The sequence below is a fragment of the Cohnella sp. genome (assembly GCF_041641335.1).
Classification (GTDB): Bacteria; Bacillota; Bacilli; order Paenibacillales; family Paenibacillaceae; genus Cohnella.
In genome coordinates this window covers 1-57,671 of record NZ_JBEPYQ010000025.1, presented here as the reverse complement: position 1 = coordinate 57,671, position 57,671 = coordinate 1, and the positions used below count along the sequence as shown (strand labels likewise).

The 57,671-nt window shown below is 56.4% G+C and carries 50 protein-coding genes and 1 other RNA gene (1 of these 51 running past the window's edge); 38 read left to right on the top strand and 13 right to left on the bottom strand.

The genetic code is table 11. The annotated features are described in order from the left end of the window. The 7 genes from ACESLM_RS10615 to ACESLM_RS10585 all read left to right on the top strand — a co-directional run. On the top strand, positions 1-583 hold the final stretch of the coding sequence (locus ACESLM_RS10615; RefSeq protein ID WP_372631550.1) for a RelA/SpoT family protein. It extends 1,613 nt beyond the left edge of the window; 583 of the gene's 2,196 nt are visible here — the last part of the coding sequence; the start codon falls outside the window, past its left edge; the stop codon is at positions 581-583. 26 nt (positions 584-609) lie between these two features. Beyond that, a complete protein-coding gene (dtd, locus tag ACESLM_RS10610; protein WP_372631548.1) occupies positions 610-1,050 on the top strand; it encodes a D-aminoacyl-tRNA deacylase in 441 nt (146 codons plus the stop codon). A 73-nt stretch (positions 1,051-1,123) separates the two neighbouring features. Further along, positions 1,124-1,303: a hypothetical protein gene (locus ACESLM_RS10605; RefSeq protein ID WP_094045743.1), complete on the top strand. Its 180-nt coding sequence runs from the start codon at positions 1,124-1,126 to the stop codon at positions 1,301-1,303. 55 nt (positions 1,304-1,358) lie between these two features. Continuing rightward, positions 1,359-1,607 carry a hypothetical protein gene (locus tag ACESLM_RS10600; RefSeq protein ID WP_372631547.1) on the top strand — a complete coding sequence of 83 codons (249 nt, stop codon included), beginning with the start codon at positions 1,359-1,361 and terminating at the stop codon, positions 1,605-1,607. A gap of 694 nt (positions 1,608-2,301) precedes the next feature. Further along, positions 2,302-3,561 carry a histidine--tRNA ligase gene (hisS, locus tag ACESLM_RS10595; RefSeq protein ID WP_372631546.1) on the top strand — a complete coding sequence of 420 codons (1,260 nt, stop codon included), beginning with the start codon at positions 2,302-2,304 and terminating at the stop codon, positions 3,559-3,561. A gap of 17 nt (positions 3,562-3,578) precedes the next feature. Then, positions 3,579-5,417, top strand: a complete 1,839-nt coding sequence (gene aspS / locus ACESLM_RS10590) for an aspartate--tRNA ligase (RefSeq protein ID WP_372631544.1) — start codon at positions 3,579-3,581, stop codon at positions 5,415-5,417. A 21-nt stretch (positions 5,418-5,438) separates the two neighbouring features. Then, entirely contained in the window at positions 5,439-6,191 is a 753-nt protein-coding gene (locus ACESLM_RS10585) for a tRNA threonylcarbamoyladenosine dehydratase (RefSeq protein WP_372631543.1), read from the top strand. A gap of 79 nt (positions 6,192-6,270) precedes the next feature. On the opposite strand, the gene ACESLM_RS10580 is transcribed toward ACESLM_RS10585, so the two are convergent. Together ACESLM_RS10580 and ACESLM_RS10575 are read right to left on the bottom strand one after the other, a co-directional pair. Beyond that, positions 6,271-6,927, bottom strand: a complete 657-nt coding sequence (locus ACESLM_RS10580; protein WP_372631542.1) for a DUF2642 domain-containing protein — start codon at positions 6,925-6,927, stop codon at positions 6,271-6,273. Between the two features lie 54 nt (positions 6,928-6,981). Next, positions 6,982-7,650, bottom strand: a complete 669-nt coding sequence (locus tag ACESLM_RS10575) for a hypothetical protein (RefSeq protein ID WP_372631541.1) — start codon at positions 7,648-7,650, stop codon at positions 6,982-6,984. 999 nt (positions 7,651-8,649) lie between these two features. On the opposite strand from ACESLM_RS10575, the gene ACESLM_RS10570 reads away from it, so the two are divergent. From ACESLM_RS10570 to ACESLM_RS10560, 3 genes are all read left to right on the top strand, one after another. Next, complete coding sequence (locus tag ACESLM_RS10570) at positions 8,650-9,705, top strand: CotH kinase family protein (RefSeq protein WP_372631540.1); 1,056 nt, start codon at positions 8,650-8,652, stop codon at positions 9,703-9,705. Between the two features lie 77 nt (positions 9,706-9,782). Next, complete coding sequence (locus tag ACESLM_RS10565; RefSeq protein WP_372631538.1) at positions 9,783-11,096, top strand: replication-associated recombination protein A; 1,314 nt, start codon at positions 9,783-9,785, stop codon at positions 11,094-11,096. Between the two features lie 335 nt (positions 11,097-11,431). After that, positions 11,432-12,730, top strand: coding sequence for a hemolysin family protein (locus ACESLM_RS10560; RefSeq protein WP_372631537.1), 1,299 nt, complete (start codon positions 11,432-11,434; stop codon positions 12,728-12,730). Positions 12,731-12,834: 104 nt separating this feature from the next. Here the strand turns inward: ACESLM_RS10560 and ACESLM_RS10555 are convergent, their stop codons facing one another. Together ACESLM_RS10555 and ACESLM_RS10550 are read right to left on the bottom strand one after the other, a co-directional pair. After that, positions 12,835-13,989, bottom strand: coding sequence for an MFS transporter (locus ACESLM_RS10555; protein ID WP_372631535.1), 1,155 nt, complete (start codon positions 13,987-13,989; stop codon positions 12,835-12,837). 23 nt (positions 13,990-14,012) lie between these two features. Beyond that, on the bottom strand, positions 14,013-15,317 hold the full coding sequence (locus ACESLM_RS10550; protein ID WP_372631534.1) for a multi antimicrobial extrusion protein MatE: 1,305 nt from the start codon (positions 15,315-15,317) through the stop codon (positions 14,013-14,015). A 287-nt stretch (positions 15,318-15,604) separates the two neighbouring features. On the opposite strand from ACESLM_RS10550, the gene ACESLM_RS10545 reads away from it, so the two are divergent. The 11 genes from ACESLM_RS10545 (at position 15,605) to ACESLM_RS10495 (ending at position 26,832) form a co-directional block, all read left to right on the top strand. Then, on the top strand, positions 15,605-15,943 hold the full coding sequence (locus tag ACESLM_RS10545; RefSeq protein ID WP_372631533.1) for a hypothetical protein: 339 nt from the start codon (positions 15,605-15,607) through the stop codon (positions 15,941-15,943). A 23-nt stretch (positions 15,944-15,966) separates the two neighbouring features. After that, positions 15,967-17,046 (top strand): tetraprenyl-beta-curcumene synthase family protein, encoded by a 1,080-nt coding sequence (locus tag ACESLM_RS10540; RefSeq protein ID WP_372631532.1) that lies wholly within the window; start codon positions 15,967-15,969, stop codon positions 17,044-17,046. A gap of 29 nt (positions 17,047-17,075) precedes the next feature. Then, positions 17,076-18,044, top strand: coding sequence for a 6-phosphofructokinase (gene pfkA, locus ACESLM_RS10535; RefSeq protein WP_372631530.1), 969 nt, complete (start codon positions 17,076-17,078; stop codon positions 18,042-18,044). A gap of 180 nt (positions 18,045-18,224) precedes the next feature. Beyond that, positions 18,225-19,172, top strand: coding sequence for a DNA-binding transcriptional repressor DeoR (locus ACESLM_RS10530; RefSeq protein WP_372631528.1), 948 nt, complete (start codon positions 18,225-18,227; stop codon positions 19,170-19,172). Positions 19,173-19,185: 13 nt separating this feature from the next. Further along, positions 19,186-19,857: a deoxyribose-phosphate aldolase gene (gene deoC / locus ACESLM_RS10525; RefSeq protein ID WP_372631526.1), complete on the top strand. Its 672-nt coding sequence runs from the start codon at positions 19,186-19,188 to the stop codon at positions 19,855-19,857. Positions 19,858-19,871: 14 nt separating this feature from the next. Next, on the top strand, positions 19,872-21,182 hold the full coding sequence (locus tag ACESLM_RS10520) for a pyrimidine-nucleoside phosphorylase (protein WP_372631524.1): 1,311 nt from the start codon (positions 19,872-19,874) through the stop codon (positions 21,180-21,182). 57 nt (positions 21,183-21,239) lie between these two features. Further along, positions 21,240-22,061: a purine-nucleoside phosphorylase gene (locus ACESLM_RS10515; protein ID WP_372631522.1), complete on the top strand. Its 822-nt coding sequence runs from the start codon at positions 21,240-21,242 to the stop codon at positions 22,059-22,061. Positions 22,062-22,134: 73 nt separating this feature from the next. After that, complete coding sequence (locus tag ACESLM_RS10510; protein WP_372631520.1) at positions 22,135-23,229, top strand: BMP family lipoprotein; 1,095 nt, start codon at positions 22,135-22,137, stop codon at positions 23,227-23,229. A gap of 26 nt (positions 23,230-23,255) precedes the next feature. Then, positions 23,256-24,812 (top strand): ABC transporter ATP-binding protein, encoded by a 1,557-nt coding sequence (locus tag ACESLM_RS10505; protein ID WP_372631518.1) that lies wholly within the window; start codon positions 23,256-23,258, stop codon positions 24,810-24,812. Beyond that, positions 24,796-25,872, top strand: a complete 1,077-nt coding sequence (locus ACESLM_RS10500) for an ABC transporter permease (protein ID WP_372631517.1) — start codon at positions 24,796-24,798, stop codon at positions 25,870-25,872. Before ACESLM_RS10505 ends, ACESLM_RS10500 begins: the two co-directional genes overlap by 17 nt. After that, complete coding sequence (locus tag ACESLM_RS10495) at positions 25,873-26,832, top strand: ABC transporter permease (protein WP_372631516.1); 960 nt, start codon at positions 25,873-25,875, stop codon at positions 26,830-26,832. It abuts the gene before it with no gap. A 144-nt stretch (positions 26,833-26,976) separates the two neighbouring features. Here ACESLM_RS10495 and ACESLM_RS10490 read toward each other — a convergent pair whose 3' ends face one another. Then, positions 26,977-28,149 (bottom strand): putative glycoside hydrolase, encoded by a 1,173-nt coding sequence (locus ACESLM_RS10490; RefSeq protein ID WP_372631515.1) that lies wholly within the window; start codon positions 28,147-28,149, stop codon positions 26,977-26,979. A gap of 206 nt (positions 28,150-28,355) precedes the next feature. Then, positions 28,356-29,183, bottom strand: coding sequence for a YitT family protein (locus tag ACESLM_RS10485; RefSeq protein ID WP_372631514.1), 828 nt, complete (start codon positions 29,181-29,183; stop codon positions 28,356-28,358). Between the two features lie 197 nt (positions 29,184-29,380). Between ACESLM_RS10485 and cshA the strand changes: the two genes are divergently transcribed. From cshA to ACESLM_RS10465, 4 genes are all read left to right on the top strand, one after another. Next, entirely contained in the window at positions 29,381-31,021 is a 1,641-nt protein-coding gene (gene cshA / locus ACESLM_RS10480; RefSeq protein ID WP_372631513.1) for a degradosome RNA helicase CshA, read from the top strand. 43 nt (positions 31,022-31,064) lie between these two features. Beyond that, a complete protein-coding gene (locus ACESLM_RS10475; RefSeq protein ID WP_372631512.1) occupies positions 31,065-31,871 on the top strand; it encodes a YesL family protein in 807 nt (268 codons plus the stop codon). Between the two features lie 37 nt (positions 31,872-31,908). Next, a non-coding RNA gene (gene ssrS / locus ACESLM_RS10470) (6S RNA) lies at positions 31,909-32,091 on the top strand. A 36-nt stretch (positions 32,092-32,127) separates the two neighbouring features. Beyond that, a complete protein-coding gene (locus ACESLM_RS10465) occupies positions 32,128-32,553 on the top strand; it encodes a DUF1499 domain-containing protein (protein ID WP_094045796.1) in 426 nt (141 codons plus the stop codon). A gap of 78 nt (positions 32,554-32,631) precedes the next feature. Here the strand turns inward: ACESLM_RS10465 and tpx are convergent, their stop codons facing one another. Beyond that, complete coding sequence (gene tpx, locus ACESLM_RS10460; RefSeq protein WP_372631511.1) at positions 32,632-33,144, bottom strand: thiol peroxidase; 513 nt, start codon at positions 33,142-33,144, stop codon at positions 32,632-32,634. A 110-nt stretch (positions 33,145-33,254) separates the two neighbouring features. Between tpx and gltC the strand changes: the two genes are divergently transcribed. After that, a complete protein-coding gene (gltC, locus tag ACESLM_RS10455; RefSeq protein ID WP_372631510.1) occupies positions 33,255-34,157 on the top strand; it encodes a glutamate biosynthesis transcriptional regulator GltC in 903 nt (300 codons plus the stop codon). 71 nt (positions 34,158-34,228) lie between these two features. Here the strand turns inward: gltC and ACESLM_RS10450 are convergent, their stop codons facing one another. Together ACESLM_RS10450 and ACESLM_RS10445 are read right to left on the bottom strand one after the other, a co-directional pair. Continuing rightward, complete coding sequence (locus ACESLM_RS10450; RefSeq protein WP_372631509.1) at positions 34,229-34,912, bottom strand: zinc metallopeptidase; 684 nt, start codon at positions 34,910-34,912, stop codon at positions 34,229-34,231. A 29-nt stretch (positions 34,913-34,941) separates the two neighbouring features. Then, positions 34,942-35,397, bottom strand: a complete 456-nt coding sequence (locus ACESLM_RS10445; RefSeq protein ID WP_094045804.1) for a MerR family transcriptional regulator — start codon at positions 35,395-35,397, stop codon at positions 34,942-34,944. Positions 35,398-35,879: 482 nt separating this feature from the next. On the opposite strand from ACESLM_RS10445, the gene ACESLM_RS10440 reads away from it, so the two are divergent. From ACESLM_RS10440 to ACESLM_RS10430, 3 genes are read left to right on the top strand one after another with little or no spacing between them, the layout of a single operon-like run. Next, positions 35,880-37,244 (top strand): ammonium transporter, encoded by a 1,365-nt coding sequence (locus ACESLM_RS10440; RefSeq protein ID WP_372631508.1) that lies wholly within the window; start codon positions 35,880-35,882, stop codon positions 37,242-37,244. Positions 37,245-37,291: 47 nt separating this feature from the next. Continuing rightward, positions 37,292-38,371, top strand: a complete 1,080-nt coding sequence (locus tag ACESLM_RS10435; protein WP_372631507.1) for a DUF294 nucleotidyltransferase-like domain-containing protein — start codon at positions 37,292-37,294, stop codon at positions 38,369-38,371. Positions 38,372-38,412: 41 nt separating this feature from the next. Further along, the gene (locus ACESLM_RS10430) at positions 38,413-39,120 is read left to right on the top strand and encodes an exonuclease domain-containing protein (protein WP_233162707.1); all 708 of its coding nucleotides are present in this window, start codon (positions 38,413-38,415) and stop codon (positions 39,118-39,120) included. Here the strand turns inward: ACESLM_RS10430 and ACESLM_RS10425 are convergent. Beyond that, positions 39,053-39,529: a M67 family metallopeptidase gene (locus tag ACESLM_RS10425; protein ID WP_372631506.1), complete on the bottom strand. Its 477-nt coding sequence runs from the start codon at positions 39,527-39,529 to the stop codon at positions 39,053-39,055. The genes ACESLM_RS10430 and ACESLM_RS10425 overlap by 68 nt on opposite strands. 57 nt (positions 39,530-39,586) lie before the next feature. Next, on the bottom strand, positions 39,587-40,891 hold the full coding sequence (locus ACESLM_RS10420; protein ID WP_372631505.1) for an MFS transporter: 1,305 nt from the start codon (positions 40,889-40,891) through the stop codon (positions 39,587-39,589). Positions 40,892-41,086: 195 nt separating this feature from the next. Between ACESLM_RS10420 and ACESLM_RS10415 the strand changes: the two genes are divergently transcribed. Further along, positions 41,087-41,662: a TlpA family protein disulfide reductase gene (locus ACESLM_RS10415; RefSeq protein ID WP_372631504.1), complete on the top strand. Its 576-nt coding sequence runs from the start codon at positions 41,087-41,089 to the stop codon at positions 41,660-41,662. Between the two features lie 145 nt (positions 41,663-41,807). Here ACESLM_RS10415 and ACESLM_RS10410 read toward each other — a convergent pair whose 3' ends face one another. Next, the gene (locus ACESLM_RS10410; RefSeq protein WP_372631503.1) at positions 41,808-42,659 is read right to left on the bottom strand and encodes an aldo/keto reductase; all 852 of its coding nucleotides are present in this window, start codon (positions 42,657-42,659) and stop codon (positions 41,808-41,810) included. Positions 42,660-42,830: 171 nt separating this feature from the next. Between ACESLM_RS10410 and ACESLM_RS10405 the strand changes: the two genes are divergently transcribed. Next, entirely contained in the window at positions 42,831-43,271 is a 441-nt protein-coding gene (locus ACESLM_RS10405; RefSeq protein ID WP_372631502.1) for a MerR family transcriptional regulator, read from the top strand. Between the two features lie 139 nt (positions 43,272-43,410). Here the strand turns inward: ACESLM_RS10405 and cimA are convergent, their stop codons facing one another. Continuing rightward, positions 43,411-45,024, bottom strand: coding sequence for a citramalate synthase (gene cimA, locus ACESLM_RS10400; RefSeq protein WP_372631501.1), 1,614 nt, complete (start codon positions 45,022-45,024; stop codon positions 43,411-43,413). Positions 45,025-45,157: 133 nt separating this feature from the next. Here cimA and ACESLM_RS10395 point away from each other — a divergent pair, with 133 nt between their 5' ends. The 7 genes from ACESLM_RS10395 to cysI all read left to right on the top strand — a co-directional run bounded on the left by ACESLM_RS10395 (position 45,158) and on the right by cysI (position 57,328). Next, complete coding sequence (locus ACESLM_RS10395; protein ID WP_372631500.1) at positions 45,158-46,438, top strand: DNA polymerase IV; 1,281 nt, start codon at positions 45,158-45,160, stop codon at positions 46,436-46,438. 136 nt (positions 46,439-46,574) lie between these two features. Then, positions 46,575-46,811: a ferredoxin gene (locus ACESLM_RS10390; RefSeq protein WP_372631499.1), complete on the top strand. Its 237-nt coding sequence runs from the start codon at positions 46,575-46,577 to the stop codon at positions 46,809-46,811. A 183-nt stretch (positions 46,812-46,994) separates the two neighbouring features. Then, positions 46,995-48,827 carry a CHASE2 domain-containing protein gene (locus tag ACESLM_RS10385; protein WP_372631498.1) on the top strand — a complete coding sequence of 611 codons (1,833 nt, stop codon included), beginning with the start codon at positions 46,995-46,997 and terminating at the stop codon, positions 48,825-48,827. A 79-nt stretch (positions 48,828-48,906) separates the two neighbouring features. Further along, positions 48,907-51,903, top strand: coding sequence for a FecR domain-containing protein (locus ACESLM_RS10380; protein ID WP_372631497.1), 2,997 nt, complete (start codon positions 48,907-48,909; stop codon positions 51,901-51,903). A gap of 27 nt (positions 51,904-51,930) precedes the next feature. Continuing rightward, positions 51,931-53,508 carry a stalk domain-containing protein gene (locus ACESLM_RS10375; RefSeq protein ID WP_372631496.1) on the top strand — a complete coding sequence of 526 codons (1,578 nt, stop codon included), beginning with the start codon at positions 51,931-51,933 and terminating at the stop codon, positions 53,506-53,508. A 225-nt stretch (positions 53,509-53,733) separates the two neighbouring features. After that, the gene (locus ACESLM_RS10370) at positions 53,734-55,578 is read left to right on the top strand and encodes an assimilatory sulfite reductase (NADPH) flavoprotein subunit (protein ID WP_372631495.1); all 1,845 of its coding nucleotides are present in this window, start codon (positions 53,734-53,736) and stop codon (positions 55,576-55,578) included. Between the two features lie 34 nt (positions 55,579-55,612). Then, positions 55,613-57,328 (top strand): assimilatory sulfite reductase (NADPH) hemoprotein subunit, encoded by a 1,716-nt coding sequence (gene cysI, locus ACESLM_RS10365; RefSeq protein WP_372631494.1) that lies wholly within the window; start codon positions 55,613-55,615, stop codon positions 57,326-57,328. The last annotated feature ends 343 nt before the right edge of the window (positions 57,329-57,671 follow it).

Here is a 57,671-nt window from a genome sequence, read left to right as displayed (position 1 = left end):
GGCGCAGATCTGCACGAAGCTGACCGAGAAGCTGCGCAAGGAAGCGGAGGAAGCGCAGCAGATCCAGCTGACGGCCGAAGTCAAAGAGATGAAGGCGCCCGCCTCATCGTCCGCGGAGAAGAAGCGGACGTCTCACGGCGTCAGCGTCAAAGGTGTGGACAACTTGCTCGTCCGCTTCGCTCGCTGCTGCAACCCGGTGCCGGGAGACGATATTATCGGCTACATTACGAGAGGCCGGGGCGTGTCCGTCCACCGCTCCGACTGCGCGAACATTCCGACCGGAGAGGACGGGGAGGAAGCGGCGCGGGTCATCGAGGTCGAATGGGAATCTTCGGTCGACGCCAATTACAGCGTGGAGATCGAGATTCTGGGCCACGATCGCCGGGGGTTGCTGAACGAGGTGCTGCAGGCCGTATCCGAGAGCAAGACGAACATCGCCGCAGTGTCCGGACGGTCGGACAAAAACAAGATGGCGATCATGCACATGACGATTCTGATTCGCAACAAGGAGCATCTGCAATCGGTCGTCGACAAGATCAAGCGGGTCAAAGATATTTTTTCCGTGCAGCGGATGATGCAATAGCGGCGGGAGACGGAGGAAGCGGAAAGATGAAAGTCGTTTTGCAGCGGGTATCCGACGCCAAGGTTACCGTTGGCGATGAAGTCGTAGGCGCGATAGGCAAAGGGTTGCTGCTGCTCGTCGGAGTCGGGCAGGAGGATACGGAGCAGGATTTGGCCTGGATGGCGGACAAGCTGGCCGGGCTGAGAATTTTCGAGGACGATGCGGGGAAAATGAATCTGTCCGTCGAAGACGTCGGGGGCGACGTGCTGTCCGTGTCGCAGTTCACGCTGTACGGCGACTGCCGCAAAGGCAGGAGGCCGAACTTCATGGGCGCGGCCAGACCCGAGCTGGCCGAAGCGCTGTACGACAAGTTTAACGAGCTGTTGCGCGCGCGGGGACTGCGGGTCGAAACCGGCAAGTTCGGGGCGATGATGGACGTGTCGCTCGTGAACGACGGTCCGGTGACGCTGATTCTGGAAAGCCGCTGACCGTTTGGGAAAGCCGCGATTGGGCCATAATACATGTCAAATCCCTACTTTTGGAGTAAAGGCAGGAGAAGACATGAGACAATCGCGGAAGGAAAAGACGGCGCTGTGGCTGATGCAGGAGGGCCTTATGCCGGAGCGCAGGGAGGCGATGGCTCTGGCGTCGCAAGGCGAAGAATTCGCAGGCGAGCTCGGGGCCGGTCCTGCGGGCGGAGCCTCCAACGGCCGGAGGCATCCTCCGGGCGGCAGAGGGTAACGGAGGAAGGCCGGAGCGAGGCGGATGCGCCGCGCAGCAGCCGAGGGGGAAAGCCGTGGCTTCGGGATGGGAATATTGCGGGACGCGGGAAGACGGATATTATCACATTTTGGCGCATGACGACGGAGACCGCATTCTGGAAGAAATCGTCGCGCACTTCGAGTCGTCCCGGCCTACTTCCGCCGATCGGGCCTTCATCGTGGACATGCATCTGATGGAGCACGATTTCGCGGAGCTGAGGAAGTTTCAGAGGCGGGTCGCGCATTACGAGCGGCTGGGATACGAGATTATGCTGACCTTTTAGCGGTTCCTTCAAGTCTTGTCGGCTCCTGCCGGCGAAGACGACAAATGGAACGCTTACTTTTTTGTAATCAAACTGTAATCTGTTATACACGCGAGCTTAAAGTTTATCGTCTAATCTATAGACGACCCCCTTTTTCAATATAAACAACTATTGAACCTGTCGATTTTCGACAGGTTATTTTCTTTGTGCTGGAGTGCGGCCTGCACGGCCTGGGCATCCTGATAAGGATCTTTCTTGACAGGCGTACCGCAACAGACTACAATAAATTACAATTGTATTTCCAAAGCCTCAGATTCGATGACGGGAATAAGTAATCCGGCCCCAAGCCCACAGAGAGGAAAGCCCTTCTTGCAACCGGCCGCGGCGATCGCCGCTCGGTAACGATTGCAGATATGGCTGCAAGCTTTCCGGCAATGATCGGACGAACGACCTCCCCGAGAACCCGATGGGAACCGCCCGCCTGACGCACTCGTGTCAGGATCGGCCTAGTAGCATCGCGGCGCAGCCGGGCGTTAACCGGACATAAGCAGCAAGCCGTCGTCGGAAGACGGGGCTTGAACGACGGGTGGCACCGCGGGAGCGTAACGACAAGCTCTCGTCCCTGACGATCTTTAAGCGAGATCGTCATGGGACGGGGGCTTTTTTGATCCGCAGGACCGCTTCCGATTATGCGCGACTTAGGAGTGAGAAGGACATGGGTTTTCAGAAGCCTCCGGGCACGCAGGACATTATGCCCGGCAATTCCGAGCTATGGCAATACGTAGAGAGCACGGCTCGCGACATTTGCCGGCGTTACCGGTTCAGAGAGATTAGAACGCCGATCTTCGAAGGCACCGAGCTGTTCAAACGCGGTGTCGGCGAGACGACGGATATCGTCGAGAAAGAGATGTACACGTTCGAGGATCGCGGCGAGCGCAGCATGACGCTTCGTCCGGAAGGAACGGCCGGCGTCGTCCGTTCTTACGTGGAAAACAAGCTGTACGGCGATCCGGACATCGCGAAGCTGTACTATATCGGGCCGATGTTCCGATACGAGCGCGCTCAGGCGGGCAGATACCGCCAGTTCCATCAGTTCGGCGTCGAGGCGATCGGCTCCGACGACCCGGCGCTCGACGCGGAAGTGATCGCCTTGGGTTATCACTTTTACAGGGAGCTGGGACTGTCCGGAGTATCGGTGGATTTGAACTCCGTCGGCACGCCCGCGGTCCGCGCTGCGTTCCGGGAGAAGCTGCTCGCCTTTCTGCTGCCGATGCGCGAAAGCCTGTGCAAGGACTGCCAGGCGCGCATCGACCGCAATCCGCTCCGAGTGCTCGATTGCAAAGTCGACCAGGATAAGTTCACGGGCGCCCCGTCGATTCTGGACAGCCTGGACGAGGAGTGCGAGAAGCACTTCGCGCGCGTGCGCGAATGCCTGGACGAGATGGGCATTCCGTACCGGCTGAACCCGCGGCTCGTCAGAGGGCTGGACTATTACACGCACACGGCGTTCGAGTACAAGGCGCAAGGAATCGGCGCGATCGATACGATCGGCGGCGGCGGCCGGTACAACGGGCTCGTGGCGGAGATCGGCGGGGACGACAAGCCGGGCGTCGGACTCGGGCTCGGACTGGAGCGGACGCTGCTGCTGCTGGAAAGCCAGGGCATCAAGCCGGACTTGGACAACCAGGCGGACGTCTACATCGTCGCGCTGGGCGAACGGGCGGAGCAAGCGGCTCCCGGCCTGGCGCAGCGGCTGCGGGATGCGGGAATCGCCGCGGAGCGGGATTACCTCGGGCGCAAGACGAAGGCGCAGTTCAAGGCGGCGGAGCGCAGCGGAGCCCGCTATGCGGCCGTGCTGGGCGACGACGAGTTGGACCGGGGAGAAATCTCCCTGCGGCCGATAGCAGGCGGCGAGCAAACGGCCGTGAAGCTGAGTGAACTGGCGGACGCGATCAGGAAGCTTATTACACCATAAAAAGGGGAAAGATCACAATGATGCTCAAAACGAACGACTGCGGCAAGATAACGAAGGAACACGTCGGACAGACCGTCGTGCTGAACGGATGGGTGCAGGGCTGGCGCGACTTCGGCGGCCTGCTCTTCATCGACTTGCGCGACCGCACGGGAATCGTGCAGATCGTCTTCAACCCGGAAATCTCCAAGGACGCGCTGGAGCTCGGCAGCCGCGCGCGCAACGAATACGTGCTGGCCGTATCGGGCAAAATCGTCGAACGCGCCCCGGAAACGTACAACCCCAACCTGGTTACGGGTGAAATCGAGGTTCAAGTCACGCAAGTGGAAGTCATCAACGCGGCCAAAACGCCTCCTTTCCCGATCGAAGACGGCGTGGAAGTGGACGAATCGCTGCGCTTGAAGTACCGTTACCTCGACTTGCGCCGTCCGGAGATGCAGAAGACGCTGCTGCTTCGTTCGAAAGCGACGAAGGTGTTCCGCGACTTCCTCGACGAGAACGGCTTTATCGACGTGGAAACGCCGATTCTGACCTTGAGCACGCCGGAAGGCGCGCGCGATTACTTGGTGCCTAGCCGCGTGCATCCGGGCGAGTTTTTCGCGCTGCCTCAATCTCCGCAGCTGTTCAAGCAATTGCTGATGATCGGCGGCTTGGAGCGTTATTATCAAGTCGCCCGCTGCTTCCGCGACGAAGACCTTCGCGCCGACCGTCAGCCGGAATTCACGCAGGTCGATATCGAGACGTCGTTCCTGTCGCAAGAGCAGCTCCTCGGCATGATGGAGCAATTGATGGCGCGCCTGTTCCGCGAGACGATCGGCGTCGACATTCCGACTCCGTTCCAGCGGCTCACGTACCACGACGCTATCCACAAGTACGGCTCCGACAAGCCGGACCTGCGCTTCGGCCTCGAGATCGAAGACGTCACGGACATCGTGAAGGGCAGCGACGTGAAGGTATTCGCGTCCGTCGCCGCATCGGGAGGCGTAGTCAAGGCGCTTAACGCCAAAGGCTGCGCAAGCTGGAGCCGCAAGGAGCTCGACGATTTGCAGCCGTTCGCGGCGCGTTACGGCGGCAAGGGCATCGCGTGGATTACGGTCAAGGAAGGCAAGTGGAACGGTCCGATCGTGAAGTTCTTCAAGCCGGAAGAGATCGCCGCGTTGACCGAGCGTCTGAACGTCGAGGAAGGCGACTTGATCACGTTCTCCGCCGACAAGCTGAAGACGGCGGCCGACGTCATGGGCAACCTGCGTCTCAAGGTCGGACGCGAGCTCGGCTTGATCGACAACAGCGCGTACAAATTCCTGTGGGTCGTCGACTTCCCGCTGCTCGGCTGGGACGAGGAAGCGAAGCGTTTCGTCGCGGAGCACCATCCGTTCACGCGTCCGAACGACGAGGACTTGGCGCTGTTCGACAGCGATCCGGGCGCGATCCGCGCGCAAGCCTACGATATCGTGCTTAACGGCTACGAAGTCGGAGGCGGCTCGATGCGGATTTACCGTCGCGACGTGCAGGAGCAGATGTTCAAGGCGCTCGGCTTCTCGCTCGAAGAAGCGAAGGAGAAGTTCGGCTTCTTCCTGGACGCGTTCGAATACGGCACGCCTCCGCACGGCGGCATCGCCTTCGGTCTGGACCGTCTCGTCATGCTGCTCACGGGCCGCACGAACCTGCGCGAGACGATCGCGTTCCCGAAGACGGCCAGCGCCACCGACCTGCTGTGCGACGCTCCGTCGCCGGTCGCGGAACGCCAGCTGGAAGACCTGCACGTAAGACTGTCGGCGAAAGCGGTCGCGGCGCAGGCCAAGAATGCCGCTCCGGAAGCGAAGCCGGAGGACGAAGCGGTCGCGCAAAGCCAAGGCTAATCAAAAGGAGCGAACCTATCGATGTTGCACCAATTTTCCAGAACGGAGCTGGCGATCGGACCGGAAGGCCTCGAGACGCTGAAGGGCAGCACCGTGGCCGTGCTCGGCATCGGCGGAGTCGGCGGCATCGCCGCCGAGGCGCTGGCCCGTTCGGGTATCGGGCGGATTATTCTGATCGATAAGGACGTCGTCGATATCACGAACATCAACCGCCAGGTCCATGCGCTGACGACGACGGTCGGCCAGCCGAAGGCGGAGCTGATGAAGGATCGGATCAAGCTGATCAACCCGGAATGCGACGTCATCGCTCTCCGCATGTTCTATACGGAGGAAACGTACGAGGAGCTGTTCAAGTATCCGCTGGACTATGTCGTCGACGCGTCGGATACGATCGTCTACAAGGTTCATCTGATGAAGCAGTGTCTGGAGCGCGGCATTCCGATCATCTCCAGCATGGGCGCGGCGAACAAGACGGACCCGAGCCGGTTCAAGGTCGCTGACATTTCCAAGACGACGGTCGATCCGATCGCCCGCGTCGTCCGCAGGAAGCTGCGCGAAGCGGGAATCAAGAAAGGCGTCCAGGTCGTGTTCTCGACGGAGGAACCGATCCGGCCGAGGGAGGACGTCACGCAGCGGATCGTTCCGGACACGGCGCCGGAAATCCGCAAAGCGAAGCAGCCGCCGGCGAGCAACGCTTTCGTGCCTCCGGTGGCGGGATTGATTATGGTCAGCGTCGTGTTCAGGGAACTTCTTGAAGCTAAGCCAATAGGTTGAGTCCAGTCATCGGATGAAACGCAAGAATGGCTATCCCAGCAATTTTTGCCGGGATAGCCTATTCGAGTTTATGCGCCGATCAAGGCCGGTGAATCGTCTTGACGTGATCGAGATGGATAAAAGTGCTGGAGCCGTCCGCCGTGACGAGTTCGAGCAGATTGTCCTTCACGGACTTGAGAAGGCCGATTTTTTCGGGATGCTCTCCAAGGTCGAGAATCACGAACTCGTGCTCGAATTTTTTCAACTGCTGCTCGAACGTTCGCGCTAGGGACGCAGTGGCGGGATGCACCGGAAATTTCTCTTGCTCCAACGCATAAGGCGTCGCTTGCGGATCGTACGGCACCAGAATTTTGAGATGGCGCATGGATACGTACAACGAGCGGAATAACGGCGAATAGAAGACGAAGAAATCGTTCATGATGCTTGTAACGTAGCCGTGAACCGTTTGTCTGCCGGCGATATACAGCTCCGAGAACATTCCTTTTGTGTTTAACAGCACTTTTCGATACGAGAGATCCATCGCCGGATCGAGCGGCGGTTCCGCAGGTTCTCTGAATAGAGACTCCTGAGACGCGCTGCGGGTCATATGTTGGATGTGAACGATCGGAACGTACAGGTATTGGGTGCCGTTATGCACAACGAGAATATCGGGGCCAAGATCGATCAGCCTGCCACTTACGGGAAATCGAACTCCGGATACGATTAGGGATACGGGTTGGTTCAAATAGATTTCCATAGTACGGTGGGAGCACCTCCTTTGCGACTGCGTTAATCCCGGGTTTGGCGGGTTTTAACGGCGACCTCCGCCTTTATTTTTACCCCCGGACTTACCGCCGCCGGACTTGCCGCCGCCGGACTTGCTGCTTCCCTTATCTTTGCCGCTGGATTTGCTGCTTTGCTTATCTTTGCCGCTGGATTTGCTGCTTTGCTTGCTGCCTTTCATTGAGACGGATACGTTCTTGATGTGGAAGATTGGAATTCGAACCAATTCGCGATCCACGATCAGCAAGGCATTGTCGGAAGAGATTTCCGCCAAGAAGCCGTCAAGCTTTTCCGGTCCTCCGCGGTTGATTTGAATGTGCTTATGGCGCATGCGGGAAAGCAGTGTCTGGAAATTCGGCGCGCTGATGAAGCTTTTGTGAACGACGCGTCTGCCGGAATGGCCACCCGATCTGCCTCCGGATCTACCGCCCGATCTGCCCCCGCTTCTTGAACCTTCTGTAATGCTTTTTACGTGAGAGCCGTTGACGTAAACGATGACGTTATCGGACAGGACGACGAGGTAATCTCCGGGGATGGCAAGAAGCACACCCTCGATGCTGTCCGGTCCACCGCGGTTCACCCGGATTTTGTGACCGATCAAGTGCCCGGCCTGAAGAACGTAGTTATGCTGCCGGGAATGCGTCTCTCTTTGCTGAGGGGCTACGAACGACTGCGGTTGGAAAAAACTGAATAACATATTCATTCTCCTTCCATGATGGGGAAATGATAGATTGGAATGATTCCGTTCGACGATATTACATATGAGCGGCATAAAAGCTTGCCAAGCTTCGCGATTGTTCTCCTCTTGGTTTGTCCCTCCTTTGCACTTGTGGGGGAAGTGAGTTTATACTCCATATTTATGTGTACCGGGTTCTGAGAGATATGGTTGGTTGTCCGAGTAGGTTCCAAAATCCGCGAAATACTAGAAAAAATAGCCCTTTTTCTCCCGATTCTGCTCATGTCTCTATCGGCTCGGGAAAGCTGCTCATAGGATGTAGGAACTTCAATCAGGAGGTGCAACATCATTGAGCATGCAATTGCACGGGAATAACAGGTGTCGTCCGAAGCGCTATTATCGTAAATGCAAGTGTTGGTGGATGAAGGGCGGCGGTAAGAGGAAGAAAAGGCAAGGCCCGCAGAACGATCCCATAGAGCAGGAACCTAATCTCGATCCGGTTGAAAAGGGTCCGGACCACGGCCACATGTCATGGGGAAATTGGGAAGGCGGCCAAACCGGAGAAGCGGGAGGACGGACAGGAGGAGCAGAAGGACTCACAGGCGGCAGGACGGGAGGAACCGGAGGCCGCACGGGAGGCAGGACGGGAGGAGCAGAAGGACTCACAGGCGGTAGTAAGACGGGAGGAACCGGATGCCGCACGGGAGGCAGGACGGGAGGAACCGGAGGTCGCACGGGAGGCAGGACGGGAGGAGCCGGAGGCCGCACGGTAGGCAGGACGGGAGGAACCGGAGGTCGGACGGGCAAGCGCCGCGGCGGACGAAATACCGTCAATGGGCGCGGTAGAAAAGGTCGAATCAAACGTTAATCGCGGTTCCGGGATCGAGAGGCTCTTGCGCGGGTCGCATCGCGAAGAGCCTTTTTTTTGATAGGCCGCTATAGACGGAAGCCGTTCCGCCATTGCCGGGGCGGCATACGCTGATTCTGATGAACGAGGTTCATTAGAAAGGCGGAGACAGTATGCCTTTAGCGGTCAGGGAGATCAAGATCAGCGAGAGCGCAAGCCGGGAAATGGAAAGAAACTTATGGAACGATCGCTACGTTGCCGCCCGGTTGTCAACCAACGGCGCGACTTCGGCCGTTTCCGTCCGCTACCGGGGAGGACATACGCGGAGCTATCCGAAAAAATCGTACGAAGTCGTCCGCAAAAATCAAGCCTTCCATTATAATGCCGAATACGACGACCCTTCGATGATTCGCAACGCGCTTTCCTTCGCCTTTTTCCCGATGATCGGCGTCCCGGCCCCCCGCACCAAGCACGTCCTTCTAACGGTTAACGGAGAGTCCAAAGGCGTCTATCTGGAAATCGAGGGCGTGGAGAAGCTGTTTTTCTCAAGAAGAAAGATCGGAGCTTCCTCGCTATTCTACGCGATCAACAACCGTGCGGACTTTGGGCTGATCTCGTCGGAGTCGGACCGGCCGAAAAGATCTCTTCTCGCGGGTTATGAGTATCGGTTCGGGCGCCAAGCCGAGAAGGCCAGGCTAACGACGTTCATCAAAGGATTGAATCGCCTGCAAGGAAAGAGCGCGGAAGCCTTCATTCGCTCCCGCCTGGACGTGGACAATTACTTGCGATGGCTCGCCGGGGCGGTTCTGACCGGCAATTACGACGGCTTCGAGCAAAACTACGCGATCTATCGGAGCAGCAAAACGGGCAAGCTGCGCATGATTCCGTGGGACTATGAAGGCACATGGGGCCGCAATTGCTACGGGCGCATCGTCGAGAGCGATCTGGTGAAGGTGGAAGGGTACAACGTTCTGACGAACAAACTGCTCGGGTTTCCTTCTATTCGCAGGCAGTACCGATCGATTTTGCAGCAGGCTCTGAACGGGCCGTTCACGGAAAAACGGCTGCTGCCGGTCGCGGAGAAAATGATGGAGAAGATCGCTCCTTATATCAAGAACGACGGCACTCGCAGATGGCGGTACCAGGACTTTATCGGAGAGCCCTTCGTTATCCGCAATTATATCCGCGAGAGAAGGGAAATCGTGAAGGAACGGATGAACGGTTTGTAAGCGAACGTACGATCGCTTTCTCTTCCTGGAAATCAAAGTTTCTGGTATGATAATAAGGAAGAGAGGCGGTAATACGAATGGATTTGTTCAGCTTCCAAGCGGAATCGGAGCCGCGCGGGCGGCTGCTCGCCGACCGGATGCGTCCGGAGACGCTTGACGAATACATCGGGCAAGAGCATGTGGTAGGTCCGGGGAAATTGCTGAGGAGGGCGATCGAGGGGGACGTCGTGTCGTCCATTCTGCTGTTCGGCCCTCCGGGCTGCGGCAAGACGACGCTCGCGCACATTATTTCCAAACAGACGCAGGGCGATTTCGTGCGGCTGAACGCGGTCGACGCGTCCGTCAAGGACGTGCGCGAAGTGATCGAGCGGGCGGAGAGCAGCAAAAACATGTACGGCCGCAAGACGATTCTGTTCCTGGACGAGGTGCACCGGTTCAACAGCGCCCGGCAGGACGCGCTTCTTCCGGCCGTCGAACGGGGAATCATCGTCTTCATCGGCGCCACGACGGAAAATCCGTTCCACTCCGTGAACGGAGCCTTGCTGTCCCGTTCGACGCTGTTCCGGCTCGAGCCGCTCACGAAGGAGCACTCGCTTGCCGCGATGCGCCGGGCTTTGGCCGATCCGGTCAAGGGACTCGGATTCATGAAGCTGCAGGCGGACGAGGAGGCGCTGGAGCATATCGCTGCCATGGCCAACGGCGATATTCGCCGGGCGCTGACCGCGCTGGAGCTGGCTGCGGTGACGACGCCCTCCGAGTTGGACGGTACCGTCCGCGTGACGCTGGAAGTTGCGGTGGAATCGATCCGCCAGCCGACGGTTCAGGCCGACGAATCGACCCAGTACGACGTGCTGTCGGCGTTCCACAAGAGCATACGCGGCTCGAGCGACGCGGCGCTGTTCTGGTTTCTGTACGCGGTGGAGAAGCTGGGCATGGACCCGATGGTGTTCCTGCGCCGGCTGACCGTCGCCTGCAGCGAGGACATCGGACTGGCCAATCCGCAGGCGATGGTGCAGGCCGTCAGCGCGATGGAAGCCTATCATCGCATCGGCTGGCCGGAAGCGAAGTATATCGTGGCGCAGGCGATTCTGTTCGCGGTGGAGAGTCCGAAGTCGAACGCGATCGCGGTGACGATCGGGAAGATCATGTCGGCCTTCGACGCCGTCAAATCCGCGGAAGTTCCGCTGCACTTGCGGGACGCGCATTACAGCGGAGCGCAGAAGCTCGGCCATGTCGGGTACAAGTATCCGCACGATTATCCCGGCCACTACGTCGAACAGAGCTATTTTCCGGACAAGCTGTCTTCGAGCGTCTTCTACGAGGCGACCGAGCAAGGGATGGAAGATAAAATCAGGCAAAATCAGTTAAGGCGAAGAGGGAAACGCGAATAGAGCGAGTTTGGAGCGGACAACCCGGGCATTTCGAGGGAAAAAATGGTTATGATCGGGAAAAACGGTCTTTTTTCGTTGGAATCGGGGATATCCGGCCTTTACGGCCGAAAAATCGGCATAGGTGGCAGGCTCTAGCGAATACAGATGGGTACTACGGCGGATTACGAGGTCGATCGCCGTTTGACGGGGTGCCCGAAACCGTCTAAGCTTAAGGAATAGAGTTTTCAGTTTTTATACTTTTTATTCGATAAGGAGGTGTACCTGTCCTCCCAGCTATCGGCGAGGATAGGAAACATTTGGACCCTGACCCCTTTCCGTTAGGCGTGGATTTATTTTTGATCTTCGTGTTGGTTTTTCTGAACGGTTTCTTCGTGGCTGCCGAATTCGCGATGGTGAAGGCGCGCGGCTCGAAGATCGACAGCTTGGCGCAAGAAGGGCATAAGAGAGCGAAGGTGGCTTCCCACCTGGTCGGACATCTGGACGCGTACTTGTCGGCTTGCCAGCTCGGCATTACGCTGACGTCGCTTGGACTGGGATGGATCGGCGAACCCGCGATCGCCCGCATGCTCGAGCCCATGTTCGCAGCCGTGCATCTCAACGAGAATCTGGTTCATCCGCTGTCTTTCATCATCGGCTTTTCGTTCATAACGGTGCTCCATATCGTGCTTGGGGAATTGATGCCGAAATCGGTAGCGATCCGCAAGGCCGAGGCGGTCACCCTGCTGACGGCGGCCCCGATGATCTTTTTCCGCAAAGTGATGAACCCGTTCATCTGGTTGCTCAACGGAACGGCAGGCTTGCTGCTGAAGCCGTTCGGCATCGATGTCAAGGAAGACACTTCCACCGCGCATACGGAGGAAGAGATCCGGATTCTGGTACAGGAAAGCCATAAGAGCGGATTGATCGACAATACCGAACTTACGCTAATGGATAACATTTTCGAATTCTCGGAGACGAACGCCCGAGAGATCATGATTCCCCGGACCGAGATGAGCTGCCTGTACGGCAATCTGAGTTTCCAGGAGAATCGGGCGATCGCGCTGCGCGAGATGCATACGAGGTATCCCGTGTGCGAGAAAGACAAGGACAACATTATCGGCTTCGTGCATATCAAGGACTTGCTGAAGGTGCCGGACAACGCCGTTATCGACATTCGCGATCTGTTGCGCCCGATGACGACGGTGCCCGAGAGCATGCCGATCAGCGCGCTGCTTAAGCTGATGCAGAAGAAGAAGACGCAAATCGCGATTCTGATCGACGAATACGGCGGAACTTCCGGTTTGGTTACGCTAGAAGATATTATGGAAGAGATCGTCGGCGAAATTCAGGACGAATTCGACGAGGAACGCCCGGACGTGGAGCAGCGCGACGACAATACGTACTCCATCAACGGCATGATGCTCATCGAAGAGGTGAACAGCTTCTTCGGGCTTGATCTGCCCACCGACGACTACGATACGATCGGAGGCTGGATCTATTCCCAGATCGAGAACCCGCCGAAGAAAAACCAATTCGTCATCGCCGAGGAAGGATTCCGGTTTACGATAGAAGAGACCGATCACTTGCGGATTTCCCGAATCACCGTGAACAAGGAAGAAGATTCGAAGTGGGAGCCTCAAGCCGAGACGGGCTGATAGGATATACAAAAGAAATCCTCCTTTGCGAATGGCAGCTCGACGCTTCCATTTTGACAAAGGAGGGTTTCTTGGCGTCCCTGGACATGATTTTGTAAGAGCGGTTACCGCCGACGAACATGAGCGAGAAGGAAGCCGACCATGCCGATCAAAGCGAAGACGGCGCCGGTCTGGAAGACGCGGGACAGGCCGAACGAATCGTACAGCCAGCCGCCAAGCGTTCCCGCGATGACGCCGGCGAGGCCGGACCAGACGACGGCGAACACCGCTTGGCCCGACGAGCGGTATTCGTCCGGGATGAGCGCTTGCAGGCCGCGCAGCGCCGTAATGTAGAAGATGGCGAAGGTGATGGCGTGCGTCATCTGGAGCGCGACCATCATCCAGGGCTCGTCGGCCAAGCTGAGCAGGCCGAGCCGAATGACGTAGAACGCGCTGGCGATGGCCAGCAGCGGATATTCGCGGAAGCGATGGCCGAACTTGGCGAGCAGGAAAAACATCGGAATCTCGCTGACGGCCGACGCGAGCGAGGCGTACCCGATGACCGAGTCGTCGGCCCCGATCTCCCGCATGGCGATGGACAGGAAACCTTCGTTCGTACGGTGCGCGACCGAGATTACCATGATCAGGCCGAAGAACATGAGCGTCTCTCTGCGGCGGAGCAGCTCCCATAGTCCCCGGAATTCGAACTTGCGCAGCGTCGCCTGATAATCGCCGATGAAGAAGGAGAAGACGAGCGAGACGAGCACGACGCCGAGAATGAGCCAGATCGTCAGATCGGAGCCGAACGTCTTCAGCACGTATCCGAACACGACGGCGCAAACGGCGTAGCCGAGCGAGCCGAACATCCGGATCGAAGGGAAGCTGATCTTCATCCGTTCGGCGGCGAGCAGCGAGACGCTGTCCAGCATCGAGTTGTTCGGCGTCTGGAACAGGTAGAACAGCGCCATGATGCCGGCCATCATGCCGAATTCCTTCTGGGGAAGCAGCAAGGCGAGAGCAAGAATCTGCACAAGATACAGCACGTTGAGTATCCGAGGCAGGTTTTTCATGCGGTCGCTCAGAATGCCGACGACAAGGTTGGATACGATGGACAGGAACGGTCCGACCGAATAGATCGCGCCGATCTGCAGCTTCGAGAAGCCCAAGCTTTCAAAGTAGAGCGGGAAGTAGGTGACCAGCAGCACCATGGCCGCGTAGTTGGCGAATTGGAGCGCGCGCAGCACGAAGAGCTGCCCGTGCATGACTGAGCCGTTGTTCATTGCGTAATCTCCTATTCTGGATGCTAGGTCAGTTTGGCCGTCCGATGGCTGCGGCGGAAGAGCCAGGCCAGGAACAGCACTTCGGCGATGACCCCCGTCGACTGCGCCAAGGAACCCAGAACGCCGTTCCAAGCGGGCAGCAGAAGGACGAGAAGCACAATCGTCAGTGCCGTCAGGATCGCGTTGGCGACCTGGGAGCCGAACATTAGCTTCGTCTCTCCGTGGGCCATGACGATGCCGTTGAGCGTATCGAGCCAAGGGAAGACGAGCACGAACGGCAGAAAGCCGCGCAGGGCATGGATACAGGCCGTCAACAGCTCGTCCTTCACTCCGAGCACGTGCGAGAACATCCATTCCCCGATCGGCGTGAACGCCATAAGCGACAGCAGCAACGGTGGAATGAAGCCGAGCATCAGCGTGAACTTGCGCACGATGGCCGGATTGGATTTGACGAACAGCAGGGCGATCTGGTGAAAATAAGTAAAGAAGCCGAGCACAAGGTTCATCAGGCTGCCGGCTACGGCGAACGAAGCGACGGCGAGCGTGCCCCGGTCGGTCGTGCCGAGCAGGGCGTTAAGGATCGGCAGCACCCAGACGACGATCAGCGACGAATACAGGAGCGGGTTATAGAACTTGGCTACCTGCTTCGGCTCGGTAATCTCGCATTCCTCGTCCTTCTCGGGCAACTGCTTAATCAGCTTGCTCGATTCCCACCAGCTCAGGCCGGCTTCGATCATCATGCCGAACACGAAGATGACGGTCCCGTGCAGGGCGCTGTCGACGCCGACCCGCAGGAAGTATTGGGACAGCAGGAACATGCCCAGGAGCCGGAAGACCATCGCGATCGTCAGCCACCGCGTTCTCATTTTATAAATAATGACGCCTTGATAGAGACAGCGGATGCCGGAAAATACCGAAAGGAACATTAGCGCGTAAAAAGCGCGGATCGCTTCCCCTTCGACGATCGGATCGGCGCCGTATGCGCCTCCGAATACCCAATGCCCCGCAGGCGTGTATGCGATAAGCGTTCCGAACGCGAGCGAAGCGCCGAATACGTAAAAGCTGACTTTGCGGACGGCCCGGAACGAGGTGCGGTCGCGAACGAGCGCCGAGCACGTCTGCCGGAAGAGCACGGCCGGTTTCTCCGTAACGACGAGCAGGCTCATCGCCAGCGCGTATCCGGCCAATATGATCTCGGGATTGTCCGACCTGGCCAGCGTCCCGTTGATGATGATGTGCGACAGGTTGATCAGCAGTACGGAGATCCCCATCGGAATGAAAAACAGTAAAAGCCGTCTCAGCGAGACCGGCTCGTTAGAGTGCGGCATGGTAGTAGGCTCTCCCTTCGGAAAGCAAAGCTTCCGGTTGTCAGCGATTCAGGAAGGATGAGATCCGCTCTCCTTATCTGAATCGTCTCCGACATAACGCCTTCACCGTCCTGGGACGCCGCAGGCGTTTTTGCTAGAGATAGGTAGTATTATAGCAGATTATGAAGAATATTCGGGGATCATTTTCGGAGAATTAAAACTGGATTTCGCCCCTGCAAAATGATAAATTAAAGAATAAAGCAAATTTAGAGGCTTTGTCGGGCAAAGACCGGGTGATGAAAATGCGGATGGACGAACGGTGGCTCGAACGGCAGTTCGCTTACAGCGATAGGCATGGCATTGCGCTTCCGTCTCCGGAGATAGACTGGGACGAGCTGGCGCTCGAATGCCAAGCCGCGATATTATCCAGGTGGGAGACGATTCGGGGGATGATTCCGGATCGGATCAGAGATCTGGAGGATGCCATTCGGGAGAAGCAGCAGCTGTTGTTCGAGGAAGACGATTTCGCCCAATCCTGCCTGATCAACGGGGATATCGCCGACTTGGCCAGCAGGATCAACGACCTGAATATTTGGTTTCGCATCCAGCAAGAGCTGGAGCCGCAAGCGAAGCTGCATATCGGTTAGAGCGTTGCGGAGGACCCTACGAAATGACGAAAGAACCGTTATTGGCGGGCCGATCCCCTCGCGGGCCGTTTTCTTTAATGAAGAGGGTATACAAGTACATTTTGCCGGAAGTCCGGGCCGAGCTCGGGCGCTGGCGGGACATGGCCGGGGGCATTCCCGACCCGGAGCTGCGCAAGCAGGCGCTGGACAGCATTGCCGGCAAGCAGTTTCATTGCGAAGGCGGAGGCGTCTATGCCGCCGCGAATCTGGAACGGCGGCACGTGCTTATTCCGCTGATCGTGGCGCTGCAGACGATCAGCGACTATCTCGACAATCTGTGCGACCGCAGCACCTCGCTCGATCCGAACGACTTTCGCTTGCTGCATCAGAGCATGCTCGATGCGGTGACTCCGGAAGCCCCGACGCGCCTTTATTATGCGTTGCGGGAAGAACAGGACGACGGGGGCTACCTGGAGGCGCTCGTGCAGGAGTGCAGGAAGCAGATATCGCAGCTGCCCGCGTACTCCAAGGTGCAGCCGTTCGTGATCGAACTGGTGCAGCTGTACGGAGATCTTCAAGTATATAAGCATATTCATCCGACCAAGCGGGAGGGAGAACTGCTCGCCTGGTGGGACAAGCATTCTGCGAATTACCCGGACCTGCAGTGGAACGAATTCGCGGCGGCGACGGGATCGACGCTCGGCATGTTCATGCTGTTTCTCGCGGCCAGCGATCCGCTGTTGGAGGACCGACAGGCGAAGGAAATCCGCAATCGGTACTTTCCTTCCATCTGCGGACTGCACATTCTACTCGATTATTTGATCGACCAGGCGGAGGATCGGGAAGGCGGGGATTTGAACTTCTGCAGCTACTATGACGACCAGCCGATGCTCAACGAGCGGATGGAACGCATGGTTCAAGCCGCCAGATCGGCCGCCGAAGGGCTGCCGTTCGGACATTTTCACCGGATGATCGTGGAGGGTCTCGTCGCGCTGTACTTGTCCGATCCGAAAGTTCGGGATCAGCAGGACGTGCGGAAGACCGCCAGGCTGCTCATGAAGGGCAGTCCGTGGACAAGAGTGTTTTTCTGGCTGAACAGCCATTGGATAAGAAAAGCCATGTAGAGGCTAGAACTACGGGGAGGAATTAGGAAATGAGCGCAGTAAAAAAGATCGCGGTATTGACGAGCGGCGGAGATTCGCAAGGGATGAACGCGGCGGTTAGAGCCGTCGTCAGGAGCGCGTTGTTCCGCGGCATTGAAGTTTACGGAGTGCAAAGAGGCTACCAGGGCCTGATCAATCAGGATCTGAGACCGATGGATCTGCGCAGCGTGGGCGACATCATTCAACGCGGAGGCACGATTCTCCAGACCGCCCGCTGCAAGGAGTTCATGACGCCGGAAGGCCAGCAGCGCGGGGCTGAAGTGCTTCGCGAGCAGGGCGTCGACGGCCTGGTCGTCATCGGAGGCGACGGCTCGTACCAGGGAGCGAACAAGCTGAGCAAGCTGGGGATCAAGACGATGGGTCTGCCCGGCACGATCGACAACGACATTCCGTTCACCGATTTCACGATCGGCTTCGACACGGCGGTCAGCATCGTCGTGGACGCGATCAACAAGCTGCGCGACACGATGACTTCGCACGAGAGATCGTCCGTCGTGGAAGTGATGGGACGCCACTGCGGCGACATCGCTCTGTACGCGGGTCTCGCGAGCGGGGCGGAAGCGATTCTCGTTCCCGAAGTTCCGTTCGACATTAAGGACATTTCGCTGCGCATGAAGGAGAACTTCCAGAAGGGCAAACGGCACGGCATCGTCGTCGTGGCGGAAGGCGTGGGCTCCGGCGAGGAAGTCGCCAAGAACATTACCGAGTACAGCGGCATCGAGCCTCGCGTGACTGTGCTCGGACATATCCAGCGCGGTGGCGCTCCGACGCATAACGACCGCATTCTGGCGAGCCGTCTGGCCGATTTCGCCGTGCAGCGCCTGATCGAAGGGGATTCCGCCAAAGGGATCGGCATCGTCAACGGAGAATTCGTGGCGACGGATATCGACAAAGTCGTGTCCACGAAGAAGTCGTTTAACTTAGACCTGTACAATCTGGCGCTGCGTTTGGCGCAATAAATCGCAAGATGGGGCCGTAAGCCCGGGCTGCTTCCCGATAGAAGGGAAGCGGCCTTTTTTGTATGTATTTCGCCCTAGCGCGGAATGCTTATATCCATTATAATAGCGGATGAGAGAACAAAATTTCATTTAAAATGAACAAAATTTCAAAATTTAGCTCTGCGAATGGTGTGAACTTTGTTGGATAACGACAAGATCAGGAAAGTCGTGGAAGCCGCCAAACTATACTATCAACTGGACTACAGCCAAAATCAGATCGCCGAGGCTCTAGGGGTGTCCAGGCCGACCGTATCGCGGCTTCTCCAACAGGCGAAGGCGGAAGGCGTCGTCACGATCGAGATCAAGGACCCTACGGAAGATGTCGAAGTTTTGCGATGCATGCTGAAAGAGCGCTTCCAGCTCAAGAACGTCGTCGTCGCCTTCACCCCGACCTACGACGACAGCGTCGTGAAGAGGTACATCGGCCAGGCGGCCGCCGCCTATGTCATGGAGCTGGCCAAGGACGGGGATACGATCGGGGCGTCGTGGGGCTCCACGATGTATCAGGTGGCGCTTCATCTGAAGGCGAAGTCATTGAACAACTCCTTCGTCGTTCAATTAAACGGGGGAGTCAGCGACGCGGATATTCTCATCTCGCCGTCGGAAATCGTCCATCTGTTCGGCAGGGCGTTTAACGTAACCCCTTACTTCATGTATTTGCCGGCGATCGTCGACCATATTCTCGTCAAGCAGGCGATGCTGACCGACCGGCACATCCGCAGGGTAATGGATATGGGGCAGAACGCCAACATCGCCGTATTCACGGCGGGCGCTCCCACGGCGGATTCGGTGCTGATCAATTCGAATTATATGCGCAGCGACGAATTGGAGACGATAAAGACGAGAGCCGTCGGCGACATCTGCTCGCGCTATTACGACGCGGACGGAGAGATCTGCCTGCCGAGTCTGAACGAGCGCACGGTAGGCATCGAATTGGCGGATCTGCGCAAGAAGGAACACGCCATTCTCGTCGCTGGCGGAGCGTCCAAGGTGAACGCCATCTGCGGGGCGCTGCGCGGCCAATACGGCAACACGTTGGTGACGGATCAGATTACAGCCAAAGCATTGCTTAAAAAAACGGACATTTAGGAGAATCGACCCTATGACCCCTGAACAGATTGCAGCAACAATCGACCATACGCTGTTATTGGCGACAAGCACGGAGCGGGACATCGTTCGCATTTGCACGGAGGCGAAGCAGTACGGATTCGCGACGGTATGCGTGAATCCGTATTGGGTTCCGACGGCCGCTCGCGAACTGGCCGGAAGCCCGGTCGGCGTGACGACGGTAATCGGATTCCCGCTCGGCGCCAGCCGAACGGAGATGAAGGCTGCGGAAGCGGAAGACGCGATTCGCGCCGGCGCGACCGAGATCGACATGGTGCTGAACGTCGGCGCGTTGAAATCCGGCCTTAACGATGCCGTGAAATGGGACATCGAGCAGGTCGTGCTGGCGTGCAAAGGCAAAGCCGCCGTGAAGGTCATTATCGAAACCTGCTATTTGACCGACGAGGAGAAACGGGGTGCCTCGCAGCTGAGCAAGGAAGCGGGAGCCGACTTCGTGAAGACTTCGACGGGCTTCGGCACAGGCGGCGCGACGGTAGAGGACATCGCTCTGATCCGCAGCGTCGTCGGCCCCGAGATGGGCATCAAGGCTTCGGGCGGCGTGCGGAATCTCGAAGTGGCCGGCAAGCTGATCGAGGCCGGAGCGACAAGGCTCGGAGCCAGCTCCTCGATTGCGATCGTCACGGGCGGAACCGCCCAAGGTTACTGAGAGGGGGACGCTGGGTGAGAACAGTTGACCTGATTACGAAAAAAAGAGACGGCGGCGAACTGACGGAATCGGAAATCCGTTACTTGATCCAGGGATATACGGACGGTTCGATTCCGGATTATCAGATGTCGGCGCTGGCGATGGCGATCTTCTTCCGCGGCATGACGCCGGAAGAGAGAGCGATTCTGACGATGGCCATGGTCGATTCGGGAGAGACGATCGACCTGTCCGCCATTTCGGGCGTCAAAGTGGACAAGCACAGCACGGGCGGCGTAGGGGACACGACGACGCTGGTGGTGGCGCCGCTCGTCGCCGCCATCGGCGTTCCGGTCGCGAAGATGTCGGGACGAGGACTCGGCCACACGGGCGGAACGATCGACAAGCTGGAGTCGATTCCGGGCTTCCACGTGGAGATCGGTAACGAGGAGTTCATCGAGCTGGTCAACCGCAACGGCGTCGCCGTCATCGGCCAGAGCGACAATCTGACGCCCGCGGACAAGAAGCTGTACGGGCTCAGAGACGTCACCGGCACCGTTAACTCGATTCCGCTCATCGCCAGCTCGATCATGAGCAAGAAGATCGCTTCGGGAGCGGACGCCATCGTGCTCGACGTCAAGACCGGCGACGGCGCGTTCATGAAGGAAATGTCCGAGGCGGAGGAGCTTGCGGCCTGCATGGTGGACATCGGCAGCCGCGTCGGAAGGAAGACGGTCGCCGTGCTGTCCGACATGAGCCAGCCGTTGGGCAACGCGATCGGCAACGCCTTGGAGGTCAAGGAAGCGATCGATACGCTCAGGGGACAAGGGCCGGAAGACTTGACCGAGCTGTGCCTGACGCTCGGCAGCCACATGGCCGTCTTGTCCGGAGCGGCTTCAAGCAAGGAAGAGGCCAGGGCGTTGCTCGAGCAAGCCATCGCAAGCGGCAAGGCGCTCGAGAAGTTCAAAGCGTTTCTGACGGCGCAGGGCGGCGACGCTACAGTCGTCGACGAGCCGGAGCGTCTGCCGGCCGCCAAGCGGTTGATCGAGGTGCCGGCGAAGGAATCCGGCTACGTCGCTTCGATCGCCGCCGAACGAATGGGACTGGCGGCTATGCTGCTCGGAGCGGGCCGCGCGACCAAAGAATCGAACATCGATCTGGCGGTCGGCATCGTCTTGCGCAAGAAAATCGGGGATGCGGTGCAAGCGGGCGAGTCTCTTGCAACCGTCCATGCCAACGAAATCGGCGTAGAGGAAGCGATCGTGCGAATCTACGAGTCGATCTCGATTCGGCCCGAATCGGTGAAGCCACCCTCGCTCGTCGTCGGCGAAGTTCACGCGGATGCGTGACGACGGCCAAGCGATTTGGCAATATTGGGTTATACTTTTAAAGGGGGTGAAACAACAATGGGCCAGTTGCTAAAACGAATGAACGAGGCGACAGCGCATATTCAGTCTTTGATTCCGGGGCGGCCGAGCATCGGCCTGATTCTCGGTTCCGGCCTGGGAGAGCTGGCCGACGACATTCAGGACGCTGTCCGGATTCCTTACGAGTCGATTCCGCATTTTCCGGTATCGACGGTAGAGGGCCATGCGGGGCAGCTCGTAATTGGCCGACTCCATGATCGCACGGTTATGGCCATGCAGGGGCGGTTTCATTATTACGAAGGGTACACGATGCAGGAAGTGACGTTCCCGGTTCGCGTCATGAAGGCGCTCGGGGTCGATCATCTTATCGTTACCAACGCTTGCGGAGGCATGAACCCGGCGTTCGAGCCGGGAGATCTGATGCTGATCCGGGATCATCTGAACATGACCGGAGCGAATCCGCTGATCGGAGAGAACGAGCCTTCGCTGGGGCCTCGTTTTCCGGATATGAGCCGGGCGTACACACCAGATTTGCTCGAGCTCGTCCGCGAGACGGCGCAGTCGCTGGGAATCAGCGTCAAGGAAGGCGTGTACGCCGGGATTACCGGCCCGTCCTACATGACGCCCGCCGAGCTGACGATGCTGCGATTGATGGGCGGCGACGCGGTCGGCATGTCCACCGTGCCGGAGGCGATCGTAGCGAGCCATATGGCGATGAAAGTCATCGGAATTTCCTGCGTGACGGACATGGCGATCGGCGAACATCTGGAGCCGCTCAGCCATGAACAAGTCATCGAGGTCGCGAACCGGACGAAGCCGAAGTTCATTTCGCTCGTCAAAGCGGTCGTTCAACGGTTGTAGAACGGAATTCCGCAATCGCGTTACCGCAGCAACAACACTACTACTCCACCTTACTCTGAAGGAGAGCTAAGACATGACAAAAACGACTAAGCTTCTTACCGGAATCATGCTGGTCGCTTCCTTGACCTTGACGGCATGCGGAGCTAAAAACAACAACAATGGCGGCGCGGCCAGCCCGAGCCCATCCCCGGTCGCATCTCCGGTCGAAACCGAGACCGCTTCTCCAAGCGATAAGGTAGACGGCAAAGGCTTCAAATTCGGGATGGTTACCGACGTAGGCGGCGTTAACGACAAGTCGTTCAACCAAAGCGCGTGGGAAGGCCTGAACAAACTGAAGGACGAGACGGGCGCGGAAGTCAAATATCAGGAGAGCAAAGAAGCGACGAACTATTTGACGAACCTGAACAAATTCGTGCGCGACGGCTACAACCTCACTTGGGGCATCGGATTTTTGCTCGGCGACGCGGTGAAGGACGCGGCGGACAAAAACCCGAACGCTCACCTGGCCATCATCGACAGCGTCGTCGAAGCACCTAACGTCGCGTCGATCACGTTCGCGGAGAACGAAGGCTCGTTCCTGGTCGGCGTAGTGGCGGGCTTGATGACGAAAACGAATAAAATCGGCTTCGTCGGCGGCATCGACATTCCGGTCATCAAACGTTTCGAGCTCGGCTTCGTGGCCGGCGTGGCCGCGGTTAACCCGGACGCGAAAGTGGAGATCAACTATACGGGCGCGTTCGACAAAGCGGATCTGGGCAAAGCGGCTGCGGCTTCGATCTACAACGCTGGCGCGGACATCGTCTTCCACGCGGCTGGCGGCACGGGCAACGGCGTCTTCAACGAGGCGAAAGAGCGCAACAAATCCGCGGCTGCGGACAAGAAAGTCTGGGTTATCGGCGTAGACAAAGACCAATCGCTCGAATTCGGCGACGACGTGACGCTGACGTCCATGCTTAAGCGCGTAGACGAAGCGGTATATCGCGTGTCGAAGGAAATGATCGAGGGCAACTTCCCGGCCGGTCAAATTACGACGCTCGGTCTGAAGGACAACGCGGTGGGCTTGCCTGAAACTTCGACGAAAAACGTTCCTCAAGACGTTCTCGACAAAGTCGAAGAGTACAAGCAAAAAATCATCAGCGGCGAAATCACGGTACCGACGGCCCAGTAATTCATTAACCGATAAAGGGTGCGACTATGGAACAGGCGAAAACAGTCGTAGAAATGCGCAACATTACGAAACGTTTCCCCGGCATCGTCGCCAACGACAACGTCAACTTCAAGCTGAGAAAGGGCGAGATTCACGCCCTTCTCGGCGAGAACGGCGCCGGCAAATCGACGCTTATGAACGTTCTGTTCGGCCTCTATCAGCCGGAAGAAGGGGAAATCTTCGTCAATGGGCAACAGGTCGTCATAGACGGGCCCAACAAAGCGATTAAACTCGGCATCGGCATGGTGCATCAGCATTTCAAGCTGGTGCACCCTTTTACCGTCACGGAAAACATCATTCTTGGAAGCGAGCCCAGGAAGTGGATGGGGCTGGCCGTGGACAAGAAGCAGGCCTACGAGAAAGTAGACCGGCTGTCCAAGCAATACGGATTAAACGTGGACCCTTATGCGAAGATCGACGAAATCTCGGTCGGCATGCAGCAGCGGGTCGAAATTTTGAAGACGCTGTACCGCGGAGCGGACATTCTGATTTTCGACGAGCCTACGGCGGTGCTGACTCCGCAGGAGATCGGCGAGCTGCTCGTCATCATGCGCAATCTGGTCGGTCAAGGCAAGTCGATCGTGCTGATTACTCACAAACTGAAGGAAATTATGGCAATTGCCGACAGCGTGACGATCGTGCGCCGCGGCAAAGTCATTGACAGCTTGCCGGTTGCAGGCACCAATCCGAACCAGCTGGCCGAGAAGATGGTCGGCCGGGAAGTGTCGCTTAAGCTCGACAAGAAGGATGCCGCGCTCGGCGAGCCGATATTGGAAGTGGACAGCCTCGTCGTCAAAGGGCGCCAAGGTTTGAACGCGCTTAACGAAACGTCGTTCGTGCTGAAGCGAGGAGAAATTCTGGGCATCGCCGGCGTCGAAGGCAACGGCCAGAGCGAGCTGATCGAGGCGCTGACGGGGCTTCGCCCGGTCGCCGGCGGGTCGATCAAAATGGCTGGCGCGGAAATTGCCGGGGAGAAGACGAGGAAGATTTCGGAGGCGGGCATCTCGCTTATTCCGGAAGACCGGCATAAGCACGGACTCGTGCTCGATTTTCCCGTACGGGACAACATGGTGCTCGAAACGTACTACCAGCCGCAGTTCAACAAGAGGGGATTTCTCGATTACGAAGCGATCGGCAAGCATGCGGAGCGGCTCGTCAAAGACTTCGACGTGCGGACTCCGTCCATTATGACGGACGCGCGGGCGTTGTCCGGAGGCAATCAGCAGAAGGCGATCATCGCCCGGGAAGTCGACAAAAACCCCGAAGTGCTGATCGCCGCCCAACCGACCCGCGGATTGGACGTCGGCGCGATCGAGTTCATTCACAAGCGGCTCGTGGAGCAGCGCAACATGGGCAAGGCCGTGTTGCTCGTCTCGTACGAACTGGACGAGATCATGCAGCTGTCGGACCGGATCGCGGTCATTTACGAAGGACGCATCGTCGGGGAAGTCAAGCCTTCCGAGACGAACGACCAGGAGCTCGGCCTGATGATGACCGATTACAAGCAGAAGCAAGGAGGAGCGGGCAGTGAACAAGCTGATTAAAGCCTTTACGAAAGATTCCGCGATCGTTCCTCTTGTCGCCATCCTGCTCGGCTTGATCGTCGGGGCGATCATTATGCTGATCGGAGGCTACGATCCGATTCTCGCTTACCGCTCCTTGCTGGATACCGTATTCGGCAACCGGTACGACTTCGGCGAGACGCTGACGGCGATTACTCCGCTCCTGTTCACCGGTCTTGCGGTCGCGTTCGCTTTCCGTACCGGACTGTTCAATATCGGCGCCGAAGGGCAGTACATCATGGGCATGACCGGGGCGACGGTCATCGGCGTCGCCATGAACCTTCCCTGGTACATCCACGCTCCGCTCGCGATTGTCGTAGGGGCGCTCGTAGGCGGCGTCTGGGGGATGATTGCCGGTTACTTGAAGGCGGCCAGAGGCGTGAACGAAGTCATCACGACGATCATGCTCAACTGGATCGCACTGCATCTGGCGAACTATATCGTCAGGCGTTTCCTGCTCGAACCGGGCAAGGGGAGATCGTACATGGTGGACGATTCGGCATCCGTCGCGATCGGCTGGCTGTCGCGGTTCATGGACGACGCGCGGATGCACTGGGGAATGGTCGTCGCGCTTCTGGGAGTTATTTTCTTCTACTATTTCCTATGGCGCACGAAGCAGGGCTTCGAGCTCAGAGTGGTCGGCTCGAACCCGGACGCGGCCAACTATGCGGGCATCAGCGTAAACAAAGGCGTCGTCAAGGCGATGTTCATTTCGGGAGCGCTCGCGGGTCTGGCCGGCGTATTCCAGGTGCTCGGCGTATTCCACAACCAGGTCATCTCCGCCGGCCATACCGGACACGGTTTCGACGGCATCGCCGTCGCTCTGCTGGGCGGCAACAATCCGCTCGGCGTATTGCTTGGCGCGATCCTGTTCGGAGTTCTGTCGTACGGCGCCGCCGGCGTGAGCTTCGGAGCGGACGTTCCTCCGGAAATTATCCGCATCGTGATCGGATCGGTCATTTTCTTCGTTGCGGCTCCGGGCATCATTCGCTGGCTGCTGAAGCGCGTATCCGGCAAGAAACGCAAAGAGGAGGCGATCTAGATGGATGCGGCAACGATTGGGCATATGCTGAACACCGCGTTCGTATTCTCGACCGCATTGATCCTGGCCGCGCTTGGCGGCATCCTCTCGGAGCGTTCCGGCATCGTGAACATCGGGCTGGAAGGGCTGATGACCGCGGGAGCATTCGCGGCCGCCGTTGCGGCGTACAAGGCGCAGGAGGCCGGTTACGGAGGGGCGTCTCCCTGGATCGGCGTCATCGCCGGGGCGATCTTCGGCGTGCTGTTCGCGCTGATTCACGCCGTGGCGACGATTACGTTCAGGGCCGATCAGGTCGTCAGCGGAATCGTCATCAACTTCATCGCGGGCGGATCGACCTTGTATCTCGTGAAGCTGCTGTTCGAGGGCGCAGGCGAAACGTCTCTTGTCAACGAAGTGTTTCATAAGGTCAAAATTCCGCTGCTGTCGGACATTCCGATTATCGGCGACGGTATTTTCAACGCGTACCCGACGACGTATCTGGCGCTTATTCTCGTAGGCGCGATTTATTACATGCTGTATAAGACAGCCTTCGGCTTGCGGCTTCGTTCCGTCGGCGAGCATCCGAGCGCCGCGGACACGGTAGGCATCAAGGTGCTGCGCATGCGTTACGCGGCCGTGCTGATGAGCGGCGTGCTCGCCGGCATCGGCGGCGCGACGATCGCGATGACGACGACGGGGTCGTTCTCGCACAACACGATTTCCGGACAAGGATTCATTGCGCTGGCCGCGGTCATCTTCGGCAAGTGGAACCCGCTCGGGGCGATGGGGGCGGCGCTGTTCTTCGGATTCGCGCAGTCGATCAACAACGTGCTGCAACTGTTCGACTTCTCGTCGCATGTTCCGTCGGAGTTCATCTACATGCTGCCGTACCTGCTCACCATTCTGGTGCTTGTCGGCGCGGTAGGCCGCTCGAGAGCTCCTGGAGCATTGGGCGAACCGTATTATCAAGGCAAGCGATAGCTAGCCCGTACGAACAGGGGGCGTCCCTCAAGTCATCTTGACAGATGACCCGGGACGGCCTCTGTTTTTTTCCATTACGGCCAGGCAATATGAAAAAAGCAATGCAAGCCGATTGGCCTGCATTGCCCGATAAGTGCGGTAAGCTTAATATTTGACGCCTTCGGTGTAGCGGTTGCCGGCGTTCCAGAGCAAGTATTCGTCTACTCCGCTGTCCTTCAGCGCTCTGATCTGTGCTTCTACTTCCGCGACGCCGTATTGGGCGTAGTGGCCCTTGCCGAGCCATTTGGCGGTGAAGTCCTGAATCCAGGGCCGGATGATCGGCTTCTCGTCTCCGAGCGCCTCCAACTTCTTGTGCGTGTCGTCCATCGCGCCTTTGATCGTCTCGTACGGCGCCCTGTCGGGATCTTTTTGTTTGAACCAGCCGGTGCTGTAATGGCTCGGGTAAATCATCGGGCTGATCACGTGAACCGCGCTGGAAATCTTCACGAAGTCCTGTCCGATGCCTTCCGCCGCGGGAACGGAGGCGGCGTAGCCGAAAATGTCGACGGACACCCGCACGCCGAGCGGCTCGAGCTCTTTCTTGGCGTATTCGACGAATCCCGTTACAATGTCGACCCGGCTCTGTTCGTCCTTCGTGAATTTCAGGCTGTCGGCGCGCTTCTCGAAGCCTTCCGGGAAGCGGACGTAGTCGAACTGGATTTCCTTGAAGCCCAGCTTGGCCGCTTCCTTGGCGACTTCGACGTTGTATTCCCACACTTCCTGGCGATAAGGATTGACGAATTTGTCCTTGTTGCCGTTCTGCCATACCGAGCCGTCCTTCTGGACGAAGGAGTATTCGGGATGCGCCTTGGCAAGCACGCTGTCCTTGAACACAACGACTCGCGCGATCGGATAGATGTCATGCTCCTTCAGCGTCTCCATCAGCTTGCCGACGTCTTTGATATACGGCTGGGGATTGCCCAACTGCAGCTTCGGATTGGTCGTCTTGTAGGTGATGTTGCCGAGATCGTCCTTGATGTCGATGACCATCGAATTGAGCTCCGTGCGATCCAACAGATCCAGCAAGGTCGCCATTCGTTCGCCTCCGGCGCTGTAAGCCGTTACATAAACGCCCTTGATCACCGGGGCGTCGGGCTGCGGATCTCCCTCGGTAACGGCGGGAGAATCTTCATCGTCGAAGTCTCCGGGCGCGGAAGGCTGATGCAAGGCGGTCTTGACCGCGTGCCAAAGTCCGTTGGACGGCGCGCCGGTCGAAGCGGAAGCTCCTCCGCCGAACGCGCTGTTAATCAGCAGGAAAAACGTCAAAAAAATGCTCATTCTATTCTCTCCCCATAAGCTCTGTAACAAGATTATAAACGAGTTAGGGGGGAGTAGACACAGGTATTTTGTAGTATTTTGCTGAAAAACCCAGAATTTTCGCCAATGAATGCGTGTTCAAAAAGTCCGGTTTTCAGCACCGACGTCGATTCCGCTTCCTGAAATGCTTCGTGATCAAAACCGGACTTTTTGAACTACCTCAATAATTACCTTCTGCGGAAATCCCCGATTACATCCACCGTCTGGACGACGTTAACGAACGCTCTGGCGTCGACGTCCTTGATCATTTTGCGCAGCTCGGCCAGCTCAAAGCGGGTCGTGACCGTCATCAGCATGTCCCGTTCTTCGCTCGTGAACGCGCCCCGCGTTTTGATGATCGTGACGCCTCGCGGCATCTTGAGCAATCTCGAGGCGAGCTCTTGCGTGCGATTGGTGACGATGAAGGCGGTCACTTTATGATGGGGCGTATGTACGGCGTCAATAACTTTTCCCGTTAAGTAGATCGACAGCATAGAATAGAGGGCGGCGTTCCAATCGTCCTTCAGAAAACCGAGTGCGGCTACGACGAACGTGTTGAGCGCGACAATCAGAATGCCTATGGGGAGATTGCGGTAGCGCGAAATAATGGAAGCGACGATGTCAAACCCTCCGGATGAGCCGCCGTAGCGAAGCGATACGGTCGTGCCCAAGCCGACGAGCACGCCCCCGAACACGGAAGCGAGAAGCCGGTCGTCCGTCAGTTTGATCATGGGAATTACTTGCAGGAAAAACGAGGTGGCGGCGACCATGACGATGCTGAGCGCGATGAAACGTTTTCCGAGCACGCGATAACCCCAGAACAAAATCGGCACGTTCAGGGCAAAATACAGCCAGCCGATGTTCCAGCCGGTCAAGTAGCCGACGACCATCGCGACGCCGGACACTCCGCTGCTGAGCAGCTTCTCCGGAATCAGCAGCATCTGAAAGCCGAAGCCGACGGCGGCGGCGCTTAAAATCATCAAAAATACGGGGCCGATTGCGGCAAACCTTTTCATGAAAAGCACTCCTCTCGCGCATGGGAACAGTGGCGGCGGCGTACGCTTTAGGTTCCCCCGGGAAGAGAGGCTCATTCAATTGAATGGTGCTCTTTTCCTGAGACTGGAGTTTACAGGCGAGTTTGTGCTATAATGAACTGATCATTTTTTTGGAAGCCGTAAGTTGAAGGCCCAACACAGAAGGAGATTGAAAAAGTTTGAGCACATTTGCAGAGTTTGGTTTGGAGCCGGATGTACTTCAAGCCATATCGGAGATGGGATTTGAAGAGGCGACCCCAATCCAAGCGAAAGCTATTCCCGTTGCCATCGCAGGCAAAGACATGATCGGGCAAGCCCAGACGGGCACAGGCAAGACCGCTGCATTCGGCATCCCGCTGATCAGCAAGATCGCCGCATCTGAAGACCGCATCGTAGCTTTGATTATGGCGCCGACTCGCGAGCTCGCGATTCAGGTATCGGAAGAAATCGAGAAGCTTGGACGTTTCAAGGGACTGCGTTCCTTGGCTATATACGGCGGTCAAGACATCTCACGTCAGATCCGGTCTCTAAGACGGAAGCCGCAGATCATTATCGGAACCCCGGGTCGCTTGCTCGACCACATCAACCGCAAGACGATTCGCCTCGACGACGTTCAGACGGTCGTGCTGGACGAAGCGGACGAAATGCTGGACATGGGCTTTATGGACGACATTCAGTCCATCCTGAAGCTCGTTCCCGAAGAGCGTCAGACGCTGCTTTTCTCGGCGACGATGCCGGCGAACATCCAGAAACTGGCGCAGCAGTTCCTGCGCGAACCCGAGCATGTGAAAGTCGAATCGAAGCTGCTTAGCGCACCTTCGATCCAGCAGTACTACGTGGAAATCCAAGAGCGCATGAAATTCGACGGCCTGTGCCGTTTGCTCGACATGGAGCCGCCTGAACTGGCCATCATCTTCGGTCGTACGAAACGCCGCGTAGCCGAGCTTTCCGAAGCTCTGATGAAGCGCGGATACGCTTGCGACGGACTGCACGGGGATCTGTCCCAGAACCAGCGTGACGCCGTCATGCGCAAGTTCCGCGACGGCAGCATCGACATTCTGGTGGCGACGGACGTGGCGGCTCGCGGGCTGGACGTATCCGGCGTAACCCACGTTATCAATTTCGACCTCCCGCAAGACCCGGAAAGCTACGTGCACCGGATCGGTCGTACGGGTCGCGCAGGCAAAGAAGGAACCTCTTGGTCCTTCGTCACGCACCGCGAGACCGATCACCTTCATTTCATCGAGAAGGTTACCCGTCACCGCATTTCCAAGAAGATGCTTCCGACTCTGTCCGAAGCGATGGAAGGCAAGCAAAAGGTTCTGGCCGAGCGCATCATGGAAACCGTTCGTTCCGGAGAGGAAGTCAATCCTTACAAATGGGTAGCGATGCAGTTGCTCGAGCAGTACGATTCGGTCGAATTGCTCGCCGCGGCGATGAAGCTGCTTAACGGCGATAAGAAAGACGTCAATATTGAGTTGACTCCGGAAGATCCGGTTCGCTCGAAGAAGCGCAAGTTCGAAGGCGGACGCAGCGGCGGCTATGGTAGCGGCGGCGGAGGCGGCGGACGTCGTTACGGCTCCGGCAGCGGAGGCGGGCAAGGCGGAGCTTGGCGCCAAGGCGGCGGCCAAGGCCGCGGCGGCGATCGCGGTCCGGGCGGATATAACGGCGGCGGACGCAAGCCTTACGGCGGCAGCGGCAGCCGCTATAACAGCAATCGGGACGATAGCGGCTATCGCGACAATCGCGGGGGCCGTACCGAGCGCAGAGACGATTATCGCGGCAGCCGTTCGCAGAGCGAAGATTTCGTGAAGATCTAATCGCAGCAGCAAACTGACCAACAGTCATCAGGGAGGAATCCCCATGGAAATGCGGGGCATGATGGGCGGCTTCTACAAAATATCCGAGTGGATTATGAGGCTGTCGGTTACTAACGTGTTATGGCTTCTCACTTCTTTTCCTTTTTGGTTTCTGTTCATTACGCCGTTCATCAGTCCGCAAGGGGAGGGAGACGCCGCGAGCGGCTCCCTCGTCTCGGCTGTTATTTTGATGGCGATCGTGGCTCCTTTCACTTTATTTCCGGCGACCTCGGCGATGTTCTCGGTCGCCCGGAAATGGGTGCTCGGGGACGTCGACGTTCCTCTCTTCAAGACGTTCTTCCGCAATTATAAGCAGAATTACGTTCAGGCCATGATCGGCGGCATCTTTTACGCGCTGTTGTTCGCGATCCTGATTATCGACTTCCAAGTCTATTTGAAGCAGATCAGCGGATTTCAGATTCTTGCCTATCTTTTTATTGCATTAATGTTGTTGTTGCTCATTTCCATGTTGCACTTTTTCTCGTTGTTGTCCCATTTTCATATGAAAACGGTTCAACTGTTCAAGAATGCGCTTATACTGACGATCGGGCGTCCATTCCGCTCGCTGGCTATGGCGATCGGGGCAGTGGTCGTCATCGCCATCAGCTTGAGATTCACCTTTTTGCTGCCTTTCTTCTTCGGGAGCATTATCGCGGTGTACACTTTCTTCAATTTCAACATCGTCATTCAGAAGATGATGCTGATGAAGGAGCAGGCCGAGGCCGACTCGGACGAGGAGACCGACGATGCAAACGGTGATGAAAGCCAAGAAGACAAGAGCGTAAACCTAGAGAAGAAATCCCAGGACTAAACATTTTACTTTTGCGCTTTGCCTGCTTATAATGGGGATATTCCTGCCCTGTGCGTTACGACGCTTTATTGTTTTGAACCAATGTTTGTTTCCAGGGAGCTCTACATCGCCAGGCGGCTGACAGGCCCTCGAAAAGGGAAGTCAAAACCCGGGCTGCGGGCACCCACCTGCCAAAGCAGGTTCAGAAACATGCACGTCGGACGGCAAGGGCGGGTTTTTCTGTCTATAGGTCTTTAATCCCCGGGTAAGGCGTGGTATGATAGAATGTAGCGCCAAGGGTACTCGGAGGGAGAGAGAGCGTTTGAAGCGGATTCTGATCGGATTGATTCGCAGTCATGAACATACGAGCGACAAGGCGAAAGACCCCAAGCTTAAATCTCACTATTATCGCCTTTCGAAAGATCGCGCTTGGGATGAGATTAGCTCCATTCTGAAGAAGATGAAGGGCTACAAAGTTCTTCACGAAGTCCAGACGGTCGGGGAAATCGTCATGGAGAAGAAGTCGATGTCCGGACGCACGATGGATATTACGATCCAGCTCGTCGGTACAAGCCCGGGCAATACGGCGGTCGACATCTATTCAGCTTCCCGCGGTTCTCTCGGCGATCTCGGAGCGAACTATCGCAACATACAGGAAATATATAGCGTACTGGATCGCAAGCTGGCGACTTACAAAGCTTAGACGGGCGCTTCGGACGACATAATAAAGCGAGGAAGGCGTCTGGCCTGTCCTCGCTTTTGTCATGTACGGGTTTGTGAATTAGAGAAGCTTCTTGACGGCTTCGATCGCCGCTTCGTAGTTCGGGTGCTCGGTCATTTCGTTCAACACCTCGACGTAAGTAATGCGGTCGTTCGCATCGAGAACGAAGATGGCGCGCATGTCCAGATGGAATTCTTTGATGAATACGCCGTAAGCTTTGCCGAAGCTGTTGTCCTTATAATCGGACAAGAGGAAGACGCGATCTACCCCGGCCGCCGCGCACCAGCGCGCTTGAGCGAACGGCAGATCCGCGCTCACGGTCAGGATGGCGACGTTCTCGCCCAACTTGGAGGCTTCTTCGTTGAAGCGGCGCGTCTGCGCGTCGCATACGCCGGTGTCGATAGAAGGCACGACGCTGATGAGCTTGACTTTGCCTGCGAAATCTTTCAGAGACGAAGCTTCGAGCAGGTTTTTGTTCAACGAGAAGTCGGGAGCGGAATCTCCGGCTTTCAGTTCGGGACCGACAAGCGTAATCGGATTGCCTTTGAAAGAAACGGAACGTTCTTGGGACATTGGACGAAATCCTCCTTCATTGATAAGGTTTGCCGTAATCATTATAATCGTTATGGAATGCCATTGTCCAATCATTGGAAGCATTGATGTTGCGGAGAAGGGGTGGTCGCGTGGAACTGAGGCAATTGGAATATTTCGTGCAGGTCGCTCGCCTGCAGCATGTGACGAAAGCGGCCGAGGAGCTTCACGTGGCGCAGTCGGCGGTCAGCAGGCAGATTCACCGTCTGGAGGAGGAGCTGGGCATACGGTTGTTCATGCAGCGCGGACGCAACGTGCAGCTTACTCCGGTCGGCCAGCTGTTCCTTCGCAGAGCCGAAGCGATTCTCGGCGATCTCGACCGTGCCGTCATGGAAATCCATGAATTTCTCGATCCCGAAGTGGGGGAAATTCGACTCGGTTTTCCGCACAGCTTGGGCATTCACCTCGTGCCGCAAGTCGTGGCCGCCTTCCGCAAAATTCATCCGAACGTCAAGTTTCGTTTTCGGCAAGGCATGTATCCTTCTTTGATTCGGGACGTAGTGGACGCTGAGGTCGATCTTGCCTTTATTTCTCCGTTTCCGGAAAACAACGAGCAGGTGACGGGGGAAGTCGTGCTGACGGAAAGCTTGTTTGCCATTCTTCCGACCAGCCATCCTCTGGCGAATAAAGAGTCTATTAATTTGAGCGAGTTAAAGGACGAGACGTTCGTGCTGTTCGGCAACGGCTACTCGCTGCGTCCGATCGTCTGGGATGCGTGCAAGGAGGCTGGCTTCACGCCTAAGATCGGCTTCGAGGGCGAGGAGTCCGGAACGATAAGAGGGCTGGTTGCGGCCGGCATGGGCGTAAGCTTGCTGCCGGAGATGGCGATGTACGAGACGAGCTCGATGATGCCTGCCGTAGTGAAAATCAGCGAGCCTCAGGTGATGCGGACGATCGGCCTGATCCATAGATCTTCGGAGAAGCTTCCTCTCGTCGTGCAGATCTTTCACTCGTTCTTGATCGATTTCTTCAACAACGAATACAGGTCCCTTTGATCTAGAAAAGGGCAGCCCGGATCCGCGAAAGATCCGTTGGCTGCCCTTTGTCGTATGTGAAAATAGGTTTCTTACTCCCGGTTGCTGCTCGTGAAGATCAAGATATATTTGACAAGCTGCAGCAACGAGATCAATGCGGCGGCGACATACGTCAGCGCGGCGGCGTTGAGCACTTTGGCGACTCCGCGCTCTTCGTCCCGGTGGATGAACCCTTCCGCGACCATCAGATCTCGGGCTCTTGAGCTTGCGTTGAACTCGACTGGCAAGGTGACGAGCTGGAAGGCGACCGCTGCCGAGAAGAAGATGATCCCGAACCCGATGAGGTTCAGTGAGCTAAACAGGAAGCCGGCGATGAGCAGGAACGGCGCTATGCCGGATGCAAAGCGAACGACCGGGAACATCCGGTGGCGGATCATGAGCATCGGATAGGACTGCTGATGCTGGATCGCGTGTCCGACTTCGTGGCACGCGACGGAAATCGCGGCGATCGAGCGTTCATAGTATACGGGCTCGGATAGCCGCACGACGCGAGCGATCGGGTCGTAGTGGTCGGACAGCGTTCCCGGCACCGGTTCGACGGGAACGTCGTGCAAGCCGTTGCGATCCAGCATGCGCCTGGCGGCTTCGTAGCCGGTCAATCCGCTTGCGGCTCTAACCTGGGCCCAACGGGTAAAAGTTCCTTTGACCCTGAACTGGGCCCACAGCGACAACAGAAAAGCGATAATGATCAGAAAATCCATCGGGTGAAAGAACATGATGTTCGACCTCCATTAGGGTAACTTGTTCACATGAAGTTACTTTTCCCCAAAAGAAGAAGAAGAGCCTCAACACAGGCTGCGGTTTGCGGAGTAAGCGCCCGGTAAAGCTTCTTGGCCTGTCTCGGCTTTAATTGCTCGAGTACGGGCTCCAGCTCTTTAACTTCCCGCTCGAGCTGGGCGAGATGGACCTGAAGGTCCGCAAGCTTGCGGTTCACGGCTTCGTCCGCCGCAACTCGGTTGTGCGGAGCGAATTGTTCCCGAATCTCTTCCAGGGAGAACTTCTGCGCCTTTAATTGTTCAATACGGCGCAGCCGGCTTAAAGTTTCGTCGTCGTATAAGCGGTAATTCCCGGAAGACCGTTTGGCCGGCAGCAGCAAGCCTAAGCCGGTGTAATAGTCGATCGTCCGCGGGCTGATTCCGGCCAAAGAGGAAAGCTCTCCGATCCGGTAAAGGCGTTGTGCGGGTGGCTGATCTTTACGCATCGTTATCCCCTTCCTTTGTAAGGTAGTTCAACAATTCCGCTTTTGTCCATCATACAGAATCCTTAACCATACAGTCAAACGTGATGCTTGACCTGTTCACTCCTTATTCGCAATGTTATGGCAGTCTTGTGAATATAACTTCATCTTATGTTGCCTGAGCCGTGGGGAGTCTGTAGGCAGCGGATAAATCAACCGATCCACCTCTGCGGCATATTAACTAACGCAAAAGTTGTATTATGTTATAAGTAGTTAGAAAGAAGTGAGTCTAAATGACTTCCTCACCCTTATAAAATCCCTTATTTTGTAAAAATAAACCTAAAAACCTAACATTGAAAGTCCAAAAGGACATGAATGTTAGATTTTTGGCGATTATAATCAACTTTTTTATGAAAATCGTATTGTCAAATCGGGAAGATCAACCTATAATGACACTATGCCTTTCTTGATATGTTAAGAAACATCACACGTAGGGAGTGGTCGTTGTGTTGAAGAAAAGTTTGGTGTCGTTAGGTGCGCTTCTGATGCTGTTTCCGACAGTCGCGTTTGCGGAAGATCCGTCGCCATCGCAATTGAACATGGGACTCGATGCATTGTGGGTCATGCTTTCGGCCATTCTGGTTCTGCTCATGCAAGGCGGTTTTATTCTTCTGGAAGCGGGCTCGACTCGCATGAAGAACGCCGGCCACGTTGCGGGCAAGACGATTTTCACGGTAGGTCTCGCGTCCTTGGTGTACTGGGCCGTAGGTTATGGTATCGCGTTCGGCGGAGACGCTTCGGAGACGCTGAACAAGTTCATCGGAATCGGCAACTTCTTCTTTAGCCCGGCTAACGGGGTAACGGACGGCAGCTTGCCGGAATCGATCTTCTTCGTCTTCCAGCTCGCGTTCGCGGCCGTATCGCTGTCGATCGCATGGGGCGGATTCGCGGAGAGAGCGAAATTGTCCTCTTATCTGATCTTCACCTTGTTCTTCGTTTCGGTGATCTACCCGGTAGTCGCTCACTGGATCTGGGGCGGCGGCTGGCTAGCGGAAGACGGAGCGCAAGACTTCGCGGGCTCGACCGTCGTTCACTTGACGGGTGCTATCGGTGCTCTCGCGGCTACCATCTTGCTGAAACCTCGTATCGGCAGATTTAACAAAGACGGTTCCGCGAACGAAATTCTCGGTCACAACCAGGTGTTTACAGCCCTGTCCGTTCTTATCTTGTGGGTAGGCTGGTTCGGATTCAACGCAGGCAGCACGGTAGCGATCGGCGACGGCTTCTTCGGCTTCGTAGCGTTTAACACGCAGCTCGGCGCAGCTGCGGGCGCTGTAGCGGCGCTGCTGATCTCCTGGCTCGTAAACGGCAAAGCCGACATTACGGCTATGCTGAACGGCGCATTGGCCGGTCTGGTCGCGATCACGGCGTCCTGCGCATTCGTAGATCCTTGGGCTGCGGTCGTCATCGGTCTCGTGGCCGGCGTACTCGTCTTCTTCAGCGCCAAATTCTTCGAGAAAATGAAAATCGACGATCCGATCTACGCGTTGTCCGTGCACGGCGCGGCAGGGATTTGGGGAACTTTGGCGAATGGATTGTTTGCAACGGAAGAATTGGCTGCCAAAGTCGGCGTAGGCCAAGCGGGCCTGTTCGCAGGCGGCGGCTGGAAGCAATTGTGGGTTCAATTCGAGTCGGTAGTCGTGGCTGGCGGATTCGCGTTCGTGGCATGCTTCATCGTTCTGTGGGTTGTGAAGCAAGTGATCGGCTTCCGCGTCACGGAAGAGCAAGAAATCATCGGTCTGGACTTGAGCGAACACGGCAACTACGGTTATCCGGAGCAATTGAAAAAAGCCGGTACTACGTCCGTATAACTTTGACAGATTGTCCGCCGGCGCAATCACAGGAGGGTATAGACCGCATGCACAATCCCATCGGGGAAAAGCGGTGGCTAGACATCGCCTGCGCCGACAATCTCGACCAACTGAAGTCGGCAAGGGAGAGGGAGCAGCGTCTGCTCGAGGATGAGCTGGCTTCCTCTCCCTCCGACGAGGCGATCGTAACGCTGAACGAACTTCACGATGCGTTGATTGCCCGAGTGCTTATGCTGGCGGAAAACGATTTGGCACGGTCGGGGCTTGGCGCTCCTCCCGTGCCTTATGCGTATATGCTTTATGGCAGCGGCGGTCGGTTCGAGCAGACGATGCATAGCGATCAGGACAGCGGCCTTGTGTACGCGGATGCGACAAACGAGGCGGAAGAGGAACGCAACCGGATTTATTTTCTGAAATTGGCCGAAACGGCGGTCGAGCATCTGATCGCGATCGGCTATCCCCCTTGCGAAGGCAACGTGATCGCATCCAATCCGGCATGGTGCATGTCTCTGACGGAATGGGCGGCGAGAATTGCGAGCTGGTTCGCCGAGCCAAGCTGGGAGAATGTTCGTTACTTGCTCATCGCGGCCGACGCGCGGACGATATGGGGAGACGCGAGCTTGGCGGATCGGCTGCGCAGCCGCTATTTCGGCGATCTGCTCGGTCATCCGGTGATCGAACGCAGAATGCTCGAGAATACGCTGCGGCACAAAGTTCTGATCGGCGTATTCGGTCAATTGCTGACGGAGAGATACGGGGAAAACGCGGGAAGCCTGGACATTAAATACGGAGCCTATATTCCGATGGTGAACGCCTTCCGGCTGCTGGCCATGCGCGCCGGCATTCGCGAGACGAGCACCTTGCGGCGAATCGACGCGCTTCGGGAAGAAGACCTGCTGGACATGGAAGAGGCGATGGAGGCCAAGGAAGCTTTCGGTCTGTTCTTGAAGTTGAGAATGTTCACGTCGGTGGCCGTCGAGGACGGGCACCTGGTCGGCACGGGCAAGCTTCCGGCGAGCAAGCTGACCAAGGAGATGATCGCTCCTCTGAAGAAGGCGCTGAAGACGGGCAACAAAATTCAGCGCAAGGTGCAGAAGGAGCTGCAGTACCGGTTTGGCGGGAGGTGAAAGCGGTGAAAGATCCCAAGGATACGAATTCGAGAGGACGAATGTGGAACCTGTACAAGATGGGCGGACTGACTCCGGCGATCGCGTCGATGTTCGGTTCGGCCAACGCGCAGCAGATGGCCTTCATCCGCTCGATGTCCAGGGAGCAACGCAAGGAAAGCGCGCTCGAAATGCAGCTGTCCGAAATGGATGCGGTCGTGTTCGACTTGGAGACGACCGGATTCTACCCATACAACGGCGATGAAATCTTGTCGATCGGCGGAGTCATTATTCGCGGAGGAAGCTTCGAGGAAACCGAACCGTTCTATCAGTTGGTCAATCCGAAGCGCAAAATTCCGCGTCACATTACGGAGCTGACCGGAATCACGAACGAGATGGCGGAGAACGCTCCGGATTTGATGCAGGTGCTGCACGACTTTATGGACTTTATTGGCAAAAGGGTGCTCATCGCGCACGGCAGCGGTCACGACAAGCAGTTTCTTAACAGCGCGCTCTGGCGGACGTCGAAAGTCAACCTGACGCACCGGATTCTCGATACGATGATGATCGCCAAATGGCTGGAGCCGAAGGCGATCCATTACGGGCTGGACGAAGTGCTGGACCGGTACGGCGTCGAGGTGACGGAGCGGCACCATGCGCTGCACGATTCGATGATGACCGCCAAGCTTTACTTCAAGTTTCTCAAACAGATTCTGGATCGGCAAGTGATGACGCTGGGGGAGCTGTACGCCTACTTGAGCCGTCACTGACGATCTCGAGGGGGAGTCGGCTCCAGCGAGTTTCCGGTTTCGGCGCGTACACTCCGATCTCATGACCGGCCTCGGTCAGCCCGACAATCCAATACGTCATCCAAGGAACGAATCCTGCGAGATCGCTCTCGCTGGGGACGACCGTTCCGGACGGATGGCTGTGAAACAAACCGACGATTTCGCGTTGGTTTTTTTGCACTTCGAAGAAGATTTCGATCCAATCCTTGGGGTGAAAAGAAAACTGCGTTGCCGGACGGCCCGCAGCGTTGCGAATGAGACGAAACCCGCTTGCTTCGATAACCCCGCCCGTTACCGTCCCCAAGATCACTCCGCACGATTCGAAGGGCAGGCGGCTGCGCGCCGTATGCACGAGTTCATTTTCTAACCCGACGTCTATTCTGGCTTTCATTCGTCTTCCCCTCCACCATCGAGTATGAGCGATCATGGCGGAAGTGGCAATCCCCGTTCATTGCACCTGCTTGCCGGGTTTGACCAGGAAGAAGACGAGCGCCAGCGCGGCCAGAGCCAGCGCAGATACCGTGACGAACACGATCGTGTGCGACTTGGCCATCAACCAGCCGAACAGCGGGGGACCGACGGCGACTCCGAAAAACCGCAAGCTGCTGTAAAGCGATGTGATCATGCCTCGCTCCGCTTTGTCCACCGCCCCCGTAATCATCGTATTCAGGCAAGGAAGAAGCAGTCCGGTGCCGATGCTGCTGACGGTGAGCAGCCCGATGAACACATACAGATTCGCATTGAACCAGATGGCCAGCGCCAAGGAGGCCGTCATCATGGCGAGTCCTATATTCATCAACAGACGGATGAGCACGCCGTTCTTGCGAATGACGGCGCCCGTCGCGTAGGCGGTCGTCACCATTCCGAACAGGGGGATAGCGAGAACGAGTCCTTTGCGAACGCCCTCGATCGAATAGGGAGGCTTCTCCAGAATGTCCGACAAGAAAAAAAGCACCCCGAACAAAATAAACAGCGCAAGCGATCCCGCGAAAAAGGAAGAAATCAGCCAGCGGCCTCGGTCGGCGAAAATCTGTCGGACGGAGCGGAGGTACTGGGAGATCGGTTTCGGTTCGTTCTGCCGCTTCGGTTCCTTGATCAGAAAAAGAACGCCGAGCAGGGAGAGGAGGCAGAAGACGGGAAACGCGAAAAAGGCGGCATACCAGACGATGAGCGCAAGCAGAGAACCGAGAATGGGGCTGACCACTTTCCCTGTTCCGTTAGAGGCTTCAATTAGTCCGAGCGCCCGGCTTTCCTCGCCGTCCTTGTACAAGTCGCCTACGAGCGCCATGGCGATGGGCGCGGTGCCGGCGGCGCCGATGCCTTGAAGCGCTCTGGCGGCGATGAGCACGCCGTAAGAATCCCAGATCGCTCCGAAGCCCGCCAGCACGCCGGCGCTTCCGTAAACGATAAGAGAAGGAACGATGACGGCTTTGCGGCTGAATCGATCGGACAAATAGCCGGCGACTGGAATAATGAGCGCCGCCGCGAAGGAAAACAAACTGATGACCAAGCTGGTCTGGAATTGGGAGATGCCGAGCTCTTGGCGAAGCGTCGGCAGAATCGGGACGAGCATAGAATTGCCGAGCACGAGCACAAGGGGGACGGTGGACAGGGCGACGTACTCCAGCGATTTACTCTTGGGACGGTCGGGCTTGGCTGATGTCGATGAGGTCGCTGGGCGATCGTCTTCGGCGTCGAGGTCGCTTGTGAACGTGACGGACAGCTTGCGTCGGGATTTCGTGGTCGCGGACACTTCTGCACCTCCTTAAGTCGGCTTGTCGCGATGGCCGCAGATGCCCTTTAAGTTTCCCTGGGGGCCGGGACGGTATGCGCCGCGCGCAACCTTCCGACTGCTTAAGTTCATGAATCCGACACGGGTACCGCATGGAATGGGATTGGGAAATGGGGTAAGATAGAGGAAACATCTTAACTTGAAAGAGTGAGATCCTTGAAGAGAAATCTGGTTATTTTGCTCATAGCGGTTATCGCCGTAGCCGGCGTTTGGATATGGGACGGAAGCGGCAAGAGCGCCTCCTCGGGCCAGCCCGCGGAAGCGTCGGGTCGGGCGCTCGGCGACATTCCCGCCAAGCCCGCGCCGAAGGCGAATCACTTCGCGCCGGAATTCAGCTTGAACGAGCTGGACGGAACGGGCTCCTACAGCGTAGGGGGCAAGCGGGATAAGGCGCTGATCATCAACTTCTGGGCGGCTTGGTGCGGTCCTTGCGAAGTGGAAGCGCCGGATCTGAAGGAAATTTATGAAGACCATCAGGCGCAATTGGATCTGTACGCGATTAACGCGACCAATTACGATCGGGTAAGAGCGGCCAAAGACTTCGTGAAGGAGCAGGGCTTCGTGTTTCCCGTCTTGACCGACGCGGAAGGAGTGGCCGGAGATCTGTACAAAATAACGGGGTATCCGGTCAGCTTTATTATCGACAGGGACGGCGTCATACGCCACCGGATCGAAGGCATTATCGACCGCAAGGAATGGGATAAGCTGCTTAAGGATGTGCTCGTGTCCTAGGCGGGCCATGCGGACAGGTTGAGAGCGTTTCAGGGGATGCAAGCGCGCAAAGGGATTTCCGCGAAGATCGAACAAGCCGATCGGGAAGCGGGAATCCCTTTTGTATGCGATGCATTCTGCAATAACGTTTTCGGTTTGACTAAGGCTAAAGATCGACTCTCAAGGTGCCCAACATCTTGGCGAACTTCGGATCATGGTAGGATAAGAAATGAGTTTTCCCCGTATCAAGATCAGAAATTAGTTTCATATCCTCCGGACTCAACTCAAAATCGAAAATGTCTATATTTTCGATGATCCGCTCCTTACGCACCGATTTTGGAATAACAACGATATTCCGCTGAACAAGCCAACGCAGGATGACTTGAGCGACAGATTTGCTATATTTCTTGCCGATCGCATCAAGCACTTCGTTACTGAACATATTGCCCAATCCTTCAGCGAACGGCGCCCACGACTGATGCTGCACACCCTGCTCTTTCATAAAAGCCGCGCTCTCAATCTGCTGGTAGAAAGGGTGCGTTTCTACCTGGTTGACGGCGGGCACAATTTCGTTATGCACAATGAGGTCCATCAGACGGTCCGGCAGGAAATTGCTGACACCAATTGCCTTGATTCTGCCTTCGCGGTACAGTTCCTCCATCGCACGCCAAGCGCCGTAATAATCGCCGAAAGGCTGGTGAATCAGGTACAGATCGAGATAGTCGAGCTGTAACTTCTTCAGTGACTTGGAGAATGCCAGCTTGGCACTTTCGTAGCCGGCGTCCTGAATCCAAAGCTTAGTCGTGATGAACAGTTCTTCGCGCGATAGGCCGCTGCGTTTTATTGCACGCCCGACCGCTTCTTCGTTCAAGTAACCGGCTGCGGTATCGATCAGGCGGTAACCTGCCATCAGCGCTTCATATACCGCATGCTCGCATTCATCTGCATCGGGAATTTGATAAACACCGAAGCCGATGATGGGCATTTTCACACCGTTGTTCAATGTTACAGTTTGCATGGTAATTCCTCCCATTGTTCAAATGATATCGGCAAACAGCCTTTGTAATCCTCATATACGTACCGCATCGGGGATTTCGCTTATGGCTGATTTGCACTATAATTAGCTTACTTCCTTCGTGTAACACGAAGGCAAGCCGTCTTTAGATCTCTTTTTTAAGGGAGGATACTCATGCATACAGTTAAAGAAGCAGCCTTGATCACGGGACTCACCGAGCACGCCGTGCGTTTTTACACGGACAAAGGATTGGTGCCCAGCGTACAGCGCAATCATAATAATACCAGGATGTTCGATGAAGAATCGATTAATTGGCTGCATGGCGTCAAATGCCTTAAACAATCCGGAATGCCGGTTGAGGCAATTAAAACGTATATCGACCTCTGCCTCAAAGGAGAATCAACCCTGCCGCAACGAAGCGCACTCATGAAGGAGCATAAGAAGACGGCGCTAGCCAAGCTTGAAGAAGCCAAACGACACGTTGCCCACTTGGAAGAAAAAACAGCCCTCTATCAGGCGATTCTTGAACATCGCACACCAGACACGACGAATCCTGGAGACTGGCACAGAATTCGGCATATGCATGCTGAGGTGTTCTATTCGCCTTCTGTGTGAAGGAGTGAAGAGAGGTTTGTAGCTCGGAATGGATCGTCACGCTTCCGGGGAAAAGAATCATGGAAGGCTCAATGAGGTTACTGCGAGAAATAGCGACTTGTCCCGGCAAAAGCAAAAAGAGAGGCCGAAGCCTCTCTCGTCAATGATTGACCAGTCCGTTCGTCTGTACCAGCTCGGAGGCGGCGACGGAATCCTTGTCCATGCCGATCAGGGCGTAGCGGATACTGTCGACAAGCGCTTCCCAGCTGGCCTCGATCACGTTGGAGGACACGCCTACCGTACTCCATGTATCCTTGAAGTTCGTGGACTCGATAAGCACGCGAACCTTCGCCGCCGTGGCGTCTTTCTCGTCCAGTACGCGCACCTTGTAATCGGACAGGTGAATGTCGCGGATACCCGGATAAAACTGCACGAGCGCTTTGCGAAGCGCATTGTCGAGCGCATTGACCGGACCGTTGCCCTCCGCTACCGTATACACTTGCTCTCCGGCTACATTGACTTTTACGACCGCCTCGGTCGTCATTTGGCCTGCATTTCTCCCGACCGTGATCTTGAAAGAATCGACGGAGAAAATTTGCACGGCATCGCCGTAGGCGTCTCTGAGCAGCAGTTCGAGGGAGGCGTCCGCTCCTTCGAATTGGTAGCCTTGATGCTCCAGCTCCTTGATCCGGTCGATGACGTCGCGGGACTTCATGCCTTCCGGATTGACGTCGAGTCCCAGTTCCTGAGCTTTGGACAAAATGTTGCTCTGGCCCGCAAGCTCGGACACGAGAACCCGCTGCTTGTTGCCGACGAGGTGGGGCTGGATATGCTCGTACGTTTTCGAGTCCTTCATGATCGCGGAGACGTGGATTCCGCCCTTGTGCGCGAATGCCGCGTTGCCGACGTACGGTTGATTAACCGGCATGATGACGTTGGCGATCTCGCTCACGTACCGCGCTACTCCGGTAAGCGACTTAAGCTGCTCGTCGCTGACGCATTCATAGCCCATCTTAAGCTGCAAGGTCGGGATGATCGAGCAGAGGTTGGCGTTGCCGCAGCGTTCGCCGTATCCGTTGATCGTTCCTTGAATTTGGCGCGCGCCGGCCGTAATCGCCGCCAGCGTATTCGCTACGGCAAGCTCGCAATCGTTATGCGTATGGATGCCGATAGGAGCGTCGATAACCGACGCGACCCGGGAGACGATCTCGCGGATCTCGTTCGGCAGAGTGCCTCCGTTCGTATCGCAGAGGACGATCCAGGCTGCTCCGGCTTCTTTGGCCTTGGCCAGGGCGGACAAGGCGTAATCCGGATTCGCCTTGTAGCCGTCGAAGAAGTGCTCGGCGTCGAACAGCGCTTCCATCCCGCTGCGCTTCACGTAAGCGAGCGATTCGTAGATCATCGCCAGGTTTTCTTCCAGCGTCGTCTGCAGGGCGGTGTGAACGTGGAAGTCCCACGTCTTGCCGACCAGCGTCGCCGCCTGCGCCCCGGATTCCGTCAGATGCTTCAAGTTGACGTCCTGCTCGCAAGAGCTGAGCTTCCTGCGGGTGCTGCCGAATGCCGTTAACTTTGCTTGCAGCTTCAACTCGCGGACGCGACGAAAAAACTCGATATCCTTGCTGTTGCTGCCGGGGTTGCCGCCTTCGATATAATGGACGCCCAGTGCGTCGAGCTTCAGGGCGATTTTTACCTTGTCCTCGGCGGTTAGGCTGATCCCTTCGCCTTGCGTGCCGTCGCGCAAAGTCGTATCGAAAATACAAAGTGGAGTAGACATGCGTTACCGGAAAGCCTCCTTAAAAGTAAAAACAGGTGAAACTATTATACCATGGTTGGCATTAAATGTAGAGAGCGCGGTTCGTTGCGGCCATGTTCGGATCCTTTGTATAATAAGGAAACGGACAGGAGGGATGGATGTGAGCGCAAACGAGGGCAAGGGGCGGATCATTCTGCATATCGACATGAACGCGTTTTACTGCTCTGTTCATGCCGCCGAAGAGCCGAGTCTTTACAGAGGAAAACCGACCGCGGTCGCCGGCAGCGTCGAGCTGCGCAAAGGGATCGTCGTCACCAGTTCCTACGAAGCCCGGGCGCGGGGCGTTCGGACGGGAATGACCGTTCGGCAGGCGCTCAGCGCCTGCCCGGACCTGATGGTCATCTCTCCGGATTTCGATCTATACCGGAAATACAGCCGCGGCTTCATGCGCATCGCGGGCAGTTTTACGCCCCTGGTGGAGGCCGTATCGATCGACGAATGCTTCTTGGACATTACCGGCAGCTCGCAATTCGGCACGCCGATGGAAATTGCCGAGACGATCGCCCGGAGAGTGCAGGGGGAGCTTTCTCTCCCTTGCTCAATCGGGATAGCCCCGAACAAGCTGCTGGCCAAGATGGCATCCGATATGCGCAAGCCCAGCGCGATAACGATCTTGCGGAGGCGCGATATGCCGTCGCTCCTGTGGAATAGACCTTGTCAGACGCTGTACGGCGTCGGCTCCCGCACGGCGGATAAACTATTGAAGCTCAACATTCGCACGATCGGGGAGCTCGCCGGCGCCGACGAGAAGATGCTGGTGGACCGATTCGGCGTATACGGCACATGGATGAAAAACGCGGCTAACGGCCTCGACGAGTCGCCGGTCCAGCCGCTTCACGAAGCGCCCAAGTCGATCGGCCATACGACGACGCTTCCGGCGGATCTGACCGAGCGCGACCAGTATCGCAGAGTGCTGCTTAATCTGGCGGATCAGACGACCCGGAGGCTCCGGCGTCAGCGGATGGTGTGCCAGACCGTGCAGATTACGATTCGGGACCCGGATATGCGTACGATTACGCGTTCGCTTACGCTGACCGTGCCGACGGAGACGGCCGGCGACGTATACGAGTTGGCCTGCAAGCTGATGGACGCGCATTGGAAGGAGGGCAAGCCGGTCAGGCTGCTCGGAATTACGCTGCAAAGCTTGTCTCCGAAAAAGGATACGCCGCTCCAGCTCGATCTGTTCACTTACGAGGAGGAGCCCAAGAAGATGAGGTTGCTGACCGCCATGGATACGCTCAGAGACAAATTCGGCGAGGGAGCGGTGCTCACCGCGGGAATGCTGGGAGACGATCCGTCGACGCTTATTCGCAATAAGAAGCTGAGGGGGACATCCCTGCAAAAAGATTTTTTGCGGGAACGTTCCGACGATTGAGCAAGGCCGGGATAAAGCGGAACTCCGGGCGAGACAATCTGTATTTTCGTTTGATCTTGGCCAGGTTTTGTATTATATTGAACATTAGCGGGACTACTTTCGTACGCAACACTGATTGAAAATAGGAGGTTATCACATGGCTAAGTTTACCTACGTAGACAAAGACACATGCATCGCTTGCGGCGCTTGCGGAGCGACGGCGCCGGACATTTACGATTACGACGATGAAGGCCTTGCCGAGGTGATCTACGCCAACGATGGCAACCACGGAAACACCGCAATTCCGGAAGATCTTTACGACGATCTGCAAGATGCATCCGACGGATGCCCGACGGATTCGATCAAAATCGCGGACTCACCGTTTAATATGTAATAACTGAAGCGCGCAGAGAGCTCTTGACTGGGACCACGGACCCAGATGAGAGCTCTCTTTGTCATGCAATCTATGACTGGCGTCATGAAAGTCACTTTTTAGACAAAAAGCAACATAAAGCCTTTTACCTAAGGTATAATAGAGGCAAACTGGTATCTTTTACATAGGCGGGCGGGGTGGAGTTTGAAAGGGAAAATTAAAAGAATAGCGATCGCGCTTAATGTCGTTCTTCTGCTCGGATTAATTCTCATCCATCAATCGGGAGCTTTGCAGAAAATCGATATTTTGCTGTTTGATTACGATATGAAGGCTGCGGCGGACCATCGGCCGGATCCGAGTATCGTGATGGTCGCGATCGACGATGCGTCGCTCGCGGAGCTGGGCAGATTTCCTTGGGATCGGGCGGTATACGCTCCGTTCCTGGCGAATTTGAACCAGGAAGGGAACGAGCCGAAGGCGATCGCGTTCGATATTATATTCGGCGAGGCAAGCGATAATCCGGACGGTGATATGGCGTTCGCAGAGGCGCTGGCTTCCTATTCGAACGTCATTTTACCCGTAACGGGAATTATGGGCGACCATTTCAGCACTTCCGTCGTCAGACGCGACGAATATATTCAGGCGCAAGGAATTGTTAAGCCTTATGAGCGGTTTGCCGAGCTTGTCCAATTGGCCCACATTAATCGCGTAGTGACCAAGGACGGCGTCATCCGCCAAACCTGGCTCAACATTAAGGGACCCGAAGGGGAGATCGTTCCTTCCCTGGCCTGGAAAGCCGCGGAGATGGCAGGGGCGGATCTGAGCGGGTACGCGGATCTTACCGATCCGAAGAAATTTGGAGAACCGGTCGCGAAGAACACGATGACGATCGATTATCATCTGTCGACCGACGATTTTCTCACGGTGTCTTTCATAGACGTGCTGAACGGCGAGCTGCCTCCCGATCTGTTCAAGGATTCCATCGTCATCGTAGGGTTTACGGCGGTCGGTTTAACCGGGGACGGAGGACAGGATACGGGCGCATCTCCGATCGAGAAAAACTTCAAGCTTATGTACGCGCACGGAAATATTGTCAATCAGCTGCTGAAAGGCTCGGAGGTCTCTTACATACCGAACTGGGCGGAGCTGACGTTAGCGCTTATTCTGTTTCTTCTATTTATCTATCTGCCATGGAGATTGAAAAATATATATTCTATTCTATTGTTCTTGACCGTATTAGCAGCCGTATTGTACGGACAGTACGCGCTCTATCAGACAGCCGCGCTGCACGCGAACGTCGTCCTGGGCCTGCTTGCCATGCTGCTCGCTTACTTGGCGAACGTTTCTCTTAAGTCTTATATGGACAGCACGCAAAAAAGCTTCGTCACCCGGCAGTTCGGACGCTACATTTCTCCGGATCTCGTCAAGCAGATCGTGGCCCAGGACATCGAGATCAAGCTGGGCGGGGATTTGAAGCACATCACGATACTGTTCCTCGATATTCGCGGATTCACGCCGCTGTCCGAGAAGCTGGCGCCTGCCGAACTCGTCGATACGCTGAATACGATGTTCAACATGATTACGGAGACGACGCTGCGCAATTCGGGGACGATCGATAAGTTTATCGGCGATGCCGCGATGATCTTGTTCAACGCGCCCCTCGACGTGGCGGAGCATGAACGCATGGCCGTTCAGACGGCGTACGAAATTCAGCAAGGCATGAAGCAAATTCGCGAACAGATCATGGAGAAATACGAGTGCGAAGTCAACGTCGGAATCGGCATTCATACCGGTAACGTCGTCGTAGGCAATATCGGCTCTTATCTGAGGGTCGACTATACGGCGATCGGCGACAACGTCAACATCGCGGCGAGAATCGAATCGCAGACGAAGAAGGGACAAGTCCACGTCTCCGAGCAAGTCTACGAGCAGACGAAACGCTGGTTCCTGTTCGATGAAGGCGAAGACCGGATGTTTAAGGGCAAGTCTCATCCGATTCGGGTCTATGAACTGCTTGGACTGAAGGACGAGAAGTAAAGGTCGCTAACGGCCTTATACATCATTATAGGATTTGCAACTTAACAAAAACTGAACAAACGGGAGAGGAGCAATTCAAATGAAGAAATTAGTCGCTTATGCGCTTGGCTTGCTGTTGGTGGCATTGCCTTTGCTCGGCGTGTTGGCCCAAGAGGCCTCCGCGGCATCGTCCCGGGTCGCCGTCGTCAAGGAGCTTAAGGGCACGGTAAAAGTAAAGAAGTCCGGGGGCTCGAAAGAATTTACGGCGTTCGCCAAAATGAGCCTGAACGAAGGGGACATTCTGACGGTTGGAGCGGGAGGTTCCGCGGTGCTCCAGTTCGCCAACGGCTCGTCGGAAGACGACCAGATGGCGGTGTCCGCCAATACGACCCTGACGTTCTCCAAGCTTAAGGAAGGCAAAAACACGGTGACGAAAGTCAGCGTGCAGAACGGTTCGGTCTGGTCGACGGTCAAGTCGATCAAGAGCGCGAACGACGAGTTCACGCTGGAAACTCCGACCGCTATCATGGGCGTGCGGGGAACGAATCTGCTTGCCTCCGTTAATCCCGTGACGGGAGACACCAAATTCATAATCGCGTCGGGCGTTGGTCAGATCGTTCCTACGAACAAGCGGACGAATGCGACGCCTCCCAACTTTCTCGTTTTTCCAGGCCAACAAATCACGATCGACGATCGGAATCAAACGGACGAATTCCCGGATGAAGTCATTCCGGCAGATCTGTCTTCTTTCTTGAACAACGCTTCTCCGGCGATTATCGCGGCGATTCTCCAATCCAAAAACGCGATCGATCAAGAGAATGAGGAGTTCATCCAGAAGAAAAAGAAAGAGCTCGAGGACGGTCGGACCGATCCTGCTATCGGATTGAACACGCTCGACGATTTGAAACGAATTACCCCAAATTTGAACAACCTTGTCGCCAACGTGCTGCAAGAGGCTTTGAAATCTCAAAGAATCGCTCAAGCCGAGCTGCAAAAACTGATCGACGAAGCGAATCCGATGCTTAAGAACAAAATCGATCTCGCCAACACGCCTCCGCCAGCCTTGACGGAGCTCGAAAAGCGCAAGCAGGAGCTTCTTAAGCAGAAAGAGGAAGCCCGTCTGGAAGCGGCCAAGAAGCAGAAGGAAGCCGATCTGCAGCGTCAGCTCGACGAAATTATGAAAAAGCTGACTGATGACAAGAAAAAGCAGGAAGAAGCCAATCAGAAGGCCCTCGAGGAGAAGAAGAACAAGGCGAAAGAAGAATATGCCAAAAAGCTGGCCGAAGCGGAGAAGAAACGCTTCGAGGAAGAAAGCAAGAAGCGCGAGGAAGAGTTGAAAAATCGGGCTCCAACGCCAAGCGTCTCTCCGTCCCCGACAACGGGCGGGGGTGGGGGCGGAAGTCAGACTCCTACGCCTACGTCTACGCCGACACCTACGCCGACTCCGACAGCGATTGCTCCGTTTGACTTGTTCTTTAAAAGCATTGCATCTTCGGAAGTTGAACACAATTTCAACTACTATGGCTCGCAGACCAGTTATTCCTTCACGGTGAAGGACCACGTTCAGAAGGCAATAATTAAACGCAACACGACAACTGAGGAACAAGTCGTTTCTGTAAAATACAGATCCCAATCGGAATGCAACATTATCGAAGGATCAGACTACTGCTACGCGATTTACCAGGAAATAGGAACAGAGGGGTACAACGTTCCTCTGATCAAAGGTAGCAATAGTATTATCATCCAAACCTGGGCTCCCGGATCTCCTAACCAACCTACTGCCTCTGGAGAGAGTCAGGGTGCCACTCGGGAATATACGCTGGAAGTAATCAAGAGAGACACTCCTGAGGGGTTACTCGGATGGGATGTTGGAATTCCCTGGCATGAGTATGAATTAGAATGGGAAGTGACGGGGATCGACAAGTATGCCCTTGATCTTAACGAATATGGAGATTCTTATGCATTTCCCGAATTAGAACTGAGTTTGGATTTGGCGCCGGGCATTACGAAGGCGGAATTGACGTACGAAGATATTGCGGTCCAAGGACCACCTCATATTATTACCGTGACATGGACGGAGAGCGGAACGAAAACGATCAGTGAATTGACAGAGGGCTTCCTGCGCATGACCTTGGATCTGTATTCCGGAACGACCAAAAGCTACTCGAAGGAGCTATGGCTCATTAACGGTCATAGTGAAGTCGATGAATTCGAGCCTTTCCTGTTGCAAACCGGCAGCGGCCAAGCCATTGAATACCTAAGAGGCGATGAAGAAGATTACACATCATTGGAAGCTTTTATCGGGGAAGAGCTACCTACTATTTCGATTGAAACTACTGCCGAATCTAAGCTGAAAATAGCAAGCATCGAATCCATGGGCGAGGCTGTCGTTCGGAATCTTGGCAACGGCAAGTTTGAGATCGACCTGGAGACGGACATTTCGCGTCTTAGTATTACCGTAACGAATCTGACCGGGTACGGGGATGAGCACCATTATTGGTTTGATTTTGTACGTACTCCGACTGGAGTAAGCAGTTGGAAGTTTTATGAGGAAGGCTATGGCATGTATGCTGAAAAAGTTGGTAACTTGAATCGCTATTATGCACAGTTTTCTACTTCGTGGGTCCAATTGTATCTAGTACCGGAGGAGGCAGCCACGGTTTCCATTTTGAAAAACGGAGAGCCAATCTACCAGGACGAAGATTTCTATAATTTCGAATTAATCTCAGGGATTAACGTGTTTCAGCTAAAAACAACAATCGAAAACACGACGAAGGAGTATGAACTAGTCCTAGAAAATTACAGCGTGCCGCAAATCGAGCTGATCGAATTTTTGACCGAACCGATCGAGTCCTTGATAAACGGAAATACCTTATCTGTAACAATGATTGCTTCTTCAACGCTCGTACGGTTTGGAACCGACAATCGGTTCGTTCAAATCACCGGAAGCAACGGTCCGTTAGAGCTTGTCGAAGGACTGTATCAGCTTCTCCTGTTACCGGGATTAAATCAATTTACCGTAACGATTACACATCCGAGCACGTTGGAACAGCAAACGTTTGTATTGGAAATCACCAAATTGGAAGGCTCGGTGTAATTCATTTTTTACGAGGAGACTAATTGAATGAAAAGATTAATCAAACAAGCTCTGGCTGCGCCGCTAGCGCTCACCGTTGTGTTGTCTTTTGCTTCGTCCGCTGGAGCCGCGGCCCCAGGCTGGACCAAGTCAGCCAAGCTATACGAAGTCAGAACGTGGGCGGGACAAGTGGGAGTCGGACATGGCGATGGAGCGCTCGCCGAAGCGACGTTCTATCATCCGAAGTCGGCGGTTGCGCTTGCGAACGGGAAATTGCTTGTAGCCGATTCGTCCAACCACGGCTTAAGGACGCTGGATGCGGACAGGTCGGCTTTCTATGCGGGCTACTGGCTCGGCGAGGACGAGGCGGGCAACCCGATCGGCGGCTTGAACGACGATTCGGCCGATCGCGCCGCGTTCGCTTCTCCGGCCGGACTTGCCGTCGATGCGAAAGGCAACGTCTACGTGGCGGACAGCGGCAATCACGCGATCCGCAAGATCGCGCCTGACGGAACGGTAACGACGCTGGCTGGCAGCGGCATATTCGGTTCCGATGACGGCAAGGGAGCGGACGCGAAGTTCTTTAGCCCTTCCGACGTCGCCGTCGACAGCAAAGGCAACGTCTATGTGGCGGATACGCTGAACCACCTGATACGCAAAATCGCGCCGAACGGCACGGTAACGACGCTGAACGCGCCTTCGACCCGAGTGATCGAATACGTGCCGGGAGCGGTCGAAGACGCCGGGGATTTCCTGGACGGAGCGATCTCGTCGGCCAAATTCAACGAACCTAGCGGACTCGCGGTCGATGCGAAAGACAATCTATACGTGAGCGATCGCGGCAACCAGCGAATCAGATACGTCGATTTTGCTGCCGGTCAGGTGTCCACCGTTGCCGGAGGAGGAAGCTACGACGGCCCGAACGCTTACTTTGTTCAGGGAGATTACGCCGATGGAGCGGCGGCCGAGTCTCGCTTCAATTCTCCCGAAGGACTGGACGTAACCGAAGACGGAGCGATCGTCATCGCGGACAGCTTGAACCACGTCGTTCGGCTGCTGAAAGACGGCCGAGTCACGACGATCGCAGGCGTTCCGACCGAGCCCGGCTCCTTCAACGGAGTGACTTCGTTCGCGCAGTTCAATCGTCCGACCGACGTCGTCGCGCTTGCCGACGGCAGACTTGCGATCGTGGACGAGCACGGCAACAAAGTGCGCATCCTTCAGAAGTACGCCGCTCCGGCGAAGCTGCCCGCGAATCAAGGGTTAGCGGTGCTGCTCGACGGAAAGCTGGTGCCGACCGAAGTGCCGGCGCAATTGAAGTCCGGCGCCGTGCTGCTGCCAGTTCGCGACGTGGGCAAGGCGCTCGGCTACCAAGTCGGCTACGACCAGAAGACGGGAGAGGCGCTTCTCACCAAAAACGGAACCGTCTACGCGATCGCGGAAGGCAAGGATACCGTCAAGAAAACCGTTTCGGGCGCAAGCGCCGCGTTGAAGCTGAACGCGAAGACGGTTTCGATCAACGGCAGAATGTTCATTCCCGTTCGCTTCTTCGCCGACGAGAGCGGACTCGACATTCAATGGGACGCCGCGGCGAAGACCGTCGTTATCCGGAACAAGCAATTCTGATCTCAAGTCCACGCGGGCCGAGCAGCTCTGACCGAGCACTCGGCCTGTTTTTTTGTTGGGGAGACGTTGTCGTATTTTCGCGCATATTAGCTTATCTGATTAATGCTATAAGATCATTCTAATTGACCCGTCCCGCTGGCTGTGTTAGGTTCAATAAGTAAAATAAATTAAGTTAACATGAATACTAGGAATAACGACTAGCATACGCGCGTGAGGTGGATAACGTTGGTTCTTCAAGTAACGAACAGTCCTTTCGATCAGGAGCAAGCCGACCTGCTCAATCGGTTATTGCCCCGCTTAACGGAATCGCAGCGAATCTGGTTAAGCGGTTATTTATCGGCCTATTCCTCCGGAGCCGCCTTGGCCGCTCCGACGGCTGGCGTCCCGGCGGCTCTTGCAGTTGAGGCGGTTAGCGCGCCTGTCGCTCCGGCAGCGCCGAAGGAAGCGACCGTGCTCTTCGGATCGCAGACGGGCAACAGCAGCAAGCTGGCGAAAAAGCTGACGAAGAAGCTGGAAGAGCAAGGCTTGCAGGTTACGCTGGCTTCGATGAACGATTTCAAGCCGAATACGCTGAAGAACGTCAGCCAGCTGCTGATCGTGGTCAGCACGCACGGCGAAGGGGAGCCGCCGGACAGCGCTCTCGCCTTCCACGAGTTCCTGCACAGCAAGAGAGCGCCGAAGCTGGAGTCGCTCGGGTTCTCCGTGCTGGCGCTGGGCGATACATCCTACGAGTTTTTCTGCCAGACGGGCAAAGATTTCGATAAACGGCTGGAAGAGCTCGGCGGCAAGCGCCTCGTAGATCGCGTCGATTGCGACGTGGACTACGACGAGGCGGCCGAGCAGTGGATTGGACAGGTCGTATCCGCTCTTAGCGCGCCAGTCGCCGCTGCGGCCGGCGCTGCGGCTCCGTCCGCGGCAGCTTCGGGTATCGCGGTCGAGTCCGAATATACGAGATCGAATCCTTATCAAGCGGAAGTTCTCGAGAATTTGAACTTGAACGGACGCGGCTCCGACCGGGAGACGAGGCATTTGGAGATTTCCCTGGAAGGCTCCAATCTGCAATACGAGCCCGGCGACAGCTTGGGAATCTATCCGGAGAACGATCCGGAGCTGGTCGCCGAGCTGATCGAAGCGATGGGCTGGTCTGCCGCAGAGCAAGTCGCGGTAGGCAAGAACGGAGACAAGCTCCCGCTGGGCGAAGCGCTGCGGAAGCATTACGAGATTACGGTGCTGACGAAGCCTCTGCTGGAGCAGATCGCCAAGCTGGCGCCAAGCAGCGGAGTGGGCGACCTGCTGCAAGCAGGCAAGGAGCAGGAGCTCCGCGCTTATATCGCCGACCGGGATTTGCTCGACTTGGCGACGGATTACCCGCTCAAAGGCGTACCGGCCAGCGAGTTCACGACGGTTCTCCGCAAGCTGCCGGCCCGCTTGTATTCCATTGCAAGCAGCCCAAGCGCCTATCCGGGAGAAGTTCACGTGACGGTTCGTTCGGTGCGTTACGAAGCCCGCGCCCGCGCCCGCAAAGGCGTCTGCTCGGTGCATCTGGCCGAGAGAGTCGCGGCCGGCGATCCGCTTCCCGTTTTCGTACAGCAGAACGATAACTTTAAGCTTCCGCAGAACCCCGAGGCGCCGATCATCATGATCGGACCGGGCACCGGCGTCGCTCCGTTCCGGGCGTTCCTGGGCGAGCGCGAGGAGACCGGAGCAACGGGGAGATCGTGGCTCTTCTATGGAGATCAGCATTTCGCCACCGACTTCCTGTACCAGGTCGAATGGCAGCGCTGGCTGAAAGACGGCGTACTGACGCGCATGGACGTCGCCTTCTCCCGGGATACGGACCAGAAGGTGTACGTGCAGCACAGAATGCGGGAGAACGCCAAGGAACTCTACCAGTGGCTGCAGGACGGCGCGTACGTCTATGTGTGCGGGGACGAGAAAAAGATGGCGCACGACGTTCACCGGGCGTTGTTGGACATACTCGTGCAAGAAGGCGGCATGACGCCGGAGGCGGCGGGCGAGTACATGGCTCAGTTGCAGCAGCAGAAACGTTATCAGAGGGACGTCTATTAATTCGGTCCCGACGATCGCGAGAGGAGAATACAGAATGTCGGAAAATAACTTGATGAACCCGAACAGCGCTCCGCACAGCGATGTTGAAGATATTAAAGTTCGCAGCAACTATTTGCGCGGCGTGCTGGCCGAGGCGCTGGAGGATCGGATTACGGGCTCCATCCCGGAAGACGAGAACCGGCTGATGAAGTTTCACGGCAGCTATATGCAGGATGACCGCGACTTGCGCAACGAGAGGGCGAAGCAGAAGCTGGAACCGGCTTACCAGTTCATGCTCCGGATTCGCGCTCCCGGAGGCGTCGTGACGCCGGAGCAATGGCTCATGATGGACCGGATCGCGCAGCAATACGCCAACGGCTCGATTCGGTTGACGACCCGTCAATCGGTGCAGCTCCACGGCATTATCAAATGGAACATGAAGAAGACGATCCAGGAAATCAACGCTTCGCTGCTGACGACGCTGGCAGCCTGCGGCGACGTGAACCGGAACGTGATGGCGACGCCGAACCCGTATCAATCGGAAGTTCACTCCGAAGTGTACGAATGGTCTTCGCGCATCAGCCGTCATCTGGAGCCTCAGACGAACGCTTATCACGAAATCTGGCTCGACGGGGAGAAAGTCGTCGACACGAACGCGGAGCAGGAGCCGATCTACGGCCCGGTGTACTTGCCGCGGAAGTTCAAGATCGGGCTGGCCGTTCCTCCGACGAACGACGTCGACGTGTTTTCTCAGGATCTGGGCTTTATCGCCATCATCGAGAACGGCAAGCTGCAAGGCTTCAACGTGACGGTCGGCGGCGGCATGGGCATGACGCACGGGGATACGAAGACGTATCCGCAAGTGGCGCGCGTCATCGGCTTCTGCAAGCCGGAACAAGTCGTCGACGTCGCGGAGAAGACGGTGACGATCCAACGCGATTACGGAGATCGCGCCGTGCGCAAGCACGCGAGATTCAAGTATACGATCGACGATCGCGGCCTCGACTGGTTCAAGGACGAGCTGACCAAGCGGCTCGGCTGGAAGCTGGAAGAAGCGCGCGAATACCATTTCGACCACAACGGCGACCGCAACGGCTGGGTGAAGGGCATTAACGGCAAATGGCACTTTACGCTGTTCATTCAGAACGGACGCATCAAAGACGAAGAAGGTTATTCGCTGATGACTGGGCTGCGGGAGATCGCCCAGGTGCATACCGGAGATTTCCGGCTTACGCCGAACCAGAGCCTGATCATCGGCAACGTCAGCACGCAGAAGAAGAAAAAGATCGAGGCGCTGATCCAGACGTACGGACTCACGGACGGCAAGCACTACTCCGCGCTGCGGAGAAATTCGATGGCCTGCGTAGCCTTGCCGACGTGCGGTCTGGCGATGGCCGAGTCCGAGCGCTACTTGCCGGACCTGCTGGAGAAGATCGAGCCTATGCTGGAGAGCAACGGATTGCGCGACGACGATATCGTCATCCGCATGACCGGCTGCCCGAACGGCTGCGCCCGTCCCGCGCTCGCGGAGATCGCGTTCATCGGGAAAGCTCCCGGCAAGTACAACATGTACTTGGGCGGAGGCTTCGCCGGCCAGCGTCTGAACAAGCTGTACAAGGAAAATATCGGGGAGAAGGAAATTTTGGACTCCCTGTCGCCGATGCTCCAGCAATATGCGAAAGAGCGCAATGAAGGCGAACATTTCGGAGATTTCGTCATTCGGGCGGGACACGTCAAGGAAGTGCTGTCCGGCCAGGATTTCCACTCTTAATTTGAGCGGAGCTTTTCCGTAAGAAGCCAGGAAGCCGTAACCATCATCGCAAGTAGAAAAGGGGCTGTCCCATAAGTAGGGACGTACAAAATTATCGATGAAAAAAGTGGGTATCTATCTCCTGGAGACTGCCTCATACGGTCCTGAAATCACCTATTCACGGGCTTACCGTTCCCATTTCAGGATCGTATAGCATCGGAAGGAGATAGATGCCCATAAACAACCATTCATCGATAATTGTTCGGTACGTCTCTTTTTACTTATGGGACAACCCCGTTCTTATTCCTCGATGATTTTAGCTGCCTGACTTGCGGAAAAGCTCCGTTCTGTTTGTACTTTAGAA

What these genes read in the sequence shown, in the direction of transcription:
- ACESLM_RS10395 (WP_372631500.1), top strand. Translation starts at nt 45,158, where the DNA reads ATGGATGTGAGCGCAAACGAGGGCAAGGGGCGGATCATTCTGCATATC.
- ACESLM_RS10380 (WP_372631497.1), top strand. Translation starts at nt 48,907, where the DNA reads ATGAAGAAATTAGTCGCTTATGCGCTTGGCTTGCTGTTGGTGGCATTG.
- ACESLM_RS10425 (WP_372631506.1), bottom strand. Translation starts at nt 39,529, where the DNA reads ATGAAAGCCAGAATAGACGTCGGGTTAGAAAATGAACTCGTGCATACG.
- ACESLM_RS10510 (WP_372631520.1), top strand. Translation starts at nt 22,135, where the DNA reads ATGACAAAAACGACTAAGCTTCTTACCGGAATCATGCTGGTCGCTTCC.
- ACESLM_RS10485 (WP_372631514.1), bottom strand. Translation starts at nt 29,183, where the DNA reads ATGAAAAGGTTTGCCGCAATCGGCCCCGTATTTTTGATGATTTTAAGC.
- ACESLM_RS10430 (WP_233162707.1), top strand. Translation starts at nt 38,413, where the DNA reads ATGTGGAACCTGTACAAGATGGGCGGACTGACTCCGGCGATCGCGTCG.
- ACESLM_RS10565 (WP_372631538.1), top strand. Translation starts at nt 9,783, where the DNA reads ATGGATTTGTTCAGCTTCCAAGCGGAATCGGAGCCGCGCGGGCGGCTG.
- ACESLM_RS10515 (WP_372631522.1), top strand. Translation starts at nt 21,240, where the DNA reads ATGGGCCAGTTGCTAAAACGAATGAACGAGGCGACAGCGCATATTCAG.
- dtd (WP_372631548.1), top strand. Translation starts at nt 610, where the DNA reads ATGAAAGTCGTTTTGCAGCGGGTATCCGACGCCAAGGTTACCGTTGGC.
- ACESLM_RS10580 (WP_372631542.1), bottom strand. Translation starts at nt 6,927, where the DNA reads ATGGAAATCTATTTGAACCAACCCGTATCCCTAATCGTATCCGGAGTT.
- pfkA (WP_372631530.1), top strand. Translation starts at nt 17,076, where the DNA reads ATGAGCGCAGTAAAAAAGATCGCGGTATTGACGAGCGGCGGAGATTCG.
- ACESLM_RS10540 (WP_372631532.1), top strand. Translation starts at nt 15,967, where the DNA reads ATGACGAAAGAACCGTTATTGGCGGGCCGATCCCCTCGCGGGCCGTTT.
- ACESLM_RS10435 (WP_372631507.1), top strand. Translation starts at nt 37,292, where the DNA reads ATGCACAATCCCATCGGGGAAAAGCGGTGGCTAGACATCGCCTGCGCC.
- ACESLM_RS10545 (WP_372631533.1), top strand. Translation starts at nt 15,605, where the DNA reads ATGGACGAACGGTGGCTCGAACGGCAGTTCGCTTACAGCGATAGGCAT.
- tpx (WP_372631511.1), bottom strand. Translation starts at nt 33,144, where the DNA reads ATGTCCCAAGAACGTTCCGTTTCTTTCAAAGGCAATCCGATTACGCTT.
- ACESLM_RS10570 (WP_372631540.1), top strand. Translation starts at nt 8,650, where the DNA reads ATGCCTTTAGCGGTCAGGGAGATCAAGATCAGCGAGAGCGCAAGCCGG.
- ACESLM_RS10405 (WP_372631502.1), top strand. Translation starts at nt 42,831, where the DNA reads ATGCATACAGTTAAAGAAGCAGCCTTGATCACGGGACTCACCGAGCAC.
- ACESLM_RS10475 (WP_372631512.1), top strand. Translation starts at nt 31,065, where the DNA reads ATGGAAATGCGGGGCATGATGGGCGGCTTCTACAAAATATCCGAGTGG.
- ACESLM_RS10575 (WP_372631541.1), bottom strand. Translation starts at nt 7,650, where the DNA reads ATGTTATTCAGTTTTTTCCAACCGCAGTCGTTCGTAGCCCCTCAGCAA.
- ACESLM_RS10445 (WP_094045804.1), bottom strand. Translation starts at nt 35,397, where the DNA reads ATGCGTAAAGATCAGCCACCCGCACAACGCCTTTACCGGATCGGAGAG.
- cysI (WP_372631494.1), top strand. Translation starts at nt 55,613, where the DNA reads ATGTCGGAAAATAACTTGATGAACCCGAACAGCGCTCCGCACAGCGAT.
- ACESLM_RS10375 (WP_372631496.1), top strand. Translation starts at nt 51,931, where the DNA reads ATGAAAAGATTAATCAAACAAGCTCTGGCTGCGCCGCTAGCGCTCACC.
- ACESLM_RS10605 (WP_094045743.1), top strand. Translation starts at nt 1,124, where the DNA reads ATGAGACAATCGCGGAAGGAAAAGACGGCGCTGTGGCTGATGCAGGAG.
- hisS (WP_372631546.1), top strand. Translation starts at nt 2,302, where the DNA reads ATGGGTTTTCAGAAGCCTCCGGGCACGCAGGACATTATGCCCGGCAAT.
- ACESLM_RS10555 (WP_372631535.1), bottom strand. Translation starts at nt 13,989, where the DNA reads ATGAACAACGGCTCAGTCATGCACGGGCAGCTCTTCGTGCTGCGCGCG.
- ACESLM_RS10410 (WP_372631503.1), bottom strand. Translation starts at nt 42,659, where the DNA reads ATGCAAACTGTAACATTGAACAACGGTGTGAAAATGCCCATCATCGGC.
- ACESLM_RS10390 (WP_372631499.1), top strand. Translation starts at nt 46,575, where the DNA reads ATGGCTAAGTTTACCTACGTAGACAAAGACACATGCATCGCTTGCGGC.
- ACESLM_RS10495 (WP_372631516.1), top strand. Translation starts at nt 25,873, where the DNA reads ATGGATGCGGCAACGATTGGGCATATGCTGAACACCGCGTTCGTATTC.
- ACESLM_RS10585 (WP_372631543.1), top strand. Translation starts at nt 5,439, where the DNA reads ATGTTGCACCAATTTTCCAGAACGGAGCTGGCGATCGGACCGGAAGGC.
- ACESLM_RS10505 (WP_372631518.1), top strand. Translation starts at nt 23,256, where the DNA reads ATGGAACAGGCGAAAACAGTCGTAGAAATGCGCAACATTACGAAACGT.
- ACESLM_RS10490 (WP_372631515.1), bottom strand. Translation starts at nt 28,149, where the DNA reads ATGAGCATTTTTTTGACGTTTTTCCTGCTGATTAACAGCGCGTTCGGC.
- ACESLM_RS10550 (WP_372631534.1), bottom strand. Translation starts at nt 15,317, where the DNA reads ATGCCGCACTCTAACGAGCCGGTCTCGCTGAGACGGCTTTTACTGTTT.
- cimA (WP_372631501.1), bottom strand. Translation starts at nt 45,024, where the DNA reads ATGTCTACTCCACTTTGTATTTTCGATACGACTTTGCGCGACGGCACG.
- aspS (WP_372631544.1), top strand. Translation starts at nt 3,579, where the DNA reads ATGATGCTCAAAACGAACGACTGCGGCAAGATAACGAAGGAACACGTC.
- deoC (WP_372631526.1), top strand. Translation starts at nt 19,186, where the DNA reads ATGACCCCTGAACAGATTGCAGCAACAATCGACCATACGCTGTTATTG.
- ACESLM_RS10465 (WP_094045796.1), top strand. Translation starts at nt 32,128, where the DNA reads ATGATAGAATGTAGCGCCAAGGGTACTCGGAGGGAGAGAGAGCGTTTG.
- ACESLM_RS10450 (WP_372631509.1), bottom strand. Translation starts at nt 34,912, where the DNA reads ATGTTCTTTCACCCGATGGATTTTCTGATCATTATCGCTTTTCTGTTG.